The sequence below is a fragment of the Paenibacillus sp. FSL H7-689 genome, from assembly GCF_000517905.1.
GTDB lineage: Bacteria > Bacillota > Bacilli > Paenibacillales > Paenibacillaceae > Paenibacillus > Paenibacillus amylolyticus.
This window is the reverse complement of record NZ_ASPU01000057.1, coordinates 173,015-230,685: the sequence shown is the minus strand read 5'-3', so window position 1 is coordinate 230,685 and position 57,671 is coordinate 173,015. Positions and strand designations below refer to the sequence as shown.

At 43.2% G+C, this 57,671-nt stretch carries 48 protein-coding genes and 1 pseudogene (2 of these 49 running past the window's edge); 33 read left to right on the top strand and 16 right to left on the bottom strand.

Annotated features, from left to right (window positions below; all coding sequences use genetic code 11):
• From C170_RS25940 to C170_RS25930, 3 genes are all read left to right on the top strand, one after another.
• Positions 1 to 487, top strand: the 3' portion of a protein-coding gene (locus C170_RS25940) for an acetoacetate decarboxylase (RefSeq protein ID WP_081746052.1). 260 nt of this gene lie to the left of the window's left edge; only the last 487 of its 747 coding nucleotides appear in the window; its start codon lies off the left edge, out of view; the stop codon is at positions 485 to 487.
• 14 nt (positions 488 to 501) lie between these two features.
• The gene (locus C170_RS25935; RefSeq protein WP_036615724.1) at positions 502 to 1,533 is read left to right on the top strand and encodes a ketopantoate reductase family protein; all 1,032 of its coding nucleotides are present in this window, start codon (positions 502 to 504) and stop codon (positions 1,531 to 1,533) included.
• Positions 1,534 to 1,826: 293 nt separating this feature from the next.
• Complete coding sequence (locus C170_RS25930; RefSeq protein WP_036615722.1) at positions 1,827 to 2,207, top strand: hypothetical protein; 381 nt, start codon at positions 1,827 to 1,829, stop codon at positions 2,205 to 2,207.
• Between the two features lie 42 nt (positions 2,208 to 2,249).
• Here C170_RS25930 and C170_RS25925 read toward each other — a convergent pair whose 3' ends face one another.
• Positions 2,250 to 3,968 (bottom strand): AraC family transcriptional regulator, encoded by a 1,719-nt coding sequence (locus C170_RS25925; protein WP_051447403.1) that lies wholly within the window; start codon positions 3,966 to 3,968, stop codon positions 2,250 to 2,252.
• A gap of 171 nt (positions 3,969 to 4,139) precedes the next feature.
• Positions 4,140 to 5,093 (bottom strand): ABC transporter substrate-binding protein, encoded by a 954-nt coding sequence (locus C170_RS25920; RefSeq protein WP_327196670.1) that lies wholly within the window; start codon positions 5,091 to 5,093, stop codon positions 4,140 to 4,142.
• 498 nt (positions 5,094 to 5,591) lie between these two features.
• Between C170_RS25920 and codB the strand changes: the two genes are divergently transcribed.
• Entirely contained in the window at positions 5,592 to 6,869 is a 1,278-nt protein-coding gene (gene codB, locus C170_RS25915; RefSeq protein ID WP_036615717.1) for a cytosine permease, read from the top strand.
• Complete coding sequence (locus C170_RS25910; RefSeq protein WP_036615714.1) at positions 6,838 to 8,106, top strand: cytosine deaminase; 1,269 nt, start codon at positions 6,838 to 6,840, stop codon at positions 8,104 to 8,106. Before codB ends, C170_RS25910 begins: the two co-directional genes overlap by 32 nt.
• 87 nt (positions 8,107 to 8,193) lie before the next feature.
• On the opposite strand, the gene C170_RS25905 is transcribed toward C170_RS25910, so the two are convergent.
• Positions 8,194 to 9,318, bottom strand: coding sequence for a GerAB/ArcD/ProY family transporter (locus C170_RS25905; RefSeq protein WP_036615711.1), 1,125 nt, complete (start codon positions 9,316 to 9,318; stop codon positions 8,194 to 8,196).
• Between the two features lie 131 nt (positions 9,319 to 9,449).
• Here C170_RS25905 and C170_RS25900 point away from each other — a divergent pair, with 131 nt between their 5' ends.
• The 4 genes from C170_RS25900 to C170_RS25880 all read left to right on the top strand — a co-directional run bounded on the left by C170_RS25900 (position 9,450) and on the right by C170_RS25880 (position 13,694).
• Positions 9,450 to 10,412 (top strand): helix-turn-helix transcriptional regulator, encoded by a 963-nt coding sequence (locus tag C170_RS25900; protein WP_036615709.1) that lies wholly within the window; start codon positions 9,450 to 9,452, stop codon positions 10,410 to 10,412.
• A 170-nt stretch (positions 10,413 to 10,582) separates the two neighbouring features.
• On the top strand, positions 10,583 to 11,323 hold the full coding sequence (gene map / locus C170_RS25895) for a type I methionyl aminopeptidase (RefSeq protein WP_036615705.1): 741 nt from the start codon (positions 10,583 to 10,585) through the stop codon (positions 11,321 to 11,323).
• 170 nt (positions 11,324 to 11,493) lie between these two features.
• Positions 11,494 to 12,732: a DUF418 domain-containing protein gene (locus C170_RS25890; protein ID WP_036615702.1), complete on the top strand. Its 1,239-nt coding sequence runs from the start codon at positions 11,494 to 11,496 to the stop codon at positions 12,730 to 12,732.
• A 743-nt stretch (positions 12,733 to 13,475) separates the two neighbouring features.
• The gene (locus tag C170_RS25880) at positions 13,476 to 13,694 is read left to right on the top strand and encodes a hypothetical protein (RefSeq protein ID WP_036615696.1); all 219 of its coding nucleotides are present in this window, start codon (positions 13,476 to 13,478) and stop codon (positions 13,692 to 13,694) included.
• 251 nt (positions 13,695 to 13,945) lie between these two features.
• Here C170_RS25880 and C170_RS25875 read toward each other — a convergent pair whose 3' ends face one another.
• Positions 13,946 to 14,803 (bottom strand): LysR family transcriptional regulator, encoded by an 858-nt coding sequence (locus C170_RS25875; protein ID WP_036615694.1) that lies wholly within the window; start codon positions 14,801 to 14,803, stop codon positions 13,946 to 13,948.
• A gap of 129 nt (positions 14,804 to 14,932) precedes the next feature.
• On the opposite strand from C170_RS25875, the gene C170_RS25870 reads away from it, so the two are divergent.
• The 3 genes from C170_RS25870 (at position 14,933) to C170_RS25860 (ending at position 18,381) form a co-directional block, all read left to right on the top strand.
• The gene (locus C170_RS25870; RefSeq protein ID WP_036615692.1) at positions 14,933 to 16,039 is read left to right on the top strand and encodes an NADH:flavin oxidoreductase; all 1,107 of its coding nucleotides are present in this window, start codon (positions 14,933 to 14,935) and stop codon (positions 16,037 to 16,039) included.
• A gap of 432 nt (positions 16,040 to 16,471) precedes the next feature.
• Positions 16,472 to 17,359 (top strand): arginase family protein, encoded by an 888-nt coding sequence (locus tag C170_RS25865; RefSeq protein WP_036615689.1) that lies wholly within the window; start codon positions 16,472 to 16,474, stop codon positions 17,357 to 17,359.
• 170 nt (positions 17,360 to 17,529) lie between these two features.
• On the top strand, positions 17,530 to 18,381 hold the full coding sequence (locus C170_RS25860; protein WP_036616104.1) for an arginase family protein: 852 nt from the start codon (positions 17,530 to 17,532) through the stop codon (positions 18,379 to 18,381).
• Positions 18,382 to 18,767: 386 nt separating this feature from the next.
• Here the strand turns inward: C170_RS25860 and C170_RS25855 are convergent, their stop codons facing one another.
• Positions 18,768 to 20,651 (bottom strand): beta-glucoside-specific PTS transporter subunit IIABC, encoded by a 1,884-nt coding sequence (locus tag C170_RS25855; protein WP_036615686.1) that lies wholly within the window; start codon positions 20,649 to 20,651, stop codon positions 18,768 to 18,770.
• Positions 20,652 to 20,877: 226 nt separating this feature from the next.
• Positions 20,878 to 21,721: pseudogene (licT, locus tag C170_RS25850) on the bottom strand (BglG family transcription antiterminator LicT).
• Positions 21,722 to 21,992: 271 nt separating this feature from the next.
• On the opposite strand from licT, the gene C170_RS25845 reads away from it, so the two are divergent.
• Positions 21,993 to 23,315 carry a 6-phospho-beta-glucosidase gene (locus tag C170_RS25845; protein WP_036615682.1) on the top strand — a complete coding sequence of 441 codons (1,323 nt, stop codon included), beginning with the start codon at positions 21,993 to 21,995 and terminating at the stop codon, positions 23,313 to 23,315.
• 150 nt (positions 23,316 to 23,465) lie between these two features.
• On the opposite strand, the gene C170_RS25840 is transcribed toward C170_RS25845, so the two are convergent.
• Entirely contained in the window at positions 23,466 to 24,431 is a 966-nt protein-coding gene (locus tag C170_RS25840; RefSeq protein ID WP_036615679.1) for a LacI family DNA-binding transcriptional regulator, read from the bottom strand.
• A gap of 233 nt (positions 24,432 to 24,664) precedes the next feature.
• Positions 24,665 to 25,138, bottom strand: coding sequence for a MarR family winged helix-turn-helix transcriptional regulator (locus C170_RS25835; RefSeq protein WP_235200834.1), 474 nt, complete (start codon positions 25,136 to 25,138; stop codon positions 24,665 to 24,667).
• A gap of 86 nt (positions 25,139 to 25,224) precedes the next feature.
• Here C170_RS25835 and C170_RS25830 point away from each other — a divergent pair, with 86 nt between their 5' ends.
• From C170_RS25830 to C170_RS25815, 4 genes are all read left to right on the top strand, one after another.
• Positions 25,225 to 25,977 carry an SDR family NAD(P)-dependent oxidoreductase gene (locus tag C170_RS25830; protein WP_036615677.1) on the top strand — a complete coding sequence of 251 codons (753 nt, stop codon included), beginning with the start codon at positions 25,225 to 25,227 and terminating at the stop codon, positions 25,975 to 25,977.
• 45 nt (positions 25,978 to 26,022) lie between these two features.
• Complete coding sequence (locus C170_RS25825) at positions 26,023 to 26,853, top strand: SDR family oxidoreductase (protein ID WP_036615675.1); 831 nt, start codon at positions 26,023 to 26,025, stop codon at positions 26,851 to 26,853.
• A gap of 202 nt (positions 26,854 to 27,055) precedes the next feature.
• Positions 27,056 to 27,448: an ArsR/SmtB family transcription factor gene (locus tag C170_RS25820; RefSeq protein ID WP_047843023.1), complete on the top strand. Its 393-nt coding sequence runs from the start codon at positions 27,056 to 27,058 to the stop codon at positions 27,446 to 27,448.
• Positions 27,445 to 28,311 (top strand): aldo/keto reductase, encoded by an 867-nt coding sequence (locus tag C170_RS25815; RefSeq protein ID WP_036615674.1) that lies wholly within the window; start codon positions 27,445 to 27,447, stop codon positions 28,309 to 28,311. Before C170_RS25820 ends, C170_RS25815 begins: the two co-directional genes overlap by 4 nt.
• Here the strand turns inward: C170_RS25815 and C170_RS25810 are convergent.
• Positions 28,305 to 29,654 carry a response regulator gene (locus C170_RS25810; RefSeq protein WP_036615672.1) on the bottom strand — a complete coding sequence of 450 codons (1,350 nt, stop codon included), beginning with the start codon at positions 29,652 to 29,654 and terminating at the stop codon, positions 28,305 to 28,307. The two genes, C170_RS25815 and C170_RS25810, sit on opposite strands and share 7 nt — an antisense overlap.
• The gene (locus tag C170_RS25805; protein WP_036615670.1) at positions 29,654 to 31,363 is read right to left on the bottom strand and encodes a sensor histidine kinase; all 1,710 of its coding nucleotides are present in this window, start codon (positions 31,361 to 31,363) and stop codon (positions 29,654 to 29,656) included. Before C170_RS25805 ends, C170_RS25810 begins: the two co-directional genes overlap by 1 nt.
• A gap of 317 nt (positions 31,364 to 31,680) precedes the next feature.
• Here C170_RS25805 and C170_RS25800 point away from each other — a divergent pair, with 317 nt between their 5' ends.
• From C170_RS25800 to C170_RS25780, 5 genes are all read left to right on the top strand, one after another.
• Complete coding sequence (locus C170_RS25800) at positions 31,681 to 32,565, top strand: ABC transporter permease (RefSeq protein WP_036616097.1); 885 nt, start codon at positions 31,681 to 31,683, stop codon at positions 32,563 to 32,565.
• A gap of 18 nt (positions 32,566 to 32,583) precedes the next feature.
• The gene (locus tag C170_RS25795; RefSeq protein ID WP_017688372.1) at positions 32,584 to 33,453 is read left to right on the top strand and encodes a carbohydrate ABC transporter permease; all 870 of its coding nucleotides are present in this window, start codon (positions 32,584 to 32,586) and stop codon (positions 33,451 to 33,453) included.
• A gap of 49 nt (positions 33,454 to 33,502) precedes the next feature.
• Positions 33,503 to 35,188, top strand: a complete 1,686-nt coding sequence (locus tag C170_RS25790) for a hypothetical protein (RefSeq protein WP_036615668.1) — start codon at positions 33,503 to 33,505, stop codon at positions 35,186 to 35,188.
• A 72-nt stretch (positions 35,189 to 35,260) separates the two neighbouring features.
• Positions 35,261 to 36,976, top strand: a complete 1,716-nt coding sequence (locus C170_RS25785; RefSeq protein ID WP_051447402.1) for a discoidin domain-containing protein — start codon at positions 35,261 to 35,263, stop codon at positions 36,974 to 36,976.
• Positions 36,977 to 37,006: 30 nt separating this feature from the next.
• Complete coding sequence (locus C170_RS25780; RefSeq protein WP_051447401.1) at positions 37,007 to 37,948, top strand: family 43 glycosylhydrolase; 942 nt, start codon at positions 37,007 to 37,009, stop codon at positions 37,946 to 37,948.
• Between the two features lie 78 nt (positions 37,949 to 38,026).
• Here the strand turns inward: C170_RS25780 and C170_RS25775 are convergent, their stop codons facing one another.
• The 3 genes from C170_RS25775 to pdxR form a co-directional block, all read right to left on the bottom strand.
• Complete coding sequence (locus C170_RS25775; RefSeq protein ID WP_036615666.1) at positions 38,027 to 38,554, bottom strand: DinB family protein; 528 nt, start codon at positions 38,552 to 38,554, stop codon at positions 38,027 to 38,029.
• Between the two features lie 149 nt (positions 38,555 to 38,703).
• Positions 38,704 to 40,725 (bottom strand): ATP-dependent DNA helicase, encoded by a 2,022-nt coding sequence (locus tag C170_RS25770; protein ID WP_036615663.1) that lies wholly within the window; start codon positions 40,723 to 40,725, stop codon positions 38,704 to 38,706.
• Between the two features lie 60 nt (positions 40,726 to 40,785).
• Positions 40,786 to 42,276, bottom strand: a complete 1,491-nt coding sequence (gene pdxR, locus C170_RS25765; protein ID WP_036615661.1) for a MocR-like pyridoxine biosynthesis transcription factor PdxR — start codon at positions 42,274 to 42,276, stop codon at positions 40,786 to 40,788.
• A 147-nt stretch (positions 42,277 to 42,423) separates the two neighbouring features.
• Between pdxR and pdxS the strand changes: the two genes are divergently transcribed.
• From pdxS to C170_RS25740, 5 genes are all read left to right on the top strand, one after another.
• Positions 42,424 to 43,308, top strand: a complete 885-nt coding sequence (pdxS, locus tag C170_RS25760) for a pyridoxal 5'-phosphate synthase lyase subunit PdxS (RefSeq protein WP_200868523.1) — start codon at positions 42,424 to 42,426, stop codon at positions 43,306 to 43,308.
• A 242-nt stretch (positions 43,309 to 43,550) separates the two neighbouring features.
• Positions 43,551 to 44,621, top strand: a complete 1,071-nt coding sequence (locus C170_RS25755) for an ABC transporter substrate-binding protein (RefSeq protein WP_036615655.1) — start codon at positions 43,551 to 43,553, stop codon at positions 44,619 to 44,621.
• A 166-nt stretch (positions 44,622 to 44,787) separates the two neighbouring features.
• Entirely contained in the window at positions 44,788 to 45,636 is an 849-nt protein-coding gene (locus C170_RS25750) for a copper amine oxidase N-terminal domain-containing protein (protein WP_101313825.1), read from the top strand.
• Positions 45,637 to 45,832: 196 nt separating this feature from the next.
• Positions 45,833 to 46,492, top strand: coding sequence for a TetR/AcrR family transcriptional regulator (locus tag C170_RS25745; RefSeq protein WP_036615649.1), 660 nt, complete (start codon positions 45,833 to 45,835; stop codon positions 46,490 to 46,492).
• Positions 46,489 to 47,625, top strand: a complete 1,137-nt coding sequence (locus C170_RS25740; RefSeq protein WP_036615646.1) for an alpha/beta hydrolase — start codon at positions 46,489 to 46,491, stop codon at positions 47,623 to 47,625. The genes C170_RS25745 and C170_RS25740 overlap by 4 nt, the downstream gene beginning before the upstream one ends.
• A gap of 131 nt (positions 47,626 to 47,756) precedes the next feature.
• On the opposite strand, the gene C170_RS25735 is transcribed toward C170_RS25740, so the two are convergent.
• Together C170_RS25735 and C170_RS25730 are read right to left on the bottom strand one after the other, a co-directional pair.
• Positions 47,757 to 48,095 (bottom strand): cupin domain-containing protein, encoded by a 339-nt coding sequence (locus C170_RS25735; protein ID WP_036615644.1) that lies wholly within the window; start codon positions 48,093 to 48,095, stop codon positions 47,757 to 47,759.
• 79 nt (positions 48,096 to 48,174) lie between these two features.
• The gene (locus C170_RS25730; protein WP_036615642.1) at positions 48,175 to 49,002 is read right to left on the bottom strand and encodes an AraC family transcriptional regulator; all 828 of its coding nucleotides are present in this window, start codon (positions 49,000 to 49,002) and stop codon (positions 48,175 to 48,177) included.
• A 203-nt stretch (positions 49,003 to 49,205) separates the two neighbouring features.
• On the opposite strand from C170_RS25730, the gene C170_RS25725 reads away from it, so the two are divergent.
• From C170_RS25725 to C170_RS25700, 6 genes are all read left to right on the top strand, one after another.
• Positions 49,206 to 50,675 (top strand): sensor histidine kinase, encoded by a 1,470-nt coding sequence (locus tag C170_RS25725; protein WP_036615639.1) that lies wholly within the window; start codon positions 49,206 to 49,208, stop codon positions 50,673 to 50,675.
• A gap of 6 nt (positions 50,676 to 50,681) precedes the next feature.
• Positions 50,682 to 51,374, top strand: coding sequence for a response regulator transcription factor (locus C170_RS25720; protein ID WP_036615636.1), 693 nt, complete (start codon positions 50,682 to 50,684; stop codon positions 51,372 to 51,374).
• A 119-nt stretch (positions 51,375 to 51,493) separates the two neighbouring features.
• Positions 51,494 to 53,002, top strand: a complete 1,509-nt coding sequence (locus C170_RS25715; protein ID WP_036615634.1) for an S-layer homology domain-containing protein — start codon at positions 51,494 to 51,496, stop codon at positions 53,000 to 53,002.
• Between the two features lie 10 nt (positions 53,003 to 53,012).
• Complete coding sequence (locus C170_RS25710) at positions 53,013 to 53,717, top strand: ankyrin repeat domain-containing protein (protein WP_036615632.1); 705 nt, start codon at positions 53,013 to 53,015, stop codon at positions 53,715 to 53,717.
• A gap of 312 nt (positions 53,718 to 54,029) precedes the next feature.
• Positions 54,030 to 54,743 (top strand): beta-glucanase, encoded by a 714-nt coding sequence (gene bglS, locus C170_RS25705; RefSeq protein ID WP_036615630.1) that lies wholly within the window; start codon positions 54,030 to 54,032, stop codon positions 54,741 to 54,743.
• Positions 54,744 to 54,970: 227 nt separating this feature from the next.
• Positions 54,971 to 56,617 (top strand): extracellular solute-binding protein, encoded by a 1,647-nt coding sequence (locus C170_RS25700; RefSeq protein ID WP_051447411.1) that lies wholly within the window; start codon positions 54,971 to 54,973, stop codon positions 56,615 to 56,617.
• Positions 56,618 to 56,770: 153 nt separating this feature from the next.
• On the opposite strand, the gene C170_RS25695 is transcribed toward C170_RS25700, so the two are convergent.
• On the bottom strand, positions 56,771 to 57,671 hold the 3' portion of the coding sequence (locus C170_RS25695; protein WP_036615627.1) for a response regulator. The gene runs 740 nt beyond the window's last position; the window shows 901 of its 1,641 coding nt (coding positions 741–1,641); its start codon lies off the right edge, out of view; the stop codon is at positions 56,771 to 56,773.

Here is a 57,671-nt window from a genome sequence, read left to right as displayed (position 1 = left end):
CAATGGGGAGGAAGGCGATTATGTGCATTCGATGTACGTAGACAATTTCCCCGCGATTGCGAGTGGTCGAGAGCTCACCGCCTATCCGAAAAAGCTGGGTGCACCCAAGTTGTATACCGATTCAGATACACTAGTTGGCACACTAGATTATGGAACGCTGCGTGTAGCCACGGCAACGATGGGATATAAACATGTGGAGATGGATAAAGAGTTCGCCAAACGTGAAATATGCCGACCTAATTTTATGATTAAGATTGCTACCGACTATACCGGGAATTTAAGAATATGTGATCTGATCCGTACTCAAATTACGGACATCGAAGTGAAGGAAGCTTGGACAGGACCTGCCCGACTTCAACTGTTCGAACATGCGTTGGCACCTCTTGCAGATCTGCCTGTGTTGGAAGTGGTGTCAGCTTCTCATATCCTTACCAACCTAACCTTAAACGCTGCACAACCTGTATATAACTACCTGGAAGAAAAATAAGGAGGAAAAATAAAATGAGAATTGCAATTGTAGGAGCAGGATCTTTGGGAACCATCGTAGGCGCATATCTTGCGGATGGTGGACTGGACGTTGAGTTAATTGATGCATATCAAGAACATGTAGATGCTTTAAATCAGACCGGTGCTAAAGTGACGGGTACCACAGAGTTTCAGGCAAAAGTAAAAGCCATTACTCCTGATCAGAAATCAGGACAATATGACCTCGTGTTACTTTTAACCAAACAACTCTACAACGATTCCATCCTTCAGGAATTAATTCCATTCTTGAATGAAGACAGTATGGTGTGTTCCTTGCAGAACGGGATTCCCGAAGAAAAAGTGGCGTCCATCGTGGGTGAAAAACGTGTTATTGCTGGCTCCGTTGAATTCGGCGCTACGTTCATTGAACCAGGTGTATCAAGTCTGACTACCGAGTACACTCAATTTAAGCAGTATGCTTTTCAGATTGGCGAATTAAATGGTGAAATCACCGAACGAATTCAACGTGTCAAATCGGTGTTGGATCTTGTGGGTGGAACACATATTTCCGATAACCTGGTTGGAACCAAATGGTCCAAATTGTTGATCAACAATGCCTTCAGTGGTTTGTCGGCTGCATTAAATGGTGAATACGGGGACATTATCGATCATGAAGCCGGCATTGTGAGTGCAGCTCATATTGCGGACGAGACGATTAAAGTTGCTCGTGCTAATGGGGTCACTTTGGTTAAAATGAATGGATTCGACATCGCCTCACTCGAAGTGAACAGCAAAGAAGATATCCCTGAACGGGTGAAAACATTACGTTACGTGATGGAGCCCTCCAGATTGCTCAAAGCAAGCATGCTTCAAGATCTGGAGAAGAACCGCAAAACGGAGATTGATTATATTAATGGGGTTGTTTCAAGCAGAGCAGAAGGTACCGGAATTGCGACACCTTATAATGATTTAGTAGTAAAACTGGTCAAATCTGCTGAAGAAACTCAAACCGTTCCTGATTTTGACACGAACATAAAAGCTTTTGAAGAACTATTAAGTGGACAATAATAAATTCAATTATTTCAACTGAAAGTCGCTAATATAGCGGCTTTTTTGTTGTATCAGTAAATCTAATCAGGCTTGATTTTGCTACAGATAGAATATTCTTCGTGATTTTTTTTCCTAATATTATACAAAAAGGGGAATTAAATTTGATATAATATAGACTTGCTGGTTATTTTTCTATTCGAAGGAGATACATATGAGGAAATCTTGGGGGTAATTCGGGTTTTATTTGGTTGTATGGGACATACATTATTTATGTTCTTGCAAACAGACTTGATGATGAGGTAGAACTAGTTATGGAGCAATTTATGCAGAAATATAAGCGAAGAACAACACAAGCACAGTTCAAGGCAGCTTACGGATTATATCGCAAGGATATGTTTGCCATTCGGCAAGCTGTACCTCATATCGGCTTATCGGACTACCGTACATATTACGAAACCATTCTACTCTTGGAAGACGGGAAAAGTGAAGATGCGCGTGAAAGACTTCAATCCATTAAAAAACAGTGGATGCGATCAACATTGCTCGCGGGTATTGAACTTAAAGCAGAAAACCGTGATATCGCTATTCAGCACGCGCATGAAGCACTTAACTCTTCCAGAGGTGTTAATCGTTATGTTTTATATAAGGAATACGAAAGAGTATTACCAGAGGTTGTTGGACACATATCGTAAGATGGTGAAAATGTTTTGAAAAAATAAACCGTGCTTCACGGTTTATTTTTTTTCATTTACTAGCAGAGGTGTGAGTCCATCCTTAGCAAAAATAGAGGGTAGAATCGTCAATAACCTCTCACGGGTAAGGGGATCATCGTAGTTCCAGCCAGCTTCTACTATATGTACTTTACTGGGTAACAACATGCCAACCAAACTTTGGAGCGGAGACGGTATATTTACATTCATCTCCTCCTGAGGTACCATCACGAAGTTTCGGTCTCCACCGTATTGTGTGATTTTATTGTGATCAATTTGTATCCAAGGTCTGCCATTAATGATCAGTTGATTTATGGATTCGTTGGGTCGAAAGCCAAGTGATTCATACACGGTAGCAGCAAATCCCGTCTGTCCCATAACATATATGTTCTTACCCAGCACCAGATAGACAGTTGCTCGTTCTCCTGCAATATAATCATCCGCCAATTGTCGCCGTATCCTCCTGACACTTTCCTCATAGCGGTCGATCCACTGTTCAGCCGTTCTGCTTCGACCGAAAAGATCCGCAATATAACGAAGACGCTCAAAAGTGCTGGTTGATTCGCGATAAACGATGGTAGGTGCAATGGCATCCAGTCGAGGTAACTGCTGCTCACTATAGTTGCCTAGCAGGATAAGATCAGGCTTCAGTAGGGAGACTTGTTCCGGTGCTCCTTGCAGGCCAATATCCGGGATGTGATGCAGTTTGTTTCGATATATGACTTGTGATTTCATTGTAGTTATACCCGCACCGACTGGACGGATACCGATAGCAAGCAACTCACCAAGGGTATTGGTACCTGTGGCCACGATTCGTATAGCCACATCAGGGAGGGAAATCTGCCTGCCGAGGGAATCGGTGATCGTTCTTTGCCTGGTACGTCTTAGTATATTCGCGTATTCCCGGGGAGGGTGTCCTGTGAGCTGATGAAAGCGTCGACTGAAATAATACTCATCCTTAAAACCGACTTGTCGGGATATTTCACGTAAGGTCTCGGTAGAACTGGACAGTAGTCTTTTAGCGTGTTGGACCCTAAGCTCTGTTAGGTAGTCCGTCGGCTTCTTGCCAGTAATCACTTTAAACAATTTGCTATATTGCCATCGAACCATGCCGGCCATTTCCGCCAAAAGCTCTACGGTCAGATCTTCGTTGTAGTGCTGCTCCATATAGCTGAGTGTACGCTGTAACGCTTGATCATTTTGCACTGGCGGAGCAGCGCTTTCTAGCTGAGTCATCAGGCTAAGTATCAGTTGCAGCCGGGCCTGAGTAACTGCTGATTTTGAATGATGCGTAGGCGTAAATTTCTTCTCCTGCAACCGATTTTGCTTGTTGGATTGCAAAGGCAGCGGAGAAATCCAGTCTTCACTTGCCAACGCAAGTTTTATAGTAGAAAGAGACAGCCTGTAAGGAAATCCCAGAATAAGAGGAGGGCAAGCCGGAAGCAGAGTCAACTGATCCACTTGAAAAGAAAGAAAGGTCAACCGGGCTACATGCGCTTGCTCTTTTATCGTTTTGAGAATGTAGGATTGCTGAGTAGGGAGCAGAATACAACTGCCTTGGCTCAGATCTTGGGAGATGTTGTTTGTTAACAGCCGAATTCCATGATCCAGAGCAATAAGCAATGTATATTCATTGGCAGCCTTGCTCTTGGTTGATGGATTATGATGATTGGTTTCCTGCAGTGGTGTGAGCTGAAGCAGATCATGCTGCTGCAGTTGGATGTATAGGGAAGCCATTTGCATTCTGGAGCACTCCGATCTAGTGATAATAATTCTCAATTACTAGTTTACCACATTTTACACGTTAGAGAATGTTTCGTTGCAGACCTTATTACACGATGCTGAAGTTTACAGAATCCAAAAATCCTCCATAACCAAAGAGGTTGGAGGATTTTTGACGTTATCTATGCGATATTATTGATTCATCCATTTCGGTAGTTCATCAAGCAATTGCTCCAGTGCCAGTAGGTTGTCGGTATTCCAATCGGCTGATGCTTTGTAAACGTGTCCTTGCTGAACGGCCGGCAATGTTTTCCATAGTGTGCTCTGTAACAACCGATCAGATTCAGCTCGACTTTCGTCATTATCCAGCGTTAGGACAAAGACATGATCTCCTGCATAGTCCGGCATTAGTTCTTCCGAAAGTTCGACGAATGTTAGCTCCTTGTCGATAATGTTTTGCTGAATTGCTGGTGGAATTGCAAATCCGTGCTCTTGATACAAGACTACACCCAATGAACGATTGCCCATCACATAGAGCTGTTTACCCAACTGCAAGAAGATGGTCGCTGTCTCGCCCTCTGCCACATTCAGCTTGTCCCACATCGCTTCCGCTTTTGTATCAAATCTGCTGATCCATTGCTCTGCCTCATCCTGTTTGCCAAAAATGTTGCCAAGTTCGCGTACGCGTTCCGTAAATGGTAACGCCGAGTTGAACGGAATGGTAGGCGCAATCTTCGAAAAAGCGGTGTTTCGGTCAGCATCTTGGTTATAACCATTCAAAATCAAGTCAGGCTGCAAGGCTGTTATTGCCTCCAAATCACCAGGATTTCCGACATCATCAATACCTTCTAATCGGTCTGCAATATAGCTTTCGGAAGCATGAATCAGATTGGCTCCAACGACGGAAATATCCATGGCCAGGAGATCTCCAAGTGTTGAACCAAGATAGATCACCCGTTGCGGCTGAGTGGGTATTTCAATCACTTCGCCTGTTTGGGTTGTATAGCTTTTTGTCGTTTGTTCGTTGGTCTTCACAGCTTCTTGTGAAGGGGCGCTTTCCGAACGGCTGCATGCTGCAAGGACGGATAGAAGAAGGAAGCATGCTCCCCATATGAATAGGTGTTTCTTAATTGTACTGTTCATCATTGTTCCCCCCTGAGTTCTCTTTTTCTCATTGATAACCATTATCAATTACAACGTAATTATAGGTGCCTTTTCAGCGGCTTACAATGAAAAAAACGCAGTGAATTTATTTGTACAAATGTCAATGCGTACATCTATTTGTTCGTTGCTTTATTTTCAATCCGCAGGTGTGTTGTCATCGGAGTATGCGTGATCAAAAACAGCTTGCTGTATAAGGAATTAATAAACTTTGGATAATAATGACATTGACAACTGTAGGTTTTTCCAAAATAATAGTATGTAATTGAATACTGGTACCTTTAATTCAGTCCAGAGAGGCTGGCAAGGGCAGCGGATTTCATAATCACGCGAGAATCAGGGCTTATCCCGTCATGGGATGCTCTGTGTCTTCGCGCGGATTATGATGCAAAAAGAGGCTACTTGTCAGTGTATAACTTGACAAGTAGCCTCTTTTTTCTGCTTTTTTTGGTATCAGATACACTTTACGTTGGGGGTATTCTGATGAGCAAACAAGATCAAGAGTTTTCATGGCAAGCTGTGCCGAAATCCCAAAGAAACCACTTTTGGAAGACGTTATCCGTCATGCTCGGTTTCACATTTTTCTCAGCAAGCATGCTGGCAGGAGGCACGTTGGGAGTAAGCTTGACGTTCATGGAGTTCATTGGCATCGTGCTTGCAGGCAATCTGGTGCTCGGTATCTACACAGGGGCATTGGCACATATCGCCGCCAAAACGGGCCTGTCCACACATTTGCTCGCTAAATATGCGTTCGGTGCAAAAGGGTCGTATCTGCCTTCATTCCTGCTAGGCTTCACACAAGTCGGATGGTTCGGAGTAGGCGTAGCCATGTTCGCGATTCCGGTCGCCAAAGCCATGGACTGGAACGTGTACCTGTTGATTATCGTGTTCGGACTTGCCATGACAGCATCAGCCATTTTCGGCATGAAGTCACTCGTCATTCTCGGATATATCGCGGTTCCTGCGATTGCCATTCTCGGTGGTTACTCCATGTTCGAAGGTGCAGGTTCGCTGGGCGGTCTGCAAGGGTTGCTTGATTACACGCCGACTCAGTCGCTTACCGCGGCGGCAGCATTAACGATCTGTATCGGATCATTCATAAGCGGCGGAACGCTGACACCCGATTTTGCCCGGTTTTCCCGGACATCGAAACAGGCAGTTACCGCAACAGTGATTGCATTCTTCCTGGGTAACTCACTCATGTTTCTGTTTGGTGCAGTTGGTGCAATGGCCTATAACTTGGCCGATATCTCGGAGGTCATGTTCCTGCAAGGATTGATCATCCCGGCAATCATCGTTCTAGGCTTGAATATCTGGACAACCAACGATAATGCACTGTACGCTTCGGGTCTTGGTTTTGCGAACATCACCAAAATCTCAAAGAAATTCTTCGTCGTCGTAAACGGTATCGTGGGTACCGTATTCGCCATGTGGATGTACAACAACTTCGTCAGCTTCCTAAACGTACTGGGCGCGGCGGTACCATCCATCGGGGCTATTATTATCGCAGATTACTTCATTGTGAAACGTAGAAACTATAAGCCATTTGCCGACATGTCATTCAAAAATGTAAACTGGGTAGCGATGGTGGCTTGGGCCATCGGCGTTGGATTCGCCCAACTGGCTCCTGGCGTAACACCATTGAACGCACTGCTTGGTACAGCAGTGGCCTATATCGTCTTGATGCTGATTGTTCCTGCGAAAGAAACCAAAGAAATGGGGAAAATAAATGATTATACAGAACGCAAAATTGCGGGGTAAAGAAGGACTATGGAATATCGTTGTGAAGAACGGAAAGTTTGAACGAATTACACAATCACTGGAAGTGACCGAGAATGAAGAGATCCTGGATGTTAACGGATCGCTTGTGCTGCCACCGTTTATTGAGCCGCATATTCATCTCGATACAACGCTCACTGCAGGCGAGCCGGAATGGAATCTAAGCGGAACGCTGTTCGAAGGCATACAACGCTGGTCAGAGCGCAAGGCTTTCTTGACACATGAAGATGTCAAATCACGTTCCAAAACGGCACTGAAATGGCAATTGGCACAAGGTATCCAGCATGTACGGACCCATGTGGACGTTACCGATCCAAGCTTGATTGCTGTAAAAGCGATGCTTGAAGTAAAAGAAGAAATGGCTCCATATATGGACATTCAGCTTGTTGCTTTCCCACAGGAAGGCATTCACTCTTATCCAAACGGGGCAGAATTGCTGGAAGAGTCACTGAAAATGGGCGTTGACGTGGTCGGCGGCATTCCACACTTCGAATTCACACGGGAATACGGCGTTGATTCAATGAAAGTTGCGTTTGATTTGGCCGAAAAATACGACCGTCTGATCGACATCCATTGTGATGAAATCGATGACGAGCAATCCCGTTTTGTTGAAGTTGTTGCCAAGGAAGCTTACGAACGTGGACTGGGTTCACGCACGACGGCAAGTCATACAACGGCGATGGGGTCATATAATGACGCTTATACGTACAAATTGTTCCGTTTGCTGAAGATGGCTGATCTGAACTTTGTCTCCAATCCGCTGGTTAACATTCACCTGCAAGGACGCTTCGACACGTATCCGAAGAGAAGAGGGCTGACGCGTGTCAAAGAGTTGCAGGAAGCAGGTCTAAATGTGTGCTTTGGTCACGATGACATCTTTGATCCTTGGTATCCGCTCGGTACAGGCAACATGCTGCAAGTACTGCACATGGGGATTCATGCTTCGCAGTTGCTTGGTTACGACCAGATCGTGAATTCGATCGACCTCATTACGAAAAACAGCGCAAGAACGTTACACATTGAGGATGTATACGGTATTGAAGAAGGTAAACCTGCTAACTTCATCGTACTTGAAGCAGAGAACGAATATGAGGCTGTTCGCAAACAAGCCGGCGTACTTTATTCCTACAGAGGCGGCCGTAAAATTGCGGAATCGAAGCCGCGGGAAACATCCATCATTTTTGAAGGCGGTACAGAAAAGGTTACTTTTAATAGATAATGAAGAAAATATACTCCCATTAAAGTCGCTATTTTAGCGGCTTTTTTTTCTTTTTTGTACTGTCTACATACAATAAGAACCAAACATTCAGCTTGCCTTAAGTGCTTCACTAGAAGCCTGCTTCCCGCCTTTTTTACGAACAAAACTAATGATCAGCAGTAGCAGGGGTAACAAGCCAAATAAAAAAATGGACATATTGCCAAGAAAATCACCCAAAGCTAACGTTTCCTCCAGGTTTTTAGGCAAGTAAGCAATTACATACAAGACTGGCAACATCGCGAATTGTATGCTCGTAATATTTTTGAGACGAAACAAATCTCGGATCCCGATTGCCGCAAAATAGTGTTTAAAAGCATAGGTTGCAAAGATCTGCATCAGCCAAAACACAATGAACAGTGATTCATATCGCTCAAAAAGAAACCCCTCAATTTCAAAACTTCGAACCATGTCGAACGTTGGCCACATTCGTGTTTGAATTCCTGGCAAAGATAAGTTTCCTACAACGGTAACAATCGTGACCAAATAGATGATCGTACAACTAAGTATGCTGTATATAGCAGCTTTATTGCTTGCTTTCACGTCTACCATGTAAGCTGTGATGATGAGTAAAACTTCATATCCAGAATAGGAGAGACACGAAGGTTTAAGACCTTTCAACACAGGCATGAATCCATCGCCCAGGAGTGGTCTGAGGTTATTAATTTCAAACATCTTGCTGCTTAAAAGAAAAACCAGCGCTAACAACACAAGCGTAACGGGCAACACGATTGAAAAGACCCGGATGATGACCTTAAGACCACCCGTTAACATATAAATACCAATCCACAGACTGACCATAATGGTGACCCAAGTAGGCGTGCGCTCAAGGATGTACATACTTGTAATTTCGGCCATGACTCTAACTTCGAATGAACAAAGAACAACAAAATATACGATAATTAAAAGTCCCAATAGATAAGCAATCCACTGACCTGTGATTTCGGGTATGAATTCGAATACCGTTTTACCGGGGAATCTACGACACAACGTTACAAGGAGGATGCTGATTGTGGTTACAATTAATCCTGATAAAATGACAGAAATCCATACATCTGGTGTCCCTACTGCTTTACTAATTGTGCGAGGGAGTGTTAGAATTCCAGCTCCGAGTATTGAATTGATAACTACAATAATGACCTCGGAGGTATTAATATTAGATGTGGATTGCTTCATTTGGCCTTCGCTCCAAACCGGAGAATATATTTCTAGGTAGTATCGCCCAACGCAGATGTTTTATGTAAAATATGCTGTACTGATATAATGTGGAGATATCCAATAATGAATTGAAGATGAGGATGCAGGTTATGCCAAAGAACGATAATATGTTAGCCATTCTATGGATGCTGAATTCAGGCACCAAAGTAACTGCAAAACAGATGTCCGAAAAGTTAGAAATCAATATAAGAACCGTATATCGATATATTGATGCATTATGTGCCAGTGGAGTACCGATCATTTCCGATACGGGTCACAACGGCGGGTATAGCTTGCTGAATCAGCATATCAAGGCACCTCTGTTATTTGATATTGATGAAAAAAAGGCACTTCTCCAAGCTGCTGTGTTTGCAAAAGAAGCTGGATATCCTTTGAGTGAGGCATTGGACAATGCAACATCCAAATTGAAAATGTATACAAATCAGGATCAGGAAAACACACTTCGCCGTCATTTAGCCGGGTTTAACGTTATCAATCGCATGGGAGATCCATCCGTTCAGCCGATCTTGGCGGAATTGGAGCAAGCCGTGGCTAATGATTGCTCTGTCGAAATTGATTATCTCAGAAGCCGAGATGAACAACCCAAGAATAGAGTAATAGACCCGTATGGAATGGTTTACTGGAATAATAAATGGTATACCATTGCGTTTTGCCACTTGAGGAATGAATTCCGCAGCTTTCGGGCAGATCGTATTCTGCGAATCAAGCTTACTCCGCTCCGCTTTAAGCGTTCGGAAGCCTTTTCAGCCCGTGAATTTTTTCTGCAAAATTTATTACCTGATGTAGGGGGCAAAGAGGGGTTAATCTCCTTGGTTATCGAAGGCCGATCAGAGGCATTGGATGACTTGGGGCTGCATTGGTTTATGGGACATTATCTGAAAGAGCGGACTTCTAATCAAGCCATCTTTTTATTTGATGAAAAATCAATTGATACATACGTCCCCTATTTTCTCCTATCCTATGGGAAGTCCATTCAAGTCATCGAACCACAGCGTTTGAAGGACAGACTTGTTGCTGTTGTATCCGAGTTAATGGAATACTATCAACTTTAACAGCTTCACTGACAGCATTTGAACTCATCGGATTTTGATCAGGGAACTTGATAAAGAACTAGATAAAAAAGTTGCGAAGCTTTGCTGCTTTGGATATGATTATCTAATGTGCAATCAAAGATAACACTTATGTAATCAATTAATGATAAAAGATAGTGAGGTAAGAAAAAATGATCGCAAGAACAGAAGAAGATTTTAATGGCTTGAAGGAAATTGGCAAAATTGTAGCTTCTATTCGAGATGAATTGGTTCAAAGAACCATCCCAGGCATAACGACTAAAGAACTTGATGATTTGGCAGGAGAGCTTTTTGAGAAAGCTGGCGCAGTTTCTGCTCCAAAAAGTGAATATAATTTCCCGGGATTTACTTGTATTAGTGTTAATGAAGAAGTGGCACATGGTATTCCGGGAGATCGGGTTATTCAAGAAGGGGACATCGTCAATATTGATGTGTCGGGCTCCAAGAACAGTTATTTTGCAGATACGGGACTCTCGTTTGTCGTAGGCGAAGGTGCAGAAGTGTTAACGAAAATATGCGACGTTGTTAAATTGGCATTTGAAGCAGGTCTAAAAAAAGCAAAACCGGGCTCCAAAAAAAGCGGGATCGGAAAAGCCGTATTCCAAACTGCTAGACAGCATGAATTAACGGTTATCAAAAACCTTACAGGACATGGTGTTGGACGTGGAATACACGAAGCACCTGACCACATCTATAATTATAATGATCCATCGGATGATGAATTGTTAAAAGAAGGTATGGTTATCGCATTCGAGCCATTTATTTCAACTTCAGAAGAAGAAGTAGTCCAAACTGGAGATGGCTGGACCTTTGTTACTAAAAACAGCTATGTAGCTCAAATAGAACATACCATTATCCTTACTAAAAATGGTCCGATTATTGTCACTCTTTAAGGTGTTCAAACTGAAAGTCGCTAAATTTAGCGACTTTTTTTGTTTTTGTTTTAGTGGTACGTCAAAGTAAATCAAAATATAAACGTTCGCTTATTAATTTATGTTGAAATTATGGAAGGATTTAACGTATATTTAGATCTGATCTTTATGTTATAGACAGAGGTGATTGATTGAGCACAACAAAAAAGCGCGTTCAAGTCATTGATGGACTGCGTGGATTCAGTCTGGTCGGCATTGTACTGGCGAATATGCTGGCTTTCCAATATGGAATGTATGGCCAGAGCAAACCCCAACTGTTCGGGATTGGCGGAGCAGATCAGGCTTTCCTCTCATTCCTGCTGATCACTGTGGTGGGCAGTTTTATGCCGATTTTTGCATTTATGTTTGGCTTTGGAATGGTTAAGCTCTCGGAAAGCCTAAAATCACGAGATTTACGACCAAAGTGTCATCTGGCACGCCGTTTTCTACTACTGTTTGGAATCGGATTACTGCACATCATCTATCTATGGGAAGGGGATATCCTTACATTTTATGGTGTACTCGGTTTCTTCTTGCTCATGTTCCTTAATCGGAAGCCCAAAACGCTACTCATATGGGCGGTACTGCTACTCATGGGAGCGGGCATACTTGGTCTCCAGGCATCTAATCCGATGAACCCGCTGGCGATTGAGTCCATTCATATGGAGAACTACATCATTCAAAGTCAGGATGTATACGGCAACGGCACATACGCGGAAATCAGGAATTTCAGTAATAACGGCGATCCATTCGGCGGGGATTTGGAGCTGTCATTTGCCCTGATAGCCCTGATGTTAGCACCACTCATGACGGTGCCGATGTTCCTGCTCGGCATGCACGCTGCCAGAATAGGCACGTTTAGCGATCCCCAAACGATGCGAGCTATATATCTTCGCCGGGCATCATTATTGATTCCGGTAGGTTTGATACTCAAAGCATACGGTGTATTGGCGCCACAATTGGGTGCGGAAGGTTGGCTCGGAATCGGAATCGGGGGGACGCTTGGAGGAGCGTTGCTTGCACTCGGATACATATACGCATTCGCGCTGTTGTATGCTGGAAACCGCCGTTTCAGCCTGATGGGCAGGTTCGAGGCGGTCGGCCGTCTCTCGTTGACGAATTATCTGATGCAGAGCGTAATCTGTACAACAATTTTCTATGGATATGGCCTGGGACTGTTTGGAAGTGCTGGCGTGTTTATCGGAGCAATTATTGCGCTTGCTGTCTACGGTATTCAATTGTGGCTCAGTCCGCTATATCTTAAGAAATTTAGCAATGGACCTGTCGAGTATATCCTACGGATTTGGACTTATCTGTCCTGGAAAGGGCAGCCAAGAAAGAAGAAAAGATCAAATTTAACTACGAATGAAAACGCGCCTGGTGTCCAGTAAGCATAAAGTGTTATCGTGAAACGCAAAAAGAAGCTCGTTCCACCAAAAGAAAGGGCTTCTTTATGCCGTAACGATCATCTTCCTAATGTTTCCTGTTATAATTAGTAATTATTTATAGATTCAACATATCAACCCTAATACATAAGCTAACTAATATAGTGCGGGCAGTGGTAAGGTAATGCGAAATGAAAGATGAAGCATATACATTCAACTGTTTCCACTCAAGCTTGAAAGGATCATTATTGTGCTAAAAATAATTAATTTTCTTCTTTTCTTGCTGATCATTTGGGTAGTCATCTTTTATCCTTTTCGTTTTGCTTGGTTTGAAGGTTTGAAACAGATTCCTGCAGATCTTCATGTTATTTATTTACTTTTCTTGTTCTTTGGGTATCTGATCTGTTCATCGGCTATGGGACTTATGGTTGGCAAGATGTTTTTTAAACGAAAAGAACAGTGAGTATGTGTAAGTATGGAGGTTGGAGAATTATGAAGTTACATACTAAAAGACTTTCTCAAGAAATAGAAGATCTGCACTCAGGGAAATATTTTTCATAGGATACTCTGCTGGAGATTAGGTATTCATATAAAAGTCGCTAAAGCAGCGACTTTTTTGTTTAATCCATGTAATTGCCTATCTCAAGGGTTGAGCGGAAAGAACTTATTTCAATGATCGATTAGATAATTATGCATCACTTTTTGCTTTGAATAGGCCTCCACTCGCATCAACCAGTGGGGTGGAAGCAATGAAGGAGTTTGCTACATTACAGCCTTACGCCTGTCCTGCCCAGATTATTGACTTGGGTAGTGACTCAGCGAATCTGGAAAAGATTATGGATGCGAGACCTGATGTCATCGTAACCTTTAATGGTTCGGTCGATACCATATATTATGAGTTGATGTCGATGGACAAGAACATTGTGTCATTTCGGATTAGATTGAAGCGTGGTTGGCCACTTTCTTGAATATGCCTTGGATGATTTTATGATTCGTATATTTGTTCCTATTAGATAAGTTGATACATTTACCTGAGGATTTGAGCCCCAGCGCTAATAAATGTTCTATCGTCGTTGATATTTAACAAAAATGTGAAAGATGAAACACTTATTTTTAGTAGATAACCCAAGATTTTTTGAGTAAGGAGTTTCTATTATGCACATAATAATAAGCCAGCTATTATATTTAATAGCTGACTTTCTTTTTATTCAAAAGTGAGCTATTCCCAATTAGCTGCGTGTTTTTGAATTAGATTAATCATCTGTTTCATTGCAGGTGAAATCCACTTATCTTTATGATATGCCAAATATGTGGATATTGTAGGGCGGTCAGACCCAACTTCTTCGCCTTGAAATTTTTTGGATTTTAATTCTTCTTTGACAGAAAAGTAAGGAACCATCGAAATGCCTAGTCCGTTTTTCACACATTGCTTAATCGCTTCGATACTTTGGAACTCTATACTGTTCATAACATCGACTTTTTTATAATTGATGTAATCCTTGAATACAGATTTGTAACTGCAGCTACGTTCCGTATATAACACAGTTCCTTTTGCATGGTTTTTCTCATGAGGGGGACTAATAAGGACCATTTTTTCTCTCACCAAACGTTCGCAGTGTAGTTCGGGAGCCCCCCATCCCTCTTTTTCTAAGGCAACAAGAAGGTCAATCTCACCATTTTGAACAGCTTGAGAGACATCTTGGTAGTCAAGTGATTTGAGCGAAAGGTTAACTTGCGGATATTTCTCACCATACTCAACCAATAAAGAAGGGATGCGACAGATCATTAAGGATTCCGAAATACCTAGTGTCAAATTTCCCGAGGGCTCATCATTTGAAGTAAGTGCTTGCGTATACAACTCAATAATTTTATGAGCATACGGCAGAAATTGATGTCCGTATTGTGTGAGCACAACTTGTTTACCTAAGCGATCAAAAATAGGCTTACCGAACTCTTCCTCCAATTCTTTAATATGTGTTGTGACAGAAGATTGAGCATAACCGAGATGTTCAGCTGCTTTCTTAAATCCTCCTTTTTCAACAATAGTTTTTAATGTAATCAAATGGCGGAGTTCCATAGATACCCTCCTAAAGTGAGTTCATTTTTAATGAACTAAAGATTCAATAACATCAATTTTACTGTTCATTTCATTCATTTTATAATGTTCATATTCTGAATGATATATAAACATAATTGTTAAAGGTGGATGGTTAAATTGGTACAAAAAAATAAATTGTTTGAACCTGTCAACGTTGGTTATAACTTTCTAAAAAATCGTGTAGGAGTAGCTCCAATGACTCGTACGAGTGCTACTCCGGAAGGTCTTGCCACGGAGCAGATGGCTGAATATTATGCGTCTTTTGCTCGTGGAGGTTTTGGATTTGTCATTACAGAAGGAACATACACAGATCAATTATACAGTCAATGTTACTTTAACCAACCTGGCTTGATAAATGAAGAACAAGCTATTGCTTGGAAAAAAGTCGTGGATACTGTACATGAAGCGGATGCTGCAATTATAGTTCAGCTTGAGCATGCAGGAGCACTTTCTCAAGGAAATCGCTTCAGTTCCCATAACCTAGCTCCTTCAAAAGTGCAACCTAAAGGAGATCCTTTGGCGTTCTATGGTGGAGTTGATAAATTTCCTACTCCGATAGCTGCAACAAAGCAAGATATCGAACAAGTGATTCAGGGATTTGTGGAATCAGCAATCCGGGCAAAAGCAGTAGGGTTTGATGGTGTTGAAATTCATGGAGCCAATGGTTACTTGCTTGATCAATTCTTGACCGACTACACTAATGAACGATCAGATGAGTATGGCGGTTCGACCGAAAATCGGGTACGGCTTTTAATTGAAGTTTCATCTGCAGTCCGTAAAGCCGTTGGACCGAATTTTACAGTAGGTATTCGAATTTCTCAAGCCAAAGTCAATGACTATATCCATAAATGGGGTGGAGGTGAAGCAGAAGCTAAAGTCATTTTCGGTGGATTAGGGCAAACCGGGCTTGATTACATTCATGTGACTGAATATAAGGCATGGAAGCCTGCTTTCGAAGAGAATGGGCCTTCATTGGTACAACTAGCTAAAAGATTTTCAGGTAAAATTGTCATTGCCAACGGTCAACTTGAAGATCCATTAAAAGCATCTGAAATCATCACTGATGATAAGGCTGATCTCGTGACATTAGGAAAGGGAGCTCTAGCTAACCACGATTGGGTTACTAAAGTTAAAGAAGGTAAGCTACTAGCTGAGATGAGAGAGGATAAGATACTGCGACCAGATGCAACGATCAAAAATTTTGAAATGCTTTAATGGGAACAGACAAAAGTATTTTACTCAATTATTTCAAACTGAGGATGTCATACTATCTGTGTAGAGCTCTCAATCAGTGGTATGCATTCTCGACACCAAATAAATGGCTTTCAGAACTTATTGAGCAATAATAGTATTGCCATAGGTCGTTTTAAACGGATGACCTGTGGCAATTAAAGTAGAAAACAGACATTCAATTAGTGGGTTGCAATTATATACTAATTAATATTGGAAAATATCCATTTCAAAGTGATTTTAACGTTCTTATTCAGATAACAACGAAAGATGTTTGAACCTTTGATACCGCCTGTGGAATTCATCTATAAGTTACACACTATCTTTTTGGAAAGTACCTATCATAAAAGTGCGTACTATTCATAATATGTGACTCATGTATACTAAATTGTACCTCGATGTAAAGGAGAAAAGATCATGAAAAGCAAAGAAAATTCGACAACGTTGCGTATGTTAATGCCTCAATGGCAAGGGGGAGATAATCCTAATTACTCCTTTGGAGCTGAGCTTCTTGAATGGCTAGCTCCAGAGAATAATAAGCATATAACCGTTAAAGTACCTGTTTCAATGAGCGATGATACCCCCTTGGAAAAAGAGGAAGGTATTATAGGTGATATTGTGGGAAAAGAGCAATTATTAAATCAACTTGATGCGGCAAATCATATAATCAAAGCATATCAACCAGACCGAATTGTCATGTTTGGAGGAGACTGTTTAGTGGAGCAAGCCCCATTCGCTTATTTAAACGAACGTTACAGTGGTGAGTTGGGATTACTTTGGATTGATGCGCATCCTGATATAACAACACCAAAAGAATACTACAATGGTCATACTTATGTATTGGGTAATCTATTAGGTGAGGGAGCTCCTGAATTCGCTGCTAAAGTAGATAAGCCTTTTCGTCCAGAGAACGTAATGATCGCGGGAATAGATCAACCGACTGGCCAAGAATCGGAACTAATTTCAAGATTATCAATTAAATCAGCGTCCAGTTCTCAATTAAAAGAAAGTAGCAAAACTGTGCTGGATTGGATCGAAACGAATAGGATTAAATATTTGGTGATTCATTTGGATCTGGACGTTCTTGACCCGAAAATTTTCAGATCATTGCTCTTTGCAAATCCGTTATCAGACTTAGAGATTGATTTTCCTATGGGCAAAATGCAACTTTTTGAGGTAGCAAAATTGATCAATGAAGTTAGTGATGTCACTGATGTAGTTGGTCTCGGGATAACCGAACATCTTCCATGGGATGCAATAAACTTAAAACAACTACTTCAGAAAATGCCTATCCTTAACGATTAAGATACTAATGCTTCAAAAGTATGCGCTTAATGAAAGGGACCATCGATATTAAGGAACAGAAGCACTTTCTTCATATAGTTAGTCTCCTTAGTAGCATTCATAAGAACTACATCTGTATTAGATAGGAGAACAAACAAGTGACTGATAATAAAACTGTTAAAACGTTACGCATGCTAATGCCCCAGTGGCAGGGAGGAAACAAACCAAGTTATATTCTTGGAGCTGAGCTCCTAGCATGGTTAGCTCCAGAAAACAATAATCATACGACAGTTAAAGTACCTGTATCCTATAGTGAAGATATGACTCTCCACACAGAGGAAGGTATTTTAGGAGGAATCGTAGGTAAGAACCAATTGTTGAATCAACTGGATGCAGCAACTCATTTAATTGAAGCTTATAAACCCGATCGAATTGTTATGTTTGGCGGGGATTGTTTGGTTGAACAAGCGCCATTCGCCTATTTAAATGAGCGTTATAATAGTGAAGTTGGACTATTATGGATCGATGCACATCCTGACGTGGCAACCCCAGAGGTGACGCCCAACGGGCATGCTCATATATTAGGAAATCTGTTAGGTGAGGGAGCGCCAGAATTTTCTCAAAAGGTTAAAAAGCCTTTCTTACCGAAGAACGTTATGTTAGCGGGACTTGTTCAAACAACTGAACATGAATCGGAACTTATTTCTAGGTTATCTATTAGTTCAGCAACTAGCGCCGAATTAAAGGATAATAATAAACCAATATTGGACTGGATTTCAGAAAATCAAATCAAATACGTAGTAATTCATTTGGATTTGGATGTACTTGATCCGAAGATTTTCAGGTCATTGTCATTTGCTAAGCCGCTGTCTGACAAAATTCATACTCGTATGGGTACGATGCAACTTACAGAGCTGATAACTTTAATACAAGAAGTTAGCTTGTTAACTACGGTTGTTGGACTAGGTATCACAGAACATCTTCCATGGGATGCTATAAACTTAAAAAATTTACTTAAGGATATGCCAATTCTAAAAAACTAAAAGAGAGTTTTTGAAAATTGGTAGATGTACTGATGATTATATATACTTGAGCAATTTTAGCTAATCGCTCATATAGATTAGAAATGTAAAAATCACAACAAAACTGCTTCGTCTTCATGAAACAAGGCGTTTGGTATTATCTAGTTAAGCGTGGAGTCAGAGATGCCTACTGGTCCAAGAGTTTCATCCGACATCGTGATTGGCAAACCGAAAACTTCCATGGGAATTTACAATTGTAGCTGATAAATAAACGGAAAGTGCTATCCAGAGAAAAACCATTCCTTTGCCGGAGTGGCTTCTTTGGATCATACGGAATAAGTGAAGTAGTAGACAGTTATATAACCCGAAAATAGTTCGATTACCGACAGGTAATCCATCTCCAATCGTTAGACTACCGCCGACATTAGATAATCGCCTTGCTTCACTTCCTGCTCGGTAGTTTTTAACACGTCCAAGTAGTTGGCAGAGTTGGTAACGATGACTGAGGTGGCAGTGATGTAACCCGCTGTCCGGATTTGCTCCGCGTCAAACTCTACAAGCAGTTGCCCGCAAGAAACCCGATCGCCCTCTTTAACTTTTTTCTCAAAAAATTGTCCTTTTAGCTTTACCGTATTCACTCCAATATGGATCAGAAGCTCCATGCCACTGTCCGTGGTCAGACCGAGCGCATGACCGGTAGGGAATACGGTGGTTACGACACCATTGATTGGCGATACCAAAATTCCATCAGTGGGTTCAATGACAAGCCCCTGTCCCATGGCACCTGAAGAGAAGGCGGGATCAGGCAAATCTTCAAGTAGCTGAACACTGCCTTTCAGCGGACTCACAATGATTTCCTTGTTTAACCGAGATTCACTTGGCTCAATCGCTTGTTTTTCCTGTCCAGAAGTTTCAATCTGCGGCTCCTCAACAGTAGCCTCAAGATCCTTGAATCCAAGCAGCAACGTGAGTAGAAAAGCCAGGACAAAAGATACGGAAACACCGATCACAACCGAGGCGAACCCCGTTGTTACGTAAGTAGGAAAAGCGAGCAGGCTGGGAAGTGAGTAAGCGACTGCCCGACCACCCCCGACTCCGATAATTGCGCCCCCGATCGCTGCGGAAATACATGCGTAAATGAACGGGTTTTTCAATCGTAAAGTAACCCCGTAAATGCCTGGTTCCGTAATTCCGAAAATTGCAGTAATCGTAGCAGATCCGGAAAGGGTTTTAAGCTGTGAATTGCGGGTTTTCAGCATAACGGCGAGCAAAGCACCGGCTTGAGCCAGCACGGCTGCGGTCAACATCGGCCGCATTAAGTCATAGCCTATTGTCGCCAGATTATTAAGTGTAATTGGAAGAAAAGCCCAGTGAAGTCCAAAGATAACAATGACCTGCCAGAAACCACCAGTGACTGCTCCTGCCAACATTGGGCTGAATTGCATGAGTGAGGTAAAACCGCTAGCTAACCCCTGACTAACACTGTTGCCGATCGGTCCAAAAGCAAGAATGGTAAGCGGGACGACAATTAGAAGCGACAGCATCGGCACAAGAATATTGCGGATAGACTGGTGAATAATCGAGTTGAACCATTTTTCTATATGAGATTGAACCCACACCGCCAGAAGGATTGGAAACACGGTGGAAGTGTACATCACAAGCACAATGGGGATGCCTAAGAAATCATAAGTTTGACCGCTATTAAACGCAGCGGAAATGGTCGGAAAGACCAGGGCTCCTGCAATAGCCAAGGATACGTTCATATTAGCTTTGAATTTCCTTGCGGCAGTAACTGCCAAAAATATGGGCAAAAAGGTGAATACACTGCTTGATGCCGCATTTAAAATTAGATAAGTTCCTGAGGTGTCATCTAGCCAGCCGAGCGCCACAGACAAAACAACCAGACCTTTGAGCAATCCAGCTCCAGCTAGCGCACTGAGCAGCGGGGAAAAAACACTGGAAATAAGATCTACGGTTTTTCCGAATATTCCTGTTTTTTCTGCATTCTCTTTAGTATCCGTTTTGCTGCCGCCATCTTGAAGGTTGGTGTGCTCCATGATTCCTTCATAAACTTTGGACACGTTATTGCCGATGACGACTTGAAATTGACCGCCGCTTTTCACAACGGTGATGACTCCAGCTGTATTTTTCAACGCCTGCTCATTCGCTTTTGTATGATCTTTCAGGGTGAATCTAAGCCTGGTTGCACAGTGATATACATCATTCACATTAGATTCACCGCCAACAAGTTCAATAACACGTATGGACAGTTCTTTGTCTTTATTACTCATAGCATATTGCCTCCTTCATGATGGGTAATTGATCTCAGGTTGTGAGCTGTTCGTTCCTGATGTGCCGGCTTACATCGTTTCACTTCCAAAAAGCAGCAAAACCTGAACTCGTGGCAAAATAAAAAGAAAAATCATTTTGCCATCAGTCCAGGTTTTGCCTGCTTTACCAGTCACAATCCTTTATCTAATGTGTTGTATATGAAGTTTTAGCTTGAAAGAAATAGGACTATAAAGTGCTTCGTTCAGTAAGCCGCTGGATATGAATGGTTAAGTAAACGAATTCATCTTTGTTTAAGGACTGTACATACGTTTTTTCTAAGTACTCGTTGATCTTGCAAGTGCAGGAAAAGGCTTTGACATAAGTCTTTTTCACCTGTTGATATAAAAAATCTTCGCCGCTTTGGTGAATCTCGTGGCGCAATAAGCGCATGGCGAAATATTGAAGGTGTGTTAAGAAACGCGAATAATTTAAGCTCGATTCATCAAGAACAGTGCCGTAATGGTACGTGACGATTTTCAAAATTTCGTTGACAATTTCAGTCATCTGTATCGTCAATTTCATTTCAGTGCCGTCAAGTCGGGCATTGACGACATGTAAGGCGATAAAACCAGCCTCATCTTCCCCGAGCGAAACTCCAATCATGTCGCTGATTAACTGCAGAGCATCCAATCCGATACTGAATTCCGTTTTATAGAAACGTTTAATTTCGAACAGCATGGCATTTTTAATCTCCATACCTTTGTTCTTACGTTGGATGGCAAAACTAATATGGTCGGTTAACGACAGATAAATATTGTCGCTGAGTTCAGTACCAAGGACTTGGTTGGCGTGTTTTACGATTTCGTTCACAACTTCGAAATGAACGGCGGGTAATTCATGAATCAGTTCAGCCATTTTTACAGCAAATGCATGCTCGGCTAAATGGAAGATTTTATCGATCTTGTGTTCATCGACCTCATCACCTGCACTCTTTTGGAAGGAGATGCCTTTACCCATAACGATGACTTCCTTCCCCCTTTGTATTGCGGGTCAGCAGAAGGTTATTGTTTAATACTTTTTCAATAATCATGTGCATCGGCTCCTTGTTTTCTGCAATATTCATAAAAAAAACCTAAGATAGTTCAAACGCCGCCAATTGGTTAACGGCATTCAAACTTTCTTAGGTATTGCCCGAATCAACGGTCACAATCCTTATTTGAGGTAACTATAGCACAAGTAATAAAGCGGTTTAAGTTACAAATTAATCCCATTTAATTCCACTAAAAAAATTCTTGACATGTAATGCATTACACAAGATAGAGTCCAAATTGAGAACACAATAGAACAAGGAGGACTTCAAAATGAAAAAGGGATTAAAAATTGTGACGATTGGCGGCGGATCGAGTTACACCCCAGAATTGATTGAAGGTTTTATCAAACGGCATCATGAACTTCCAATACGTGAATTGTGGCTTGTAGATATTGAAGCAGGAAGAGAGAAACTTGAAATTGTAGGAGCCATGGCTAAACGGATGGTAAAAGCGGCGGGAATCGACTGTGATATTCACTTGACGCTTAATCGAAGAGAAGCGTTGGCCGATGCTGATTTTGTCACCACCCAATTCCGGGTCGGTCTTTTGGAAGCTCGTATTAAGGACGAAACGATTCCGATTAGCCATGGGATGATTGGTCAGGAAACCAACGGAGCAGGTGGAATGTTCAAAGCATTCCGTACCATTCCGGTCGTTCTTGGAATTGTTGAGGACATGAAGGAACTTTGCCCAGATGCTTGGTTAATCAATTTCACGAACCCTGCGGGAATGGTAACGGAAGCTGTGCTCCAATATGGTAAATGGGAGAAGGTCATTGGTTTGTGCAATGTTCCGATTATTTCCTCCAAGAATGAAGCTGCTGTTCTGGAAAAAAATGAAGAGGAACTGTTCTTCAAATTTGCCGGTATTAATCACCTTCACTGGCACAAAATTTATGACCGAGATGGTAAAGAGCTAACTAAACAGGCCATCAAAAAGCTCTACGGTCCTGATGCCGAGCCAGAAAAAATGGTAGAAAATATAAAAAGCATGCGTTTCTTGTATGAGCAAATTCTCCAACTGGGTATGCTGCCTTGTCCTTATCACCGGTACTATTACATGACTGACAGCATGCTTGAAGAGGAAGTAGAAGCGGTCAATGGCGAAGGAACTCGCGGGCAGGTTGTGAAACGCCTGGAGGAAAGTTTGTTTGAACTTTATAAAGATCCTAACCTGAATTACAAGCCTAAGGAATTGGAAAAACGCGGAGGAGCTTATTACAGCGACGCAGCTTGTGAAGTTATTAATTCTGTATATAACAACAAGGGAACGCATATGGTAGTCAACACACAGAACCGCGGAGCAATTAGCGATCTACCATATAACAGTGCCATCGAAGTTACAAGTATCATTACAGCCCATGGTGCAGAGCCTGTTCACTTTGGCGCATTCCCGTCCGCCCAAAAAGGGCTATTGCAGGTGATGAAGGCAATGGAGGAACTGACGATCGAAGCAGCGGTCACAGGAGATTATGCAACCGCTCTACAAGCATTCACACTTAATCCGCTCGTTACCAGCGGTGACATTGCTAAGGTAGTTTTAGATGAAATGTTGGAAGCGCATAAAGAACATCTTCCGCAATTTCACAAATAATTTATTTAGAGATTGAAGTCATTCAGGCCTGTCCCTCATATAGAGACAGGCCTGAATGTTGTTCGTTCATGAAGTTTAACGGGATGGAAGAGAAAAGAACTCATGATCTCAAATGGGCTCTTTTCTTCGTTTAAAAGGATGGATGTTGTTTTATGTAGATTTTCGTTCAATCAGTCTAAACTGAAGAGGATGAAGATTGGATGCCGAATTTTCCAGCATATTCATAATAATATTAAAGGCATTCTCTGCTTGTTTATCCACGGGGTAATGGATCGTTGTCAGATCCAACAGGTGAGCGCTGTCTGTATTATCAAATCCCATGATTCCCACATCATCCGGAACCGAAAACCCCGAGCGTTGAATCTCCGTTAAAATACCTGCTGCTACCTCATCAGTCGAACAGGAAATGGCATCCGGCTTGTCCGTTTGTTCTATCCACCATCGCGCTATTTCCTCACCATCATGAATGGTGACTTTATTATGAAATTGCGGAAAGCCAGTGTTCTTCAACCCATGCTTCTGTACAAAATCCTCATAAGCTCTTATTCGCTCCAAGGTATTCTGTCCTTTGGACGAATACACGTTCAAAATTTTACGATAACCTCTGGCATACAGATATTCGAGACCCAGCGTATAACCTTGATATTGGTCCATAAATACGGACGGTATGGTGTCGCTGGTAAGACGCTGCCATGTTACAATTGGCCCATATTTCGTATAGGATTCGATGATATCCCACTCAATCGTCCGTACCAGACAAAGAAGGGCATCCACCTGTTTACTGCGTAACATTTCAAGCGCTACAAGCTCCTTATCACGATCTCCGTCTGTCATAAAAAGCATAATGTTGAATCCGTATTTTTGGGATATCATGTGGAATGAACGGACAAGTGACATCAAAAGGGGATTGTAAGTAACACCCATAACACCGATGACTTTTGTCGCTCCATTTTTTAAAGACTTTGCATTTGAATTAGGGACATAATCCAATTGCTCAATGATGTTCAAGACTTTTTCTCTTGTTAAATCGCTTACATAAGGATGTCGATTAATTACCCTTGAAACGGTTGCTGTAGAAACGCCTGCAAGACGTGCAATCTCTTGAATATTTGCCATCTGATCCACCTCATCATTAAGGATAGCACGATTTTAATTGTTTACAAGGTAGAGGCCATCATCTCGATTTGTGACCAGATAATGGCATGTTAGATGTTGAGAACAAAAACTTAAATCCTCACAAAGTGACACGTATTTTTCATATACCTTCTACGTTGGTTGACAAACCAAAACCACGTTTGTTAGAAGCTCACCTTTAACAAACGTGGTCGAGAGGGCAGCTAGATAAGACGCTAAGAGCTTGAGTTTGTCCTTTCCGCCAGTTTAGTAATCAACTCGATATCTTGTTCGGTTAATTGTTCAAAAAAATGTTTGCGTATTGCCTTGGAGTGGTAGGGACGGGCATCATCTAACATTGATTTTCCAGAAGAAGTGATACTGACTTGTACTCCACGATCGTTGTCTAATGGTTTCTTCATCACGAGCCCACGTTTTTCCATACGCTTCAGATGATGAGATAATCGACTTTTATCCCAGTCCATAGAGTCGGCTAATTCCTGTTGACGAAGGCTACCATCCCCAAAAAGGACTAATCGGTCCAATACTCCAAAATCACCCTCTGACAATCCTGAGTGATCAGCCATATCTTTGACGATACGACCGAAGATGGTCTGAAAGGAACCTTTCCACATATGCCATATTCGCATTTCTTCTTCGTTAAGTTCATTTTTATCCATAGGAGCATAATAACATGATTGACGCGTCAACTTCAATCTGCTAAATTTAATCCAAGGTTGACGCGTCAACTTAGTTCATATGGACCCACCAATCACAGAAAAAGGAGATTATAACTATGCAAGATAAACCTGTCGCTCTGGTCACCGGGGCTAATAAAGGTATCGGCCTTCAAATTGCGAAGGATCTCACGAAACAGGGATTCACCGTGCTCGTTGGATCTCGCAGCCTCGAGAATGGAGAAACTGCCTCAAAAAGCATCGGTTCAGATTCACACGCTCTCCAGCTCGACGTTACAGATGAAAACTCCATCGCTGCTGCTGCAGAACGTATTCGGGACGAATTTGGTCGTCTCGATGTACTCGTGAACAATGCGGGGATCTCGCACGCAGGCAGATCGGGTGAACCATTTCCAAACGGTGGCGCAGCGAGTGGTCTTTTGACCGTTGCTTCGCTTGAAGATATTCGTACAGTTTATGAGACTAATGTTTTTGGTGTTATTGCTGTCACGCAGGCGATGTTGCCACTTTTGCGGGAGGCCCCGGCAGCACGTATCGTCAACATAGGCAGTACCGGGGGGTCTCTTAGCTGGAACTCTATTCCGGAAAACTCGCATCGTGCGATGTTTGGTGCCTATTCGGCATCAAAATCAGCTGTTCATGCGGTGACACTTGCCTTTGCATTTGCCCTTGAATCAACAAACATAAAAGTCAATGCGGCATGTCCTGGCTTCACATCCACTGCGCTTAATAATTTTGCTGGTACTCGTAGTGTTGAACAAGGGGCTAGTGAAGCGGTCCGGCTGGCGATGATTGGAGCGGATGGCCCAACAGGAACATTCTCAGATGAGGATGGACCCATTGCTTGGTGATCATAGTTATACAATGAGGGTGAGTAACTTAAGGAGGATTTCATGATGCGCGTTTTCGTAACAGGAGCAACAGGCTACATCGGTTCCGCTGTCACCAGCGAACTTATTGAAAGGGGGCATCAGGTCATCGGTCTCGTGCGTTCAGACAGTAGTGCAGCGAAACTAAAAGAGTCCGGGGCCGAAGTACACCGCGGTGACATCAACGATCTTGACAGCCTCCGTAGTGGTGCAGCTGCTGCGGATGGCGTCATTCATCTGGCATTCCATCACGACTTCTCGAACTTCGCTGGAGCACTCACAACAGATCTGCATGCCGTAGAAGCGATGGGGGCGGCACTTGAAGGATCTGGCAAGCCGTTCGTAATCACCACACATGTGAATGGAGTGGCAACGGAGAACATGGTGTTAGCGCTGGCAGGGCGTGGAGTGCGTACATCGATTGTAGAGCTTTGTCCATCGGTACACGGTGAGGGTGACACAGGATTTGTGCCGAGCCTGATCAATATTGCCAAGACTAAGGGCTTCTCAGCCTATGTGGGAGAGGGGAACAACCGCTGGCCGGCTGTGCATCGCCTTGATGCCGCGCATCTATATTGCCTGGCGTTAGAAAAGGCACCCGCTGGTTCACGACTAGATGGGGTCGCAGATGAAGGAGTGCCATTTTGCGACATCGCGAGTGCTATTGGTGAGCAGCTGAACGTACCTGTAGTCAGCATTTCACGCGAAGAGGCAGATGCCCATTTTGGCTTTCTCAGTACACTCGCATCGCTCGATATCCCGAGATCAAGCATTGCAACTCAGGAACTTATGGGATGGCGGCCAGTGCAACCTGCACTGATTCCCGACCTTAAACAGTCTCATTACTTCAACAACTGATTGGAATTTTCATGCCTTTTAAAAAAAATAACAACTATTAATAGAAGCCACTCCATTCGTCAGGGGTGGCTTCTTCTTTTGCTAATGTATTCTTAAGACATGGGAAAAATAGGTTCTTGAATTTCTTTCCCGATGTACAGCCGAATCCGAGATTGTGATAGGCTGTATCTACAAAAGTATTACACATTCTAAATGGAAGGGGATGATTTACCTGGATCAGGAACTTGCGACCACGATTGCTATCGAATTTAAGAACAATCAGAAGGTGTTGAATGCGATCGGAGACGAGACCCGGCAAGCCATCCTCATAGCCTTGATTCAAGGGCCGCAAAAACCCGGCATGCGCGTAGGAGAGATCAGGATGAAAACTCATCTTTCCCGACCGACCGTATCACATCATCTGAAAATATTGAAAGAATCACAGATAATAAGTGTTCGTAAAGAAGGAACTCTCAACTATTACAGCCTTGACTCCGGTAGCAAGTTGAAATTGTTGAAAAACCTGGTGAACGAGATAGAAAAGTTGCTAACGCAATGTGAAGAACAAGCATCGGAACAACAATTAGAAAAAACGGGGAGGGGGAGTTGCGAATGAATCAGACAGTCGCAGCGGCAAACGGAGTGGACATTCCTCAACTCGGGTTCGGCCTATATAAGATCAAAGACGGGGGGACCTTCGAAAGGACTGTCGAGGAGGCTATTCGAATGGGTTATCGCCATTTCGATACGGCCAAAATTTACGGTAATGAAGCGGCGCTAGGTCGGGTCATCCAAAACAGCGGCATTCCCAGGGAGGAGTTCTTCATTACCTCCAAGGTATGGACGACAGACCTGGGGTACCGTGCGACGAAAAAGGCGTTTGAGCAGACTTGCCAGAAGCTGAACGTAACATATCTCGATATGTATTTGATTCATTTTGCCGGTCCTCAATACGTGAACGCCTGGAAGGCGATGGAAGAGTTATACGACGCAGGTAAAATCAAAGTTATAGGTGTAGCCAATTTCGAGATCCGGCATCTGGAGCATCTGAAGAAACATTCCCGGATTTCGCCGATGGTAAATCAGATCGAGACCCATCCGGAATTTCCGCAACACGAATTGCATGATTACATGGTTCGACATCGGATTCTGCATGAGGCTTGGGGACCGTTGGGGCAGGGAAGCAAAGCGCTGCTGGAGCATCCGGAGCTGGTGGCAATTGCCCTTTGCCATCAGAAATCGGTTGCGCAAGTCATTTTGCGCTGGCATCTGCAACGCGGAATTATTGTCATCCCCAAATCATCGAATCCTCAACGGATAAAAGAGAACAAAGAAACATTCGACTTTGAGTTGAATGAGAAGGAAATGGAACAAATACGACGGTTGGACACGGGTAAAAGATATTCCGTAAGTCCAAATGGCTACATGGTCAACCCGATTTATATCAATTTGATGAAATTATTTATTCGTTCTCATTGATGGATCATATTTCTGCGGTACTGGTAGGGCGTAACTCCATATTCGACTTTGAACAACTGGATAAAATATTGATTTTTTCGGTAACCAACCATCTGCGCTATATCGGCTACACGGAGTTCCGAATCTTGAAGCAATTGAGAAGCCTTCTCCAACCTTTTCCTGGAAATGTAGTTTGACACATTTTCGCCCGTTTCTTGTTTGAATAGTTTGGAAAAATAAACAGGATGGAGATGTGCAACTTTCCCCAGTTCATCCAGGCTAAGGCCATGTGACAGATGGTCTTCGATATACGTTTGTACTTTGTCAACGATAGTTTGAATGGACATCTGTTTGTTGTTTCTGATTCGACTGACCCGATCCATGAGAGTTGAGGATAGTTCATCAGGATACCGTAACTGGTTGAATATCCACTCCACGGTTTCAGAGGGATCGCGATCCTTATCCGTTAGATATACATATAGAATGGTCTCCATGAGAAAGATTGTTTTTTGTTTATGGAGATGGAAGTGATCATATTTTTTAATGATATTTCCCGCGGACTCCCAATCACCGCATGACGGAGAATGGTTGAATATGCCATTGAAGTCGTCTGAGTATACGTCCTCATTAAGAAAGAACCTGTAGAACATCTGTCGGGTCAAATTTCGATCAGTCAACAAAAATGGAGGAGACGCGACCGATTGCTCCAGTTTGATGGTCAGTTCTGCAGCAGCTTCTTCCGGAACAAGACCGAACAGTCCCGTTCCCGCAGCCCACACGAGACGATCCAATTTGTCTCCGACAGCATGTTTTATAGCATCCTCATGTTCCTGTGTAAAACCCTCTAGCTTGAAGCAGCACATACGACGATGACCTAAAAATTCAGTATACGCATCATATTGCTTCCTTAATGTCTCATTGTGAACAAGCAAGGAAAGCAGATACTCCAATCCATCGAAGTTCTCCCATGCAACAGATTGAGCGGGCTTAGTCTTTGTAATATTGTTGATGGCTTTGGACATGGCTTTCTCCACATCATCTTTGTCGACAGGTTTGAGCAAGTAGTCCAGCGCACCTAAACGGATTCCTTGTTGCGCATATTCGAACTCGGAGTAGCCAGAAAGGATGATCACTTTGGTTGGCAAGTTATGTTGGTGGATATGTTGAAGCAGATCAATACCGGAAACCTCAGGCATTCGTATGTCAGTGATCAGAATATCGATGTGGTTTTGAGTCAACATCTCTCGGGCTTCAATCGAATTGGTCATCGTCTCGATCTGATCAATGCCAAAGGTGTTCCAATCGAGCAAGTGCTTCATATACTCAACGACATAATGTCCGTCATCCACAATTAATAATCGCATTAGTTATCTCCTTTCACCACGGGAATGCTGATGAGCAGCAGCACGGACAAGCCGCCCCAATCATTAGTAGTAAAATGTAACCCGCTACGTTCGCCGTACGTATTTTTCAGACGTTGATTTACATTCCAGAGCCCTACGCCTTTAATTCCTTCAGGCGGGGTATCACTCTCAAGCCGAGCCTCCAGACTGCGGATAGCATCCAGTGAAAGACCTTTACCGTCATCGGAGACCTTGATCGTTATCGCAGTCTCCGTCTGTTTTACTTCAATCGTCACCCGATGGGCACCTTGTTGTCCTTCAATGCCATGTTGAATCGCATTTTCAACCACTGGCTGGATTATCAGCGGCATGAGGTGAAGGGAGGACAGTTCTGGCGGCAGATCAATACTGTACTCCATTTTTTTGCTAAGAGCCATAATGATCAAGAAATGTTCCGCAAACTGAAGCTCGCTTTCCAGCGTGACTTCATGCCGGTCCAACTTGGTTAAATAACGATAATATTCAGCTAGATGTTTGCTCATGCGCATGACAGAATCAGGTGAGAATTGAGCCACCGACATGATGAAAAACAAACTGTTGTACAAAAAATGGGGATTGATCTGAGCCTGGAGTTGTTGAAGTTCCGCACTTCGTCTTAGTTCCGTTTCAGTCTTCAAGGATACGAACAGATCCTGGATCTCGGTAACCATATGATTAAAACTTCTGAACAGGCTGTAAAACTCTCTATCCGTATTTTCGGTAATACGAGTATTATGATTGCCTTGTTCAACCTGTGAAAACTTCCGCTCCAACAAACGAATATTACGGTAATAGTTCCGGTAAAACGTAAAGATCACAAACAGACCAAGCGTGAAAACGGCTAAAATGCTGGCAAAAAAAACTTTGCGGTTGCGGTCAATCGGTTGCAGAAAATCATTCGTCTGTGTATATGTAATCAGGTAGGCGTCGATTGATTCAATATATCGGGAAAGAACATAGTAATCGTCCGACTTGGTGTGATAATCATATTTCAACGTGATCTCCGGCTGTGGAGAAAGCATATCGGTAACCGCTTTCAATAGATCGTTGTCGACTTCTTTCTCACTCCATAACTGATGGGAATTAAACCAAAAAAAAGCGTTTGAGCTGTCGTTGTTCACAGCCTTTTTCAGCAGATTTTTCAAATAATCGGTATTCAGCTTTACACCAACGACGTACTGAGTCGGTTCATTTTGTCCGGATTTTTGGATGTAAGGGTAGAGGGCAAAGTAATACAAGCGATTGCCGACGATTTGCCATCCCCGTTGATGAACATCCTTGAACGGAAGTCTCGCCTCCGGCGTACTGTTGGTGGACAGAAATGTTTCTTCAGACTTCCAGTAAATGCCGATCGATTCAATCGATCGACTGGATAGTAGCGTTTGCCGCAAGCGATCAACGATATCGTTTTTCTTCATTTGGGAATCGTAATTGCTCAGCTCGATAACATGCCTCTGATAAAACCGGACATCACTGTCTGCCGCATACTGAACCCCGTACATATTAGCCTCGTATATAATCCCGTCAAGAATGCCTTTCACATAATCAAGCTGGTTTTTGGAAGCACTAATCAGATTTTCTTCAAGTGTCTTGGAGCTTAATCGGTTCATCACGAAAAACAAACTTAACGTCAGCAGCAGAAAAAAAACAAAGAAATAGATGAATCGCTTCATATACATTTTTCTGATCATATATGTTTCCTTTCATATCGCCAAACGCAGAAGTTTAAAATCCATATCGAATTAACTTTAATATAAGCCAAACCTTCAAAAAGCGGAAGGGTAGCAACGGCGATAAATGAAAGCGATTTTAAAGTGCTTCAGGGTGGGGTGATGATCTTGAGATTTTGGCATTTTGGAGTGAAAGCGCTTTTGTTAAGCTTATCTTCAAGGATCGCTTTCGAAGAACCATCATAGAGGAGGTATGCAACATTAACGAGATTGTACCCGCCAGATCCGCGAAAAAAACAAAAACAAAGCTATCCCAGCGGACTTCATTCAAAAAGGAAATCAAGAAAAGCTGGCCTTTGTACGTACTGTGTATTCCCGCATTTGTGTTTGTCTGCATCTTTTCTTATGGCCCGATGGTAGGTTTGCTCATGGCATTTCAGGACTACAAACCATGGCTGGGCATCACAGGTTCACGGTGGATCGGGTTAGATAATTTCGAACGAATTTTCCAGTATAAAGAAGCCACACAAGCGATTGTTAATACGTTAATTATCGCCGTTTCTAAAATTATCGTTGGTATTATCGTTCCAATCGTCATGGCTATCCTGCTGAGCGAGATTCGAAATATGGGCATTAAGAAAAGTGTTCAGACACTGGTGTATCTGCCGCATTTCTTGTCCTGGGTAACGGTCGCGGGGTTGATGATCGACATTCTGGGATTAGACGGAGGAATCAATCACATCTTGACACGTATTTTCGGGAACGATCCCATTTACTTCTTGGGTGATCCTGATCTGTTTCGATTTACGGTTGTGATCAGCGATGTGTGGAAGAGCTTTGGCTTTGGCATGATTGTTTATCTGGCGACCATTGCGGGAATTAATCCATCTTATTACGAAGCGGCCGAGATCGATGGTGCCACACGCCGGCAGCAAATTCGATACGTAACTTTGCCTAGCATGTTGCCCATGATTATCGTCATTTCTACGCTGAGTCTGGGCAATATTCTGGACGCGGGCTTTGATCAGGTTTTCAATCTGTACAATCCGCTTGTCTACAGTACGGGAGATATCATTGACACCTATGTCTACCGTTCATCCTTGTTAAACGGGCAATACGGCTTCGGGACCGCTGTAGGACTGTTCAAATCGGGAATTAGCTTGATCTTGATCGTTGTCTCTTACAGGCTGGCCTATAAGTATGCCAATTACAAAATATTCTAACAAGGAGGGAGAGGGATCATGTACCATAAAACGACAGGTTATAGAGTATTCTCCTATTTTAATTACGCGTTCATGATACTGGCGGGTCTGGCGTGTTTTCTTCCACTGCTTCATCTGTTGGCGCAATCTCTAAGCAGTAAAGCGGCCATTAGCGGTAATATGGTTTCATTTTGGCCGGTGGGGTTCAACGTGGATGCCTATGTAAAAACGTTCAACAATTCTAATTTCAACGGTGCCATGCTGACATCCATCACTCGAACCGTATTGGGTACAACCATCAGCATGTTTATCCTTACCTGTGCAGGATATGCCTTGTCCAAGGAATTCCGGGGACGCAATGTGCTCATGTGGTTTTTTATCTTTACCATGCTCTTCTCGGGGGGATTGATACCTTCTTACATATTGATCACAGCCCTTGGATTAAAGGATACCATATGGGCTCTTGTGTTACCGGGCGCTTTCGGTGCTTATAATTTGATTCTTCTCGTCAATTTTTTCAAAACGATTCCAAAAGCCCTGGAAGAAGCAGCTTTCATTGACGGAGCTTCCTTTTTCGTAATTCTCAGCAAAATATATTTACCATTATCTCTGCCTGGCATAGCGACCGTATCCTTGTTCATTATGGTGGGGCACTGGAACTCCTGGTTTGACGGGATTTTGTACATGTCGGATGCAAGTAAGTATCCGCTGGCTTCGTTCTTACAGACTGTTGTCGTGCAGAGCAATATGCAAAATATGGCGATGAGCCAATCTGAAGTTGCAGCCATGTCGGAGCAAAGCATCAAAGCAGCGCAAATTTTTGTAAGCACGCTACCGATCATTTTGGTCTATCCTTTTTTACAACGATATTTCGTGAAGGGAATTGTACTAGGAGCCGTCAAAGAATAATTAGGATGACGACAAACAAATTGAGTATGAGTGAAGGGGGCATGTTTCCATGAAGAAAAGAACTGATTTATGGAAAATGGTAAGTATGGTTATGCTGTCGGCTGTTCTTATGGCTGGCTGTAGCAAAGGGGAGAGTGCTTCCGAGACCGCACCGGCATCGGTGCTTAAGGACGGAAAATATGACCCACCGTTTACAATTACCATCGCCAAACAACAGGATGAAAATGCTGGAAAGTACATCAACGGTGAGACGTTGAATGACAATGTATTGACCCGTTGGGGCGAACAAAACCTGGGTATCAAAATCCAAACCACCCTGCTGGGAGGTGATGCTTCACAATATAATACCAAGCTGCGGCTGGCACTGACGGGTTCCGAGAAACTACCAGACGTTCTGCCTGTCTATGATACCATGCTGGTCAATGATCTGATCGAGTCGGGGCAGGTCAAGGAGATTACAGAAGACATCTCAACCTACATGCCTGACCGGATAAAAGAAATATACAAACAATACCCAACCACCTTCAATCCAGTGGTTAGGGAGGGTAAGGTCTACGGAATGGCGATCGCGCCGAATTTGACGGAAGGCGAAGTCATGTTGATCCGCCAGGACTGGTTGGACAGATTGAATTTGAAAGCGCCAACAACGATTGATGAGTTTGAACAAGTCATCGCGGCGTTCACTAATGAGGACCCAGATGGGAACGGCAAGAAAGACACATACGGCTTTACTTTTTCAGGTAAAGATTCCTACAACACGGGCTGGGTCAGCGATCCAGTCATGATATTCAGCGCATACACGGGCAAACATCTTCCAAGGCAATGGCATAACGACAATGGCAAACTCACCTATGGATCTGTGGCTCCTGGCAACAAAGAGGCACTTGCCAAGTTACGCGATTGGTATGCACAAGGGTACTTGAACAAAGAATTGGCCACCCAAGGTGCCTGGGATGCACTGTCTGATTTTACGGAGGGGAAAGCTGGTATCATCATTGGTCGTCCTTGGCTGTACGACAGTGTGAAGGACGTAGAGAAAAATGTGGAGGGTGCAAAAATCAGCGCTTATCCGACCATTCAAGGTGTGAACGGTGATAAGACCTACCAATCCGCCCAGTTGAACGATGGTATGTTCATGTTTAACAAGGATTTTCAGAACATGGAAGCCTTCTTCCTGTACTACGATAAAATGTACGACGCAGCGTTCAGCACGGGAGAGTTCAAATACGGCTACGCTCAAGGATACGATTACGATATCGTTAACGATGAAGTCACTTTTGATCCAACGAAATTCAATACGCCATTAGAGGCTGTGCAGGGTGTTGGGAAAATGGCATTTACCAAAAATACACCGAGTGTTGATGGCCCCGGCCAATCCTACTACGATCTGGCGAATGGGGTTAAAGCCGACACGGGTGTCCTCATTCAGAGCGCCTCGAAGGATCAAACGACGCAGGACGGATACCGGATTTCGTATGAAAACAGAGATGTTTTACTGCCAAATGAGTTTAACGGTCCACCAACGCCAACGATGCAAAATGTGTGGGAACAGTTGACCACCATGGAACAAGAGACGTTCACCAAAATCATATATGGCAATGAGCCGCTTGAAGTATTTGATACCTTTGTGAAACAGTGGCATGAAAAAGGCGGAGACACCGTGATCGAAGAAGTTAATGAATGGTACAACCAAGCCAGCGAGACGGATGTAATGACACTGATGAATTTGAAATAAAATCTAGTTTCACCTGAACCAGCCTTCCGGCAACAGGAAGGTTGGTCTTCTAAAAAAAGGAGATGATGAGACATGATCAAAGGTAAATCGTGGATGGCTATCGTCATTGCATTGATGTTGTTAACAGTTCATTTAACGTCCTCAGCTCAAACCGTTCACGCTGCTGGTGAAGAGACCCATGTTGCTGCAACATTGTTTGTGCTAAAGAATGAATCCGAAGTATCCAATGCCAAAATCCATTGGGCACCTGTCCAGGGAACTACTGCATACGAGTTATATAGATCCGAGAACAATGAGCCCTATGATTTATTACAGACCCTAACCGGTACAACGACGGATGATTATGACCTCAACATAGGTAGTACGTACAAATACCAAGTGAAGGCATATGGCGGAACTTCCTTGTTAACCTCCGCTGTCTCGCCAGAATATACCCCTTACAGCCTTCCAGAAAACCTCACAACTTTTGATAACACAACGCAATCAACGCTTATGCTCCCGAATGAACTTAAAGTGGGAGACACCTACTACAGATTCAATTTCGTGCAAAAGTCATCAGGCGGTTTTGGCGAAATGATTCAACAGACGTCAACGGATGACATCACCTACGGTAACGACAAAGTGGTCCTGTCCTACACGGATCATCCCGATCTGGCCAACTCTAAATTTGAAGGGATCAATATCCTATATCACGCGCCCACGAACAAATTTGTTTTTTGGGCTCACTATGAGAACAGTACAGACTACACACTTGCCAGAGTATCGGTGGCTTCGGCCACGCCTGGAGAAGACTTTACATTTCACAAAAGCTTTCGACCGGAAGGGAACCAATCCCGGGATATCTCCATTTTCAAAGATGATGATGATTCGGCGTATCTGATCTCTACGGCCAATAATAATTCGGACACCATCTTATATAAGTTAACCTCCGATTGGTTGGATGTGGATCATCAAGTTTCTGTTATTTATCAAAATCAACACAGGGAACTGCCCAAGATGATCAAAAAAGATGGCATTTATTATTTGTTCTCTTCCCAAGCGGCAGGTTGGTATCCGAGTATACCCTTGTATTCATCAGCAACAAGCATAGACGGAGATTGGTCTGAATTGCGGACGATTGGCAACACGTCAACCTTCTCGGCGCAGTCGGGTTCCGTCATGCGGGTGAAGCCAAATACGGGCAACAACGTGGTTATGGTTGCGTATCGCTGGATGTTCGGCTGGGCAGGTACGCAAAATGGAACAACAGAGGAACGACTGCTTCCCGTTTGGTTCTCTGATGGTTACGCATTTTATGATTATTTTGATCAAGTCCTGTACAACACAAGCGATGATGTTGTCGTTCCCGTTCAGAATGGAAAACTGCTGTCACAAGGTAAACCGGCAACAGCCCAAACGGTTACTGGAACAAATCCGGCAAGTTATGCTAATGATGGCAACTATCAAACCGAATGGGTAGGCACAGGCAGTTCCTGGCCACATTGGTGGAAGGTCGATCTCGGCTCTGTTCAACAGTTGAATAATGTGCAAATCTCCTGGTGGATGCAAAAAGGCTCCGAAGGTTATTACAAATACAAAATCGAGACCAGTACGGATAATATAAACTGGACCGTGGCATTGGATCGAACTAATAATACATCTTACGGTTTCACATCAGATACGCTATCGAGCACTGCTGCCAGGTATGTACGAATTAATATGCAAAATGCGGCACTTCATAACAACCCCAACAATTGGTACACGCCAAGACTATGGGAAGTGAAGGTATTTGGATCGGACACCAATTAACGATGTTCTTAAAAGAAGAGAGGTAACGGTGTGAATAATCAATTAACCAATGGTGGCATCTGGAATGATTCAAGCGGTAATCCAATCCATGCTCATGGTGGACATATGTTATTCCATGATGACTATTATTACTGGTATGGCGAAGATCGGAGAGACGATATATATGTGAGTTGTTACCGTTCCAAAGATCTATTCAACTGGGAGTTTCGAAACCATATCTTGACCACCTCTACACCAGCTGCACCCATTCGAGTTCGGACGAATCTGGCATTAGTGAACGATAAAGGTGGAAAAGTAAATCTCGAACGGCCTAAAGTGCTTTTCAACGCGGTGACCAAAAAGTTTGTACTCTGGGCTCACTATGAGAATGGTAACAATTACAACGATGCCGCATGCGCCATTGCCACATCGGATTCTCCGGATAGTCATTTCGTGTATCATGGCAGCTTTAATCCGTACGGGTATATGTCGCGTGACTGCACGCTCTTTCAGGACGAAGACGGGGCAACGTATTTTATTTCAGCTGCCAGAGACAATGCAGACCTGCACATCTATCGTCTGCAGGAAGATTACCTTAATGTCGAAAGTCTTATCGGAAAGGTGTGGCAGGGGGAGTATCGGGAGGCGCCAGCCGTCTTCAAACGGAAAGGGAAGTATTATATGGTGACCTCATTTTGCACGGGTTGGGCTCCCAATCAAGGGAAATACGCGATGGCTAATACGATGGATGGTCCATGGGGGATGCTCAGCGATTTTGGCGATGAAACGACGTACCAAACGCAACCAGCGTTTGTGCTGAAACGATCAGCGGAGGAGTATCTGTATTTTGCAGATCGCTGGAACGGATCGGATTATTTTCAGTCCAGCTATGTGGTACTGCCCATTGAATTCAATGGGGACATTCCGATTCTAAATGATTATTCCACATTATCTTTGCGAGAGGACGCACATCGGATTCATTTTGAACGATAATTTGAACGATAAAACGACTGATGAGAAAAGACTTTGATCCTACAGCGAATGCAGGTTCAAAGTCTTTTTGGATGAATTTTATAATTTCAAATCCAACGAATAGCGATCGCGAAGTACTGAACAATGGTGGAGCTCATGTCCAGCCATAACAAATGCAATCGATCGAGCTGAAGCAGTGTTATCACTGACGATCCCTCTACAGAGCCATGCTTCCGGGGTGAGGCGACGAAGCATAAGAATGGTTGAGCGGCGTGTGACGGCATATTCTTCGCTCAAATCGGCCAGGGTATACGCATTGAAAGGGTGGGTCTGCATAAGCACGTCCTGGTCGTAGCCGGGATGATTCGCTTGCTCACCTCTGGCGATGCGAAGCAATCGGCTGCTCATGATGCGTTCGTTATCCAAAAGGTGACCGATGACCTCTTTCACGCTCCATTTGCCTTCGGCGTACCGATAATTTGCTTGCTCCTCTGTCAATGAAGAGAGCAAAGTTGGTATGATATTGGCTTGCAGCTCTAAGCGTTCGATGATGTTCCCTTCAGGAACAAGCTGGATGTACCCTTTATAATAAGCTGCATATTCCTCTGTAGTTGGTCTTTCAACCATAGTAATGCCTCCTTTGGGATTCGTAGATCTGGAATATATTGTAGCATAAATCTTACTTCCAGCATTTAAATTGGCCCTTCCGCTTGATAGGTGGAAGGGCTGCTTCATGTAATTTAGGCAGTTTTTCAAGGTTACGTGTTATTCCACTTCTAATCCGTACGTCGTATTCCTTTATTTTGGACAAACTTCTCCAAAACCGCAAAATCCTCTGTCAGTTTTTTGAACGGTAACGTGTCCAGCACCTGTTCCCGATAACTCTTTTTGGCCGCTACGCTGAGACGAGAGTCAAGTATGCTGAGTATGCCGAGGTCCGTTTCACTTCGAATCAAACGACCCGTTCCTTGCCGTAACCGAAGAAGCATGTCCGGTACAAATACCTCCATGAACGAATTCTCCGTTACAGATGCCTTATATTCATATACAGGATCCGATGGAACAGGGAAGGGCAGACGGAAAATAATGACCTGCGACAGGTCAGACCCCTCGATATTCACGCCTTCCCAGAATACACCAGTACCCAGGAGGACACCTTTGCTTTTCCTGAAATCGGCGATGACACTGTCCTGTGATGATCCCTCTTTTTGAACATGGAGTGCCCACGTATATTCATTAGCCCTTGAGATCAACTTTTTGTGAATGTATTTCATGTCCTCTTTTGCTGAAAAAAGGACGATTGTTCTTCCTTGAGTTAGATTACAGAGTTGAACCAATTCCTTATAAGCTGCTTCAAGATAGATTTCGCGCTGGTCATGTTGGTAATATGGAATTTTGTTCGAAATGTACATCGTGGCATGGTTGGTGTAGTCAAAAGGGGAGGGTTGGCGCTCTAAGAAATCTCCCTTATAACCAAGGGAGTGCGTCATATAAGAATATTGTTCCTCCAGCGTATCCCCGCCTTGGCACAGCGTTGCTGATGTTAGGATTACAGGTACCTTACCATTAAATAAAGCGTATTTCAGAAATTGGCTTATATCTTTGGGACAGATGCTGATTGTGGTTACTCTAAGGGGGCTGCTTGCCCATAAAAGATAGTTGTCCTCAATTTCAGATAAGACACGAATGAGGGTAATAAGCCCGTTGATGGCTTCAAAAGCGTCATCGATCTCCCGCTCGTGGCGTGAGGTCAAAATGGAAAGTCGCAGACTGAGATCTTTTAAATCGTTTAAGACTTGGTTTAACGGTATTCCTTTGATTTCCGACACTTTGATTCGGTCGTTATCCTGCTTGGCATGGTGGAGCAGATCCGCGTTTACCTGTTTGAAGATGCGCTCAGCGCAGTTTTTGATGAACTTGGATTGTGAGAAGAGACTTTTATCCCCGGACTGCTTCGTTAGAAGCTGCACCGTGTTATCCAGAATGCGGCAGATTCCCCGATAAGTGAACTCGAGTGTTCTGGCATCCCGAACTTTTGCTTCCAGATTATGCGCTTCATCAATGACGATCAGAGCAGGCTGTTCTGAGATGATGCTCTTGGTTCCTTCTTTTTTCTTCATCAAATCTCGTATGAGCAAGTCCTGGTTCACGATAATAAAATCAATCTCGTGAGCTTTTGCATTTAATTTCGCTCTCATATCGTAAAACAAACATGCAGTTTTATGATGACAACGTTCAAATTTGCAATCATTCACGGAAACGTGGGACCATTCGGCATCACTAACCCCAGCTTTAATATCGGCTCTTTCATCAATTTCATAATCTAATATGCGCTGCGCAAGGGTAGACACGGAGGAGTTTGCATCATCAAGATTGATCCATTCCGCTGCTCTACTTCGGCAGGCATACTGACCCATGCCTTTTCCCACGACGGAGCGAACCGTTGAGAATCCCAATCGACTACCAATAATCCTTAAATCTTTATGTATCTGTTCCGAGAGCTGAATGGAGGATGTCGCTATAATGACTGGTTTCTGAGACATTTGATTCGTGAGCAGACTTGGGATCAGGTACGCAAAAGACTTACCGATTCCGACACCAGCTTCAATCATGGCATTATGCCCATGGATATAAGCATCGGCGATATCGAGAGACATTTCTTGCTGTCCGATCCGCTCTCTAAGGCCAATTCGGGGGAACCGGTCATATATTCGGAAGATGGCGTTAACCAAAGAACGTTCGATTTCCTTGTCCGGTTCCTGCTTATTTATTTTATAAAGTTCATTTAACCAATTCATAACGATCGCCCCTCTTCCGAATGATGATCTTCTTGTACTACATTTTGGAGACGATTTACCTCACAATGCAGTTGTAACGGCATTTTTTAATCTGGATACGCCTTCCTGTAATTGTTCATCTGACAAATGTGCAAAAGACAAATAGATACCATACTTCGTACCAACAGACGTTGAACTGCTGACTTCTGAGTATACCACACCTTGTGACCGAGCTGATCCCCTAAAGGCCTCATAAGTGGTCACATTACCTCGCCACCAGCCAAACACGTGGAGACCCGCTTCATTCTCCACCCAATCAAACCATGTAGAGAGCTGCTTGTTCAAAAGTTTGAGTAACAGATGGAATTTCCGACTGTATAATCGATTCATTCTGCGCAGATGACGTTCATATTGACCACTTGTCATGAATGCAGCTAATGCCCGTTGTTCGATCAGGTTGACGGGTCTTGGCTCGTATAATGCCTGTGCCTTTCTAAAGGTATCTGCTAAGGTAGGGGGAAGAACCACATAACCAAGTCGTACTTCTAAAGGCAAGGTTTTGGTAAAGCTACCCAGGTAGATTACACGTCCTGCTTTATCGAGTGTTTTCAGTGGTTCAACATGCATTCCGCGATATCGGAATTCACTATCATAATCATCCTCAACAATCATGGCATCATTTCGCTGTGCCCAGTCCAGCAAGGTTTGTCTGCGTTCCAGACTGAGCATTTCACCAGTAGGAAATTGTCGTGACGGCGTGACAAACATCATACGTGCTTCCCAGTCCTGGGGCACAACGCCCTGACCATCGAGATTAGCTTCAATCAACTTTGCACCCGCAGCCAATATGGCTTTAGAAATCCCGACATAACAAGGACTCTCTGTCACTACATAATCCCCAGGATCTGCAAGTAATTGAGTGAGTAGAGCTATAGCTTGCATGGAGCCTGCAGTTACTGCAATATGATCCGGATCAACTTGAATGCCCCGCATCCTCCGAAGATAGGCAGCAATGGCTTCTCTCAATTTCGGATCCCCGGTTGAACTAACCATGGCAGAGGTTGTTTTCAGGTGATGCTCACGCTGCCTTATCTCTGCATACAATCGATTATTCCATTCATCGTAAGGAAACTTGGAGAAATCAGGTTGATATTTGCTAAAGTCGATCACTTCGTCGCTATTCATTCTGGAATCAAGTGTATGAGCATTGGACGGTGTATTTGTTTGAATCGACTGCTGTTCAAACTGCTGAATACGATTTCCCCAGGCGGATAAGTGATGCGTACAAGCTTTCTCGGTGGATGCATCATTGCTTAAGTCCAACTGATAAGCAACAAAGGTTCCTCTTCCATGCTCTGAATGAATGTAACCTTGAGCAGTCAACGTATCATAGACCTGATTCACGGTTCCTCTGGAAATGTGATACGTCGCGGCTAACTCTCGAGTAGAGGGTAACTTCTCGCCATGTATAAGATTACCTTCATGAATTGCATCACGAATGGCATGATAGAGGGCCTTCATCTTGGTATATTTTCGGTTCAAATATGAACTGTAAGCTACATGAAATTGCATAGGACCTCCAGAGTTATCATTGAAGTGGTACAATAAAAACCAAAAATATTGGATCTTTTTATATGACCATTCTCATTCTATACTAAATCATAGATTAGAGCGATGCCTTTATTGAAAACCACCCAAAAGTTACTTAGGAGGATTACAATCATGCAAACAGGTACAGATCGTGTAAAAAGAGGAATGGCTGAGATGCAAAAAGGTGGCGTCATCATGGACGTTATGAATGCAGAGCAAGCTAAAATTGCTGAGGCGGCAGGGGCAACAGCTGTTATGGCTCTTGAACGGGTACCTTCCGATATTCGCGCTGCTGGCGGTGTAGCTCGTATGGCAGATCCAACCATCGTTGAAGAGGTTATGAAGGTTGTATCTATCCCAGTTATGGCCAAAGCACGTATCGGTCATTACATAGAAGCCAAAGTGCTTGAATCCCTAGGTGTGGACTATCTCGATGAAAGTGAAGTTCTTACGCCTGCAGACGAAGTGTTCCATATCGATAAACATGAGTTTACTGTACCATTTGTATGTGGAGCCAAAGATTTGGGAGAAGCTCTTCGCCGTATTGGTGAGGGTGCATCGATGATTCGTACAAAAGGTGAGCCTGGAACGGGCAACATTGTTGAGGCAGTTCGTCATATGCGTCTAATTAACAGCCAGCTCCGCAAAGTGCAAAATATGTCCAAAGACGAGCTGTACGCTGAAGCCAAAAATCTGGGTGTAGCTTATGAGTTGCTGCGCGAAGTTCATGAAAATGGAAAACTTCCTGTCGTTAACTTTGCAGCAGGCGGTGTAGCTACTCCGGCGGACGCAGCATTAATGATGCACCTGGGAGCAGACGGTGTGTTTGTAGGATCAGGTATTTTCAAATCTGATAGCCCTGAGAAATTCGCTCGTGCAATCGTTGAAGCTACAACACATTACACCGATTACAAACTGATTGCTGAAGTATCCAAAAACTTGGGCGCCCCGATGAAAGGGATCGAAATTTCTAAATTGGCTCCAGAAGATCGCATGTCCAACCGCGGTTGGTAAGAGCAGATAGAGCAACTGGAGTATGAATAGTGTCAAGCAAAGCCGATCATAAATTGGATCGGCTTTTTTGTTATTGTTGACGAAAGCAATAGAAAAAAACGGAGAGGAGAATGTCCTATTTTCATCAATTGAGAATGATTATAATTATCATTTACGAGATTCGACATTTGCTGTATACTGACAATAACTATTTTACATAATGCATAAATAGAAAATTAAGGATTCAAAAGGGAGAGAATTAAATGTCTACACACTTTAAAAAAGGAATGTTATTTTGTTTTATTGCTGCACTTGTTGTTGTACTTGCAGCCTGCTCCAATAATAGTGATGGTAGCGATCAGGCAAACAATAACTCGCAACAAGCAGCGAAAAATGTTGCAACAGATGAGAAGACATCGGATGCAGAGACTTCAGCACCTGCTGAAACAACTTACCCGGTAACCGTTTCAAATTATACAACAGAGAACGGCACATGGGTGAAGAAGGATCAAACGTTTGACAAGGCACCTGAACGAGTAGTTGCCAATACCCAAGGTGCAGCCGAGCTGATGATTCGCCTTGGTTTGACAGACAAACTTGTAGGTGTAGCTGCGTTGTTTGGTAGTGTACCTGAAGATATTGCTGACGAGTTTAAACAAATTCCTGTGCTTGCTGAAGGCTATGTAGGTAAGGAAGTGACGATAGGGGCTACGCCTGACCTGGTTGTAGGGCGTGGTGGATTGTTTGAGGATGCGGACTGGGGTGTTGGTACAGTAAGCAGCTTGAATGATATGGGGATTAAAACGTACGTACAAAGCACCAGTGTTCCTGATGCATCGTTAGATAGTCTGTATCAGGATATTACTGAATTAGGTGAGATATTCAACGTACAAGCCAATGCAGCGGCATATATTGAGACGCTTAAAGCACGCGAGAATGCCTTGTCGGCCCGAGCTAGCTCTGAAACGATCAACTATGCATCATTTTCGGATAATGGTGATGGAACCATTGGAATTTACAACGGAAATGGTGATACGTTTATTGAAAGTGCAATGTCATTAATCAATATGCATAATATGCTGATTAATGAAACTGGCACACTCAGTCTGGAGAAGTTAATCGAGATTAATCCAGATGCAATGATTATTTCGAGGTATGCAGGTGGTATTGATCCAGAAGAAACGATTAAAAAGCTGCTTGCCAACAAGCAGGTGCAAAACATTAACGCAGTTAAAAACAAAAAAATCTACATTATCGATTTCAACAACTTCTGGGGTTACGGGGATTCCATCTTCACAGGTGTTGAAGGACTCGCTGATGATCTCGAGTTGTAATGAAGCCAAGGACAAAAACATAGTACCATTAAAAGTCGCTATTTTAGCGGCTTTTTTTGTTTATCAGGGACCGAATTCCTGTCTAAAGCTGATCAAACTTTTATTGGAACATAACGTTACTATTGTAAGATTAAAAATTACATGAAGTGGGTGAATCGCTGTGAGAATGAAGCATTTGAAAAAAGTAGTTGTCGTTGCATTAGTGATGTCGGTGTTATTACCATTGGGGGCGCAAAAATCTGAAGCAGCATCCAAATATGTTGATTTGGAAATTCAGTGGGCAGACGGTCGTATTAACCATGTTCAGACGTTAATCAAGGATGGAGTCACTTACGGAAGTTTTTTCTCACTCGGTATTAAGGCAGGCCTAGTGTGGGGGATGGAAGATGATAATACGGCCGTACTGAAGAGCAGTCAGAAGCATATTGTTGTGCACTTGGGAAGCAGCATTGCCGAGGTAGATGGTCAAAAAGTAGATATGGGCACAGAACCTGTGTCGTATATTAGTCACCTTTATGTACCCATTAGATTTCTTGCATCTGCTTTGGACGGGGAAGTGACTCATCAAGATATGAAAACGAACAAGGTAACCGTGACTGGATTGAGCAATTATACTGATACTTTTTATGGCAGCAACATGGGTTACACCTATGTCATTCGCACTGCAAAAGGAGACCTTGAGATTACGAATGCTTCTACTGGACAAAAGAGTTTGATACCCTTAGGGATCAAGGACATGAATGTGAATACTCATGATCTTAAAATAAATTTCAAGAGGAGTCCCCAAAATCTACTTATTGTCATCATTGAACACACTAATCGAAAAACGGAAGACTACGATCTTTACACCTTGGTATTCAAAAATAAAGGTCTGATTCGCAAATCCATTGCTCACGGGGTAACGGACCAGCAGGAAATTTTGAATTCAGATAGTACCATTCAACTCATCGATGACAACAGTATACGTATTATTGAAGATGGAAGTGGTAAAGTACTTGAAGTCCTTTCTCGTTGAATAGATATCTGATCCGATATTCATGAATTTCATCCCTCACCAACTGATTTTAATACAAACATCTCAAAGAGCCGCTGATCAGAGTGATCAGCGGCTCTTGCATATTTCTTCCCGAATCTTTTCAAAACTAGTTGACTTGTGAATGTATTATCAGTATAGTGTGAATCAGTTCACACTTCATATTAAGGAGTAATCTATGCCAAAAAATACTTTCTTTCGTTTAGACAAAGCAAGGCGCGAGGAAATATCGAATAGCGCTATGCAGCTTTTTGTTAATAACCTTTACGAGGATATAACTATGAAGATGGTTTTGGATAGTTTGTCCATGCATCCCGGAACATTTTATCGGTATTTTGAAGACAAAGATGACCTTTATTGTCAATTAATACGTAATGTAACCCAGAAAAGAGCTGCATATTTTAATAACAGTAGTGAAGATTCCCTTTACAGCTATTTCCTTACTGGCTTATTAGGTAACGTTAATGGCATGGTGACCGAGCCACTGAATGAGTTGGAAATCAAACTGACTAAAACATTTTCATATATTCCTGAGGACATTTTGCTGAAAGTATATGTGAATGTGTTAAAGGGCGAGTCATTCCCCATGATCAAGGACATTTTACGCCGAATGAGGGTTGATGGATATCTCCGACCGGATGTTGACGACGACCTGATTTCTTTTATGTTTGAGTCAATGCAGCTTAATTTAATCTTGTTTTTTAGAGAATTCGATATTAAGGACTCTAAGCTGCAACATAAGATCAGCAAATACTTTGCTGAATTTATGGGCCATGGACTGCTTGAAGATCATAAATATTCTGAAATGGTTAGCGATCTCAAGGGGGAAAGAAAATGAAAACCTATAATGCATTTCCAGAACCAATTGGCGGCCATACTGTCGGTCGAACCCAGATGGATTTTGAGTACACGGCATCAGATTACTCCAAAAGAGAACTGACCGCTTTTGTGTATTATCCGTCCGACAGTAGCGAAGGTAAGACTACATCAACGTACATGTTTCCTGAAGTCTACGAGATGTTTAATGACCAGCCACTTGTCACCGCGTTGAAGGATGTTTTCTCTATAGATATCAAGACCCAGTGTTACGACGACCTTGCTCTCTCCGGGAAGGAAAAGCGCTATCCGGTGTTATTCTATGTATGCGGTGGAGGCGGTTCTCCAGAATGGGGTACAGTACTCTGTACAGACTTGGCAAGCATGGGGTATGTTGTGGTAAGCATCGGCCATCAGAATAGTACGATGTATAAACGTAAAGATGGGCGACTGTTTAATGTATCAAAGGGTTTTTCGGATGTCATTACAGCCTTTGGTGAAGATCCGGAGATGCTGGCGTTGGCTGGTAAGATGGAGATGCGACCTGACGATGAAGCTGCCATTGAGATGTGCCGTAACGTGCTTGCACTACCGATACTTTCCAAGTTAACAGAGTATAGTGAATTACAGGCAGAAGATGTGAGGTATGTAGCCGATTATCTTTACAAACTGGACTCTGGAGAGCTGAATTCCATCTTTAAGGGCAGATTGTTGCTTGACATCGGCATGGGTATAGTCGGACATTCTTATGGAGGGCCTACCACGGCGATGGTTTGCCGGGATGACGACCGGTTCGCCTGCGGGATTGGTTTGGATAGCAGTGCGTTTGGACTTCTTGACAGCGATCTTAAGAAACCCTTCTTGTTCCTGTTTTGTGAACCTAACTATAATATGAATGCGGTTATTGGCGCTAACAATAGCATGGAAACCTATTATTTCTCAGTTGATCGTGTTGCACATTTGGATTACTGTGACATCGTGTTTACCAGTGTTAATAAGGAACACAGAGGCGAACGGGATGCTATGGAGATGCGAAATCTTGTTACAGACTATGCGAAGAACTTTTTTGATCATTACATACTGCAGAAGGCAGCAAGTGTGGAAAGCCTGGCATACGATGGTGTGGAATTGATCAGGAAGACCAGCAACAAGTGACATAACTGAGAGATTGCTGATTAATGCATGTCAAAGAGCTAGCCGTACAGACGCAGAGCCGATAACCTCTATTACGCGGTTATCGGCTCTCTGATATTGCAAATTGACAACCTGGTTCTAATAACTGACGTTTATTCGGCCTTAGTCCTGCCAGTGTTTACTTCGCTTCCAGGCTCCATCAACATGATATGACATTCCTTTTCGGCGGAAGGTTTGATCTCGACTCCCTTAGGGACAATATACATCTCGCCCTTGGAAATCTTCACTTGCCCATCACGAAAATCAATAATCATTTCTCCTTCGAGCACAAAAAATAACTTATCAGTCTCCTCATGAACATGCCACTCAAAATCTCCAGCAATCTTAACGATCTTAAATTGATAGTCATTCATTTCACCAATGAGTTTTGGAGACCAAAGATCGTTTAATTTCGAAAACTCCTTATTCAAATGAATAGCTTCATAGTGCATCGTAATTCCTCCTGTCTATTAAACCTCTATGTTCAGTATACTGATCTAAGCTTTGGTATAACATGGATGCCTATTGAAATCAGGATGGATTATTGATGAACTTCAGACGATACTCCGTAGGAGAAATTCCACATTGTTTCTTAAACACTCTGCTAAAATAAAAGGGGTCAGCAATGCCAACGGTCTCAGCAATCTGTTGTACAGACGCATCACTTGCCAATAACATTTGCTGTGCCATGTTTATACGATATTTCAATACATATTCTGCTGGACCCATACCTGCATGTCTTCTAAACACGTAGGAAAGTCGATTTCGATTAACATTATTTTGTTCTGCAAGCGATGCGACAGTCAGACTTTGATCATAGTGTTCTTGGATATAGGTAGAGACCCGTTCGAATAAAGTATCTGATTCACAACTATTTTGCCTATGATCAACACATATTAAGGTCTCGTTCAGTACATCGCGAAACAGCATCTCGGTCTGAAACTTTGAAATACCTCCACGCTGGTTATACACATGCCAAAGACGCGTGATTAATTCGATCAGACGTGGGGACTGACCCGTTGATAATTCAAAATGCTGATGAGAAAAGCTTGTCTCTTCGAGGTCCGAACTACATATCCGGTATAAAACGAGGATGTATTCCCAGTCCGTTCTATGAAACACGGTTTGATCCAGTTTCATTTTCGCGCCCCCATGTACAACTTTTCCTGGTGAAAAAATATAGGGCGTACCATCAAATTGAAATTGTATTTTTCCTGTAAGAGGAAATACAAATCCAGGAAAAGAATCGGTATAGTCAGCCTGGGGAACCCCTGGATTTCTAGCATATCGATATACTCCTTCAACTTGAAAAGGAATGTGTGCAAAATGCGCTGCTAACTGATTAACGTCTACTTTCACATTACGTACCTCATTTCAAAAGTGTTTGCCGGTCATTCTAAGATAAATCGTTGTGCACCTTACTCCAACATTATTGATAACGATTATCACTGTCAACATATATAATGAAAAAGAAAGCTCTTTTTTACATATGGGCAATAGAATCCATCTTGTGTTAACATGTGCACTAACTAATCCAATTGTTTGCTTGAGAAGGGGAACCCATGTCAATCCGAATAAAAATGCTGCTGTCCTTCACGGGCATGCTTGTTATAAGTCTACTGTTCATCCTGCTTACGGCAAGTCTGTATACGATTGCGGCTACAGGGGATCTACAGAGTTTCCGCGATATTTACAAGGTACATTATCAGATCAACCCCCTGACTGAACAGGGAGAATCGATCTTTCAAGAGATGAAGTTTCTGGCCAAAAATGACCCGGATGACCTGCAGAACAAGGTTTTGCTGCGTGAATATGATATGAAGCTTCGAGCTGAGAAGTCAGGGCTCTACATCAGACGAGAGAATAGTCAGATCTTCGAATCACTGACCTTCAACCAGCCAGAACTGAAGCAAGCACTTCCTGCCTATGATCTTAACAATTATCAGATTCGGAGCACCTTCAATATTGGTGAGCGATTTTACGCGTATGCAAAATTTGATTTTCAATATTCAGACGGGGAACGGGGGAGTATCTTTGTCATTCGTGAGAGAAGTCCCTTTGCGGAGCTTACTCGCAAGTTGCTGCCTGTGATGTCATTCCTGCTTATTGGCGTCCTCATCATTGCAAATCTGCTCTTGTTCCGCTGGATCACGCGCAGCTTCATTAAACCATTGAATCAACTGCGAAGTTCAGCCGAACATATTAAGGATGGCAATCTATCCTTTAAACTTCAGCTAAACTCCAATGACGAGGTTGGTCAACTCAGCGAAGCGTTTGAGAGCATGCGGAATCAATTACAGCTCTCCTATGCGTTACGTCAGCAGGACGAAGTGAACCGCAAAGAGCTTATCTCCAACATTTCGCATGATCTCCGTACGCCGATTACCAATATCAAAGGGTATATTGAGGGTATTCGTGACGGCGTGGCTAATACTCCGGAGAAAATGGAGAGTTACGTTAATATCATTCACTCCAAAGCAGTTAGCATGGATAAGCTGGTGGATGAACTGTTTTTGTATTCCAAGCTCGACTTGAACCAAGAGCCTTTCCTGTTCAAGACAGTTGATCTCGCTGATTTCCTTGAAGATAGCATCGAAGAGCTGAGATATGATCTGGAGGATAAAGGTGTTGCACTGGAATGGAATAACCAGGTGTCTGGTCCCGCTATGGCTGCTGTGGATCCGGAGAAGTTAAAACGTACCGTTGTTAATGTGGTGGATAATGCACTCAAATACATGGAGAATGAACACAAACGATTCGAGATTACACTTCAAGCTGATGAGAAATGGATTACGATGGGCTTTAAAGATAATGGCAGGGGAATACCCGAAGAGGCACTGCCTTATATATTTGAACGCTTCTATCGTGCAGAACAATCCCGCAATTCTTCAACGGGCGGAAGTGGGCTCGGGCTAGCAATTGCCCGCCAAATCATTGATGGACATGGGGGCTTCATCTGGGCTGAAAGCCAGCCCAATGATGGCACGAGTATATATATCAAACTGAAACGGCTGAATGAAGAGAGGGATTAATAAGTAATGGCAAACATTTTGATCATTGAAGACGAAACAACGATTGCGGAACTGGAACGGGATTATTTTGAGCTCAACGGATTTTCCGTGGATCTCTGCCATACTGGAGATGAAGGTCTGAAGCAGGCACTGGAGGGGGACTATAATCTGATCATTGTTGATCTGATGCTTCCGGGACTTGACGGATTCGAATGTTGCAGGCGCATTCGCGAGGTAAAAGAGGTGCCCATCCTTGTCGTTTCCGCAAAAAAGGAAGAAATCGATAAGATCCGGACATTTAATCTGGGAGTGGATGATTTTATTACAAAACCGTTTAGCCCAAGTGAGTTGGTTGCACGAGCAAAGGCTCATTTGACCCGATACGAGAGACTACTTGGCAAAAACAAACCAACTGAGCAGGATGAAATCCACATTCGCGGGCTTCACATTGATAAAGGATCACGGCGCGTTTTTGTTAATGGAGAAGAGGTGGCGATTACAACCAAGGAGTTCGAGTTACTTGTATTTCTTGCGAGTCATCCCAACCGTGTATTTAGCAAATCCGATCTGTTCGAGCGGATCTGGGGCATGGATTCCACCGGAGACATTGCAACGGTTACTGTCCATATTCGCAAACTGCGCGGCAAGCTGGAGACAGACCCCAAAAATCCGGAGTATATTGAAACCGTCTGGGGTGCAGGTTACCGGTTTACTGCATAAGTTTCGTGAAAATTTAGAGCCAGTTTATATTTTGTTAATAACTTTAGCCTTGGGAGTTTCTTTTTGTCCTCTATTCTATAGATACAGGCAACTACAACCTATAGAGGAGGAATTCAACCATGAATTCTACAACCCGCAAAATCGCTACATTTCTAACCATAACTGCATTAGGTACAGCAGTGTTCCCGTTAACTGCGAATCAAGTACATGCAGCTACATACGTTACTAACATTGCGGCAACAACCACACAGCTTAATCAACAACAGATTGAAGCTGCTATCAAGGATCTCAATAGCTTGGGGATCATGAACGGGTATGCAGATCAATCTATGGGTGAACATCGAGCAATTACCCGTGCGGAGTTAGCTTCATTGGTTTTCAAAACGTTTAATTTGGAGAGCAAGACGGGAGAAACCGTAGAATTGACGGATGTGAATCCGAATGCATGGTATGCGCCATATGCGTCAAAGCTTGTTGAACTCGGCATCATGCAAACGAATGATGGACAATTCAAACCGCAAACTCAAGTGTCGGATGCTGAACTCGAACAGGTCGTATCCAAAGCGATGCAACGTGATGTAAAGTCCGTTCACCATTGGATGAGCGAGTTCTACTCCGAGAACGGTACAGCAACGCGCGGCGAAACAGCAGTGCTGTTGCAAACTGCACACCAAGCTATTCCTTCGGAGCAAGCTCAAATCAAGAGCGTTAGATCACTGAATGCCATTACGTTAATTGTAACTTTTGACAAGCCGCTGACAGCAGCGAATGAAGCTTTTGCCAAGGCACAAACGGACTTTGCGTTTAGTGGCGGGTTGACGTTAACCAATATGCCCCGTTTGAAAACAGGGTCAATCGCGACTTACATCGTTCCAACGTCCGTACAAGATGCTAGTGAAGTGTACAACCTGACTTACAAAGGCCAAGACGCTGGTTCCTTTGAAGGCAGTGGTACGAAAATAAACATGACAACGGTTAGTCAAGTAACGAATGATGCATTCGAGATTGAAGCATTGCAAGTGAACAGTGTCGTGGATTATGGTTACATCATTTCGGCTTACAGTGGTGGTCGAGGAGCTAATGCATTTGTGCTGAATGATCAAGAGCAAGCAGGAGGCAAAACGTATCAGATCATCTCTTCCATGCAGGCAAGACAAGTTGTAATTACGCCAGAAGGTGGCGAGCCTATCGTTGCCAGATATGTTCCGTTCACGCAATCCACAGATGGCAAACAAGAACCGAAGTTCCGTTTGCCTGAGGGACAAACGCTGAAATCAGGTGTCACATATACGGTTTCTTCGGATTGGGCCAACATCGAAAATGCTTCATTTACGGCGAAATCGTTTGATCCACTAGTGGTTGCAAGTGCTCAAGCAGTGAGCGAAACCTCCATTGAAGTCACACTTGACCAGGACCCTGGGGATGAACTGTTATCTGGTCGAAGTGTAACGTTAACTTCACCTAGCGGGGATGTTCTGACGGCCACTTATAAATATTCAAGTCGAAAAGGTGCGACGGGTGTATTCGACCTAACAAATGATGGAAAGTTGACTCCGGGTACTACGTATACAATAAACCCAGTTGGGGATTGGAGTATCGCTTCTTCGGTCACCTTGACACTGGAGTAAAGGAGGCAGTATGAGTAAATCGCTGATCATCGTTGTCCTAATAAGCAGTATGTTGATCGTTCAAGGCTGCGTGCCTGAAATGAGAAACGACTCCAACGTGGAGGAAAAGGCCTTGACTTCAGCAGATGAACAGCTATTCAAAGCAGTAGAGGACAGCGATACTGAACGCATCGAACAAATGATTCAAGCAGGTGCCAATATCAATGCTCAAGATCAGAGTGGACGAACCGCTACAATGATTGCAACCTACAATAATGATCCAACATCGGCTAAAGTGTTAATTGAAGCGGGGGCAGATGTGAATATACAGGACGATATGAAAAATACCCCGTTTCTGTATGCTGGCGCTGAAGGATACTTGGATATTTTGAAGCTGACAATCGAGGCGGGAGCGGACCCAGCGATAACGAATCGATATGGAGGGACAGCACTTATTCCAGCTTCGGAGCATGGATATGTGGATGTAGTGCAAGAACTACTGACTCAAACTTCGGTGGATGTGGACCATGTGAATCAATTGGGATGGACAGCACTACTCGAAGCGATCATTCTTAACGATGGCAATGCTCGGCAGCAGGAGACGATACAATTACTCATTGACCACGGAGCAGACGTAAACATATCGGACCGTGATGGGGTGTCACCACTCAGTCATGCGAAGAATAATGGCTTCAAAGAAATTGAAGACATTTTGGTACGAGCTGGTGCGAAATAGAACCCTTTTAGGGTGAATAAAGAAACAAACATGTTGAGATATATGTAAAAATGGTTTTCATGGAGCGCCTGATTCCTTCTATGCTGAAGGGCAGGCGCTTCATTCAATCCATCTTACGTGTATGAAACTGGCATAGTCTTAACATAACATGATTAGATACAAGAACGAAGATCTTAAAAATTGAATATCTCTGCTTTAAAGTTTGCTATAGTTTACCACCATGCTTCCGGATAAAATGGAAATACCAACCATGTAAGCGCTATCTATTATTGCGCTGATTATACATGTTGGAATCATTCATGGAGGTGTATGATGAAGAGGAAGTCTTGGTATACTTTGGCGGTAACTGGTGTCATCTCTTTGTTTTTTTCGGTAAGCGCTTTCGCGGGTTATGTGTTCTGGGAACCTCTAACCTATTTTAACGCAAGTACGTGGCAAAAAGCGGATGGGTATTCCAATGGGAACATGTTTAACTGTACGTGGAGGGCTAACAATGTTAATTTTACAAGTGACGGCAAGCTTAAGCTTGGTTTGACCAGCTCTGCACAGAACAAGTTTGATTGCGGAGAGTATCGTACCACGAATACGTATGGGTACGGCTTGTATGAAGTCAGTATGAAACCTGCCAAGAACACAGGTGTAGTTTCCTCATTTTTCACATACACAGGTCCTGCACATGGCACCCAATGGGATGAGATTGATATCGAATTTTTAGGAAAAGACACAACCAAAGTTCAGTTTAATTATTATACCAATGGGGTTGGTAATCATGAGAAGATTATCAATCTAGGGTTTGATGCATCCCAGGGCTTCCATACGTACGCATTTGACTGGCAGCCGGGACATATCAAATGGTATGTTGATGGTGTATTGAAACATACGGCAACCAGCAATATTCCTAAAACACCCGGAAAAATCATGATGAACCTGTGGAATGGAACAGGAGTAGATAGCTGGCTCGGTCCTTATAATGGGGCTAATCCGCTCTATGCAGAGTACGATTGGGTCAAATATACGAGTAATTAAGCAGACTGAAGCAGCCGTTAGCGGCTGCTTTTTTCTATATTCTGGCATTGTATTTATTCAATATATGTATTCAATATCCAATATCCTAAATTAATGCAATAAATGTTGCAATATTAGTATGGGCATAAATATCAAAAATTCATTATGATTAACTTGTAAGCAACATTACATAGACTGGGGGAACGAAGTTGGACACAAGTAAAAAGAGACGAGTAGGCAGTTTGGTCATGATCGGTGTATTGGCCCTATCTGCAGCCTTGAGTGGGTGTAGTAACGGGAGCGATAAGAAAACAGAATCGAGTACACCAGCGACAACGTTGGAGCTCAAAAATGGGAAGTATGATCCACCAGTATCCATTACGTATTTACGACCATGGGGTCCAGACGTGAAGTTTAAGTCAGGCGAGGATCAGGATAACAACGTCCATACAAAATGGGCCAAGGAGAAACTCGGAATTGAGTTAAAAAACCAGTGGATATCTCCATCCACCAATAATGCATTTGAGACAAAACTGCGTCTATCGCTTGCTTCCAATGCGGACATGCCGGACATTATTTCGTATCGCGGCGAATTCAATCTGGTGCGTGAATTGATTGAGTCCGGAAAATTTGTCGATGCGGGCGAGTTGTTTGACAAATATGCCAGCGACACATGGAAAGCAGCCGTAAACGAAGATCCTTCCGTATGGTATCCATACATGCAAGATGGCAAAAAGATCGGTATTCCGATTCTGGACTATTCCTATAATGGTGATCCTGTCATGTGGATCCGTGAAGACTGGATGAAGAAATTCAATCTGGAAGCACCTAAAACGATAGATGATCTTGAAGTCATTATGGAAACGTTTACGAATCAAGATCCGGATGGCAATGGGAAGCAGGACACTTACGGACTCACCATTGGCTTCAAGAACTGGCTGAACACATGGATGTCTGAAGCTGGGTGGGTATTTGGCGCTTATGGTACAATGCCAAACCAATGGAATCTGACGGCGGACGGAAAACTTGAATACGGTTCCGTTACACCTGGTGCGAAACAGGCTTTGGCCAAATTACAGAGCTGGATGAGCAAAGGGTATATCCCGGAAGAAGCCGGCGTGTATGACGAGACAAAAGCAGCTGAAGAATTTACTGCCGGAAAAGCAGGTATTGTGGTGGGTCCACACTGGATGCCATCCTGGCCGCTGGAGGATGTGAAGAAAAACAATCCTGAGGCTGAATACAAAGCGTATCCAATTCCTTCCGGTCCAAACGGTCAAGCAGGAAGACATGGTACGTCGAACGGAAATGGCGTAGTTCTAATTAACAAAGACATGAAAAATCCGGAAGCCTTTTTCACCTATCAGAACTATCTCTTTGATCACTATGCAAATCCTAAAGAGGGCGATGAGTTTGAGCATGGATTTGCGGAAGGATACGATTGGGTTATGGTAGATGGGAAACCATCAACCGATGCAAGTCTTACGGGGGGTTATGCTCCCGAGAAGTACACGTTGACTTTTGATGGAGCGCGTATTCCCAATCTAAGTATGACAACACTTGCCAAGCTGGCAAGCGGTGAAGAAGCAACTACACCATTTGAGAAAAAAATCAAATCAGGTGTACCAGTACCTATGCTTGATGCAGCCAAGATTGTTTTGGATCAAAAGGATATCGTGTTCAATCAAATGTTTACCGGTGCACCTTCAATGACGATGCAGATGAACAATGACATTTTGACAAAGATGGAGAAAGACACCTTCTCTCAAATTGTGTATGGCAAAACCTCTGTGGACGCGTTCGACTCATTTGTTGAGAAGTGGAAGTCTTCAGGTGGAGATCAGATTACGAAAGAAGTTAACGAGTGGTATGATTCCGTGAAAAGCGGAAAATAGGATGACAAAGGGCTGGCTGAAATGATTCATCCCGGCCACATAAGCACCAAAAAGGCATTGCAGGAGAAGATCTCCGGCAATGCCTTTTTGTATTTGATATGGAGAAGGGGAAACCGGAGAGATTACTAGAACGTCAAGTCTGGCCTGAGTATCTTAAACCGGCAGATTTTCCCGATATTCTTGCGGTGTAAGATCATAAAATTTCTTGAAAACTCGAATGAAATATGCGGTATTGTTGTAACCGACAAGTTCTGCAATCTCAAACACTTTGGCAGTTGATGTTCGCAAATGATAGGCTGCTTTCTCCATTCTTAACCGGTACACATAGGCAGTAAGTGCTTCACCTGTCTCCGCCTTGTATACCTTGGACAAGTACACTGGATGCAGATGCACATGGTCAGCAATTGCAGGCAGTGATACATCACCAGCCAGATGAAGGTCGACAAAACTTTTGACGCTGCGCACAATGGTGCTGTGATTGTCTCTAAGCTCTTGTTCAGCATCATCTCGTATGTAATGAAGTGTACGCACGGACCAGTCCTGTAGCTGCTGTGCAGTGGAATAGCTGGGAGCTTGAAAGTAACGATAGGACTCTGCTGGAATCAAAGAAGAGATTTGTTTGCCATTTTTATGAATGATGTACGCAAACGCGCCCGCTATAGCAAAATACACCTCAAAGGTTGACTCGGCAATATCATGATGTTCATTGGAATGCAGCAGTTCCGCAAAAATGTGTTCGATTTTCTGTTCCACATCCTCAAAGCGACCAGCTTCGAGCAGGCTAATCAACGTTGGTGGCTGATACAGCGACCTGATCGTATGTAGAGGGTTGGCATCCGTTTCATCGGAAGCGGTGACAAACAAACCTTGCACCTGACCCATCCGTTTACGCATGGACATAACCGTTCGCTCATAGAGTTCTCCAATTTCGTGGGGAAACTTGCCCCAACTGGAGACAGAAATGGAGATAGCACCTTTCAAGTATAACTGAACATTGGTTTGAATCTGGGCAGCATACTGCTCAAGCAATGTCTGAGGCGTCTCGCTCCTGCTA

Bases quoted from the DNA above. Each gene is read 5' to 3' on its own strand.
- C170_RS25935 (WP_036615724.1), top strand. From the start codon at position 502: ATGAGAATTGCAATTGTAGGAGCAGGATCTTTGGGAACCATCGTAGGC.
- C170_RS25930 (WP_036615722.1), top strand. From the start codon at position 1,827: ATGGAGCAATTTATGCAGAAATATAAGCGAAGAACAACACAAGCACAG.
- C170_RS25925 (WP_051447403.1), bottom strand. From the start codon at position 3,968: ATGCAAATGGCTTCCCTATACATCCAACTGCAGCAGCATGATCTGCTT.
- C170_RS25920 (WP_327196670.1), bottom strand. From the start codon at position 5,093: ATGATGAACAGTACAATTAAGAAACACCTATTCATATGGGGAGCATGC.
- codB (WP_036615717.1), top strand. From the start codon at position 5,592: ATGAGCAAACAAGATCAAGAGTTTTCATGGCAAGCTGTGCCGAAATCC.
- C170_RS25910 (WP_036615714.1), top strand. From the start codon at position 6,838: ATGATTATACAGAACGCAAAATTGCGGGGTAAAGAAGGACTATGGAAT.
- C170_RS25905 (WP_036615711.1), bottom strand. From the start codon at position 9,318: ATGAAGCAATCCACATCTAATATTAATACCTCCGAGGTCATTATTGTA.
- C170_RS25900 (WP_036615709.1), top strand. From the start codon at position 9,450: ATGCCAAAGAACGATAATATGTTAGCCATTCTATGGATGCTGAATTCA.
- map (WP_036615705.1), top strand. From the start codon at position 10,583: ATGATCGCAAGAACAGAAGAAGATTTTAATGGCTTGAAGGAAATTGGC.
- C170_RS25880 (WP_036615696.1), top strand. From the start codon at position 13,476: ATGAAGGAGTTTGCTACATTACAGCCTTACGCCTGTCCTGCCCAGATT.
- C170_RS25875 (WP_036615694.1), bottom strand. From the start codon at position 14,803: ATGGAACTCCGCCATTTGATTACATTAAAAACTATTGTTGAAAAAGGA.
- C170_RS25870 (WP_036615692.1), top strand. From the start codon at position 14,933: ATGGTTAAATTGGTACAAAAAAATAAATTGTTTGAACCTGTCAACGTT.
- C170_RS25865 (WP_036615689.1), top strand. From the start codon at position 16,472: ATGAAAAGCAAAGAAAATTCGACAACGTTGCGTATGTTAATGCCTCAA.
- C170_RS25860 (WP_036616104.1), top strand. From the start codon at position 17,530: ATGCTAATGCCCCAGTGGCAGGGAGGAAACAAACCAAGTTATATTCTT.
- C170_RS25855 (WP_036615686.1), bottom strand. From the start codon at position 20,651: ATGAGTAATAAAGACAAAGAACTGTCCATACGTGTTATTGAACTTGTT.
- C170_RS25845 (WP_036615682.1), top strand. From the start codon at position 21,993: ATGAAAAAGGGATTAAAAATTGTGACGATTGGCGGCGGATCGAGTTAC.
- C170_RS25840 (WP_036615679.1), bottom strand. From the start codon at position 24,431: ATGGCAAATATTCAAGAGATTGCACGTCTTGCAGGCGTTTCTACAGCA.
- C170_RS25830 (WP_036615677.1), top strand. From the start codon at position 25,225: ATGCAAGATAAACCTGTCGCTCTGGTCACCGGGGCTAATAAAGGTATC.
- C170_RS25825 (WP_036615675.1), top strand. From the start codon at position 26,023: ATGCGCGTTTTCGTAACAGGAGCAACAGGCTACATCGGTTCCGCTGTC.
- C170_RS25820 (WP_047843023.1), top strand. From the start codon at position 27,056: ATGATTTACCTGGATCAGGAACTTGCGACCACGATTGCTATCGAATTT.
- C170_RS25815 (WP_036615674.1), top strand. From the start codon at position 27,445: ATGAATCAGACAGTCGCAGCGGCAAACGGAGTGGACATTCCTCAACTC.
- C170_RS25810 (WP_036615672.1), bottom strand. From the start codon at position 29,654: ATGCGATTATTAATTGTGGATGACGGACATTATGTCGTTGAGTATATG.
- C170_RS25805 (WP_036615670.1), bottom strand. From the start codon at position 31,363: ATGATCAGAAAAATGTATATGAAGCGATTCATCTATTTCTTTGTTTTT.
- C170_RS25795 (WP_017688372.1), top strand. From the start codon at position 32,584: ATGTACCATAAAACGACAGGTTATAGAGTATTCTCCTATTTTAATTAC.
- C170_RS25790 (WP_036615668.1), top strand. From the start codon at position 33,503: ATGAAGAAAAGAACTGATTTATGGAAAATGGTAAGTATGGTTATGCTG.
- C170_RS25785 (WP_051447402.1), top strand. From the start codon at position 35,261: ATGATCAAAGGTAAATCGTGGATGGCTATCGTCATTGCATTGATGTTG.
- C170_RS25775 (WP_036615666.1), bottom strand. From the start codon at position 38,554: ATGGTTGAAAGACCAACTACAGAGGAATATGCAGCTTATTATAAAGGG.
- C170_RS25770 (WP_036615663.1), bottom strand. From the start codon at position 40,725: ATGAATTGGTTAAATGAACTTTATAAAATAAATAAGCAGGAACCGGAC.
- pdxR (WP_036615661.1), bottom strand. From the start codon at position 42,276: ATGCAATTTCATGTAGCTTACAGTTCATATTTGAACCGAAAATATACC.
- C170_RS25755 (WP_036615655.1), top strand. From the start codon at position 43,551: ATGTCTACACACTTTAAAAAAGGAATGTTATTTTGTTTTATTGCTGCA.
- C170_RS25750 (WP_101313825.1), top strand. From the start codon at position 44,788: ATGAAGCATTTGAAAAAAGTAGTTGTCGTTGCATTAGTGATGTCGGTG.
- C170_RS25745 (WP_036615649.1), top strand. From the start codon at position 45,833: ATGCCAAAAAATACTTTCTTTCGTTTAGACAAAGCAAGGCGCGAGGAA.
- C170_RS25740 (WP_036615646.1), top strand. From the start codon at position 46,489: ATGAAAACCTATAATGCATTTCCAGAACCAATTGGCGGCCATACTGTC.
- C170_RS25735 (WP_036615644.1), bottom strand. From the start codon at position 48,095: ATGCACTATGAAGCTATTCATTTGAATAAGGAGTTTTCGAAATTAAAC.
- C170_RS25725 (WP_036615639.1), top strand. From the start codon at position 49,206: ATGTCAATCCGAATAAAAATGCTGCTGTCCTTCACGGGCATGCTTGTT.
- C170_RS25720 (WP_036615636.1), top strand. From the start codon at position 50,682: ATGGCAAACATTTTGATCATTGAAGACGAAACAACGATTGCGGAACTG.
- C170_RS25715 (WP_036615634.1), top strand. From the start codon at position 51,494: ATGAATTCTACAACCCGCAAAATCGCTACATTTCTAACCATAACTGCA.
- C170_RS25710 (WP_036615632.1), top strand. From the start codon at position 53,013: ATGAGTAAATCGCTGATCATCGTTGTCCTAATAAGCAGTATGTTGATC.
- bglS (WP_036615630.1), top strand. From the start codon at position 54,030: ATGAAGAGGAAGTCTTGGTATACTTTGGCGGTAACTGGTGTCATCTCT.
- C170_RS25700 (WP_051447411.1), top strand. From the start codon at position 54,971: ATGATCGGTGTATTGGCCCTATCTGCAGCCTTGAGTGGGTGTAGTAAC.